This window comes from Leptospira meyeri (assembly GCF_004368965.1).
In the GTDB taxonomy this organism is placed as follows: Bacteria; Spirochaetota; Leptospiria; order Leptospirales; family Leptospiraceae; genus Leptospira_A; species Leptospira_A meyeri.
This window is the reverse complement of sequence record NZ_SORO01000001.1, coordinates 1,325,343-1,383,013: the sequence shown is the minus strand read 5'-3', so window position 1 is coordinate 1,383,013 and position 57,671 is coordinate 1,325,343. Positions and strand designations below refer to the sequence as shown.

The following is a 57,671-nucleotide window of genomic DNA, read 5'->3' as shown; positions in this document are numbered from 1 at the left end:
TTTCGTTTCTGATTCTCTGATTGATTCAAGTGCTTCTTCAACAGTAATTTTTTTGGCGCGGACCTTATTGGCTGAATCTACAATTCCAATCAAATAGGCATCAGAAACTTCTTTGATTTGACTAATTGGAACCACTCTGTCTTCAAACACAGTATGAAGTGACGCTAAAATTTGACGTGCAGAATAGAAGCTAGCTCCTGCGACAACAATCATCAAAAGAATGGTTACCATAAAAGCCAAAAGTAATTTGACTCGAATTTTAAGATCGTGAATCCATTTCATAGTTTTTCCCTAGAGGTGGACGGAATTCTAATTCATGAATTTGGTTAGTCAAGCGTTTCCTAATATTAAATAATAAAAAACAGAAATAGCTAAAAAAGTACTAAAATGTTTTCGAATATCCTAAGCTAACATAGAATAAATGAGATGGGATTCTTTGTAAGGTATATGATTCCCTGAGCCAGGTTTTTGCAAACGCATCTATAAGGGAATTCCCAGTATTGATTTGTTCGATTGAGTTAAGAATTGAGGTATTGTCCGCACCATAAATCCGAGAAGGATTGGTAACTTTTCCATCTTCCGAGCTTCGGTTCCAATGTGCTTTGTTTGGATCCCCTCCTGCATATCCATAATAATTATTTGTGTCCCAAAGGTAGAGGTCAGGACGAAAGATATGTGCGAGTTTGATAAAAAAATCTCCAAAGAAGAAGGAAGTGGAAGTGGTGACGTCTTGGATTCCGTTGCGATTATCAACCGCATTATTGCTCATGGCATAACCCAGATTGAAATGAGGCATAATTCTAAAAAATTCCTCCTTGCGAAATGTATAGGAAGCACTCAAAGAAAGATAATTTTTTCCAGACATAAGTCCACCATTCTCAGTAGAATACTGTGTGTAGTAGGAGAGGGTAGGATTCACAATTTTTAGAAAGGGGAGTTTCCATTGAACAAAATACTCGTGCCAAACAAGTCTTGTGATGGCGTCCGGATTATTCGCATTTTGTGTGTTAGATGGTCCTCCGGAAACGTAAGGATTCTGTTTTTGCGTATTCGGAGCAAGAAGTGAACTTGGTGTTTTTTGGAATGTATTATAAAACCAAATCCCAACTACAAAATCTCCATACCGACTGGGATCAAAATGATAACTCATAGAAAAAAACATTCCATCCGATCGACTATTACCGTTCGGTTCTTTTTTAGGGCCATAACCTTCATTGGGACTGTATCCCATACAGGGATCAGAACCATTTCCACCACTAGAGACTCTTTCTTGGATGGAACGAACACAAGGGTCTTGTTCGTACGGATCAAAGAATTTTGGTTCTTCTCCCAAATAAGAGGGTCCAACCCCACCAGGTTTTGATTGGAAAATGCGCCTATCCGAATCTCTATCGTCTCTATTTGTTAGTTGGAAGTTTCCAAAAAGTGACCATTGGAATTTTTTTTCCGGCGACCAAACAGTGATGGATGGTTGGAGTGCGGGGGCATAAGTAAAACTTTGGTAACTCGCACCATTCCTTCGGTTTTCGGCTTCACCTGCGAATGAATTCCCTCGCCAAAGAAAGTCCGATACAATTTCTGTATTGGTTTCAATGAGTAGGGGTTTGGTATCATTAGAAACAGTTTCCGAATGAAGAGAAAGAGAAACCATGAAAATCAAAAAAAGAAAGCTATAGACTTTGATTTGCGAAAATGTTCTGGAATGTTTCACGAAATCTTCTCCCTCCTTCTTTTCGAATCGGATCAAGTAGGACTATTTCCGAAATTCCATTGGAAGTCAGGATGACTTTGTATTCGTTTTTGTATAAAAAAACATGTACATATTGTGCAAATGCTTCCGCATACGTATCATCCGCATTTGTTGCTGCATATAATGATACAAACCCTGTGTTGTTTAGTTTTTTATAAATCAGTTTGCCTTCAGGAAATAATGATAGGGTAGGAGTATTTTGATAAAATTTGATCTTGTTTCTTTCGGGAAAAAAAGTTGCTTCGTATGGAGAGTAAGTTTCTGACCACCAAATCCCATCAAAGAGAGGAAAATTCCTAAAATCTCTTTGGGTTTCTGAAAAGTCAGGTGTATGCCCTTGTACGACAGATAAAATATGTCCTAATTCATGTAAGATGATGAAACGTAATGCGATTTGTTTGGAATTCGAATGATCCAAATGGACTTGGATGGAGTGTTCTTTGGTAGGAAGGAAGGCCGTAGTTTCTTTTTTGGTTGCCCAATCATTACAGCCATCCATTAGTAAATTAGAATCTAGAAAAATAATGCCACCAATGGGTTTACCTTCTTCATTTCTCACAATCCCAGTGAGTCCAGTAGAACCTAAGTCGGTAACAAAATAAATTCCATACACGAGAGAGTTGGTAAGAACGTTCAATTCTTTCGGCATTGATTGGAAGATTTGATTTAATTCCACTTTCCAAGGGGATAAATCCTTAGTTGGTTTGGGAATGTCGGTAATTTCATCAATAGCATTGATGGTTGTGAGTGTTTCCAATCGTTTGGAATCCAAAGGATAAACTCTTGTATTCCATGTGCCTTGGATCTGCGGAAGATTCTTCGATTGTAATCCAATATTATTTTTTGCCCAATGGGCGTACGGGTTTTGAGGAAGGGAAAACGAAGTGGGTATGCAGAGCCAAAAAAGGAAAGGAACTAAGGATATGATGTAAGGATTCGATCGCATTTGCCGATTGTATTTCTATATGAAAGGATTTGTTGGTCTATGCTTTTTTTTACCCGGAATCCTTTTCGCTGAAATCAATCCGTGGAATTTACGACCTGATGTTCGGATTTTAACTAGAAAAGAAGTATCTCATATTGTGATGGAAAGGAGACCTGACCACTACCGGGTGACACTCATCGTTTCCGAACGATTCCCTTACAATTACAAAGCCCTTTCTCACCCTTTTTTCTTACGAATGGAAGATGAGAAAAAAGCGTTCGAACTTGCGAATCAAATGGACAAGTATTTGGATTCCGGAAAACCTTTCACCATCACCTTGAATGGATCAGAGATCCAAACTTTGGTATGGGGAGAACCCTGATTGACACGTTCGTTTTATTTATACTTTAAAGAAATCTTTCGTAAACCTACTAAATCAGAATGGGAGATTTTAAAGTTAGTAGAAGCCCGCTATGATAAAGAATATACGTTTTATATTTTTATCACTCATATCATTGTTTATTCCTTATTAATTGCACCTCCGTTTTCTGAAATTCAAATGCGAATTTTGCCTTATCTTCTGGGTGTATCGATAGCTCGGTTAATTTTACTTTTACAGTTTTATACAAAGAACATTCCCATCCAAAGAGTCATTTACTTCAGTGGATTTGTTGGTGATGGATTGGTATATGTTGTTTTTATGATGGGAATCCATTCTTTCCCATCCCTTGGTAGTTTTTATTTATTAAATTCCTATCTCATGTCTTTTATTTTCCCCATTCTTTTGTATAGCACAAGGCTTGATCCCAAGGCATGTATTTTGAGTGCTTTTTATTTTTCTATATTACATATTATTTATATATTCAATTTACCTTCTTCTGTTTCGGATCAATTTTCTTTTTTTAGTAAATACTTTTTGATTTTAGTGTATTGGGGAAGTGCCACACTCGGAACAGTTTTTGTCTTAAACAAACGAAAGGACACCACTGACATGTACAGTCTTTCTGAAGAAAGAAGGTTCATGTTACACGAGTTAGAACTTGCAAAAAAAGTACAAGATGCACTCTTTCCTGGAAATATCAAAATTCCCAGTCTAGCATTTACTTATTATCGAAAAAGTCCCAATGTGATCGGGGGAGACTTCTTTGATTTTGTACAACTTCGGGAAGGAAACGTTGGAGTTTTTTTAACAGATGTGGCTGGGCATGGAATTTCTTCCGCAATGGTTGCCTCCATTATGAAGGTCCTTGTTTCTACCATTCCCTATCGTTTTAAAACGGCACCAGCCAAACTGATGGATTATTTAGATGATCGTTTGGCCCATGACTTGAACAAATACCATGCCTCCGCCATTTATTTATTTTTCGATTTTATCGAGAAAAAACTAACCCTGGGAAATGCTGGTCATCCCTATTTGATTTTGGCTCACAAAGGAGAAGACTTTCAGGAATTGGAAACCCAAGGAGCCATTCTCGGTTTTAATATTAAAATCCCACCGATTTCCGAAAAAACGATACCCATTGCTCCAGGAGATCGTTTTTTTATTTATACAGATGGGCTCATAGAATCCACAGATCCAGAAGGAAATTCTTTAGGAACAGAAGGCCTACTTGCACTTCTCAATCGACATAGACAAAGTTCTAATATCAAAGAACTTGAACTTTGTTTGCTCACCGAATTAAAAGCCAACTACGGACTCGATAGTTTTTCTGATGACACCATGTTTCTCATATTGGAAGTAGAAGAATAAGGAGAATTCATTTGTCTTTTTTAGATATCCAAATTAAATCCAATTTTGCTCTTGTCACCATCAAAAGGCCAGAGGCCCTAAATGCACTGAACGATGTCGTCATCACACAAATTGGTGAGATGGTAGAAGAGTTGGAATCCAATCCAGCCGTGAGAGGGTTCATTTTGACTGGGGAAGGAAAAGCTTTTGTTGCTGGAGCAGACATTGCTAAAATGAAAGAGTTTAATGTAAGAGAAGGACAAGCTTTTTCTGAACTTGGACAAACAGTTTTTAGAAAGCTTGAATTATCAAACCTCATCTCGATTGCTGCTATCAATGGATTTTGTTTAGGTGGAGGAATGGAATTGGCAATGGCATGTGACATTCGTTATGCGGTTGCATCTGCAAAATTAGGTTTACCTGAAGTGACACTAGGATTACTTCCAGGTTTTGGTGGGTCGCAAAGGCTTCCAAGGCTGATTGGAGTCGGAAGAGCAACAGAACTTATTTTATCCGGGGATATGATTTCTGCAGAAGAAGGATATAGACTCGGGATCATCAATAAGGTGACTGAACCTGCCGAGTTATTAAATGAATCGGAAAAAACACTTTCGACCATATTATCTCGTGGACCTAACGCCATTAAGGCGGCAAAAACAGCCATTCGCCAAGGTTTGGAAACCAATATGGATCGTGGACTGGATTGGGAAAAACAACTTTTCGGTGGAAGGTTTGCCGACGAAGAAACCAAAGAAGGCCTTTCGGCTTTTCTAGAAAAAAGAAAACCAAACTTCAAAGGATAGTCTATGAAAACAAGGATTGGAATTCTACTAGTTTTATTGACTCTTTCTGTTTGTAAACAGGCAGAATCCTTTCCGTCGCAAACCAATACTCCCGAGGTTCTTTTCGGGAGTGTGGCTGACCGCGTTTTAAAATTAGAAATTGCCAACAATCCTTCGACAAGAGCGACAGGGCTTATGTATCGTACGAAATTAGGGGAGGATGAAGGGATGCTTTTTGTTTTTCCTCGTCCAGATTATCTAAGTTTTTGGATGAAGAACACACTAATCCCTTTATCGATTGGTTACTTTTCAGAAGATATGCGACTTTTAGAATCATTCGATATGAAACCCAATCAAACAGAAGAAGTTTATAATGCAAGAAAACCGGCGATGTATGCTTTGGAAGTCAACCAAGGTTGGTTCGCCAAACATAAAATCGGGAAAGATGCGGTCCTTACTTTGGAACGAAAGGTCTCTGCTCGCGATTAAATTTTCTCTTTTTACTTGAATCTCTTTCTGTAGTTCTTTACCATCCTTTAGCATGGTTGTCAACAATCCTCGTTTAATTACCCTTTTATCAGAAGAACAAAAAGCCGACTTGGCTTCGATGGAAAAACAATTTGCTCACCATCTTGAATATACCATTGGAAAAAACAGGTTCAATCTTAAAAACGAAGATATATACAAAGCACTTGGCCATACCATTAGGGATTTTTTAATCGATCGGTTGAATGTCACTCACGAACGATATAGGAATGAAAACCCAAAACGAGTGTTTTATTTTTCTTTAGAATTTTTAATGGGCCGCACTTTAATGAATGCGCTCATCAATCTTGGGTTATACGAAACAATTCAAGTAATGTTAAGAGGAATTGGCTTTGAACTCACAGATGTTTTAGAATTTGAAACTGATGCGGGACTTGGTAACGGTGGGTTAGGCCGGCTTGCCGCTTGTTTTTTAGATTCGATGGCCACATTGAATGTCCCTGGGTTTGGGTATGGAATTCGTTATGATTATGGAATTTTTAACCAAATCATTGCTAACGGCAGCCAATTGGAAATGCCCGACCACTGGGATGCAGATGGAGTACCATATGAGGTGGTAAGGTCGGATATCTCTTTTTCTGTCGGTTTTTTTGGACATACGGAGACTAGGGTTTCGGGAAAAGGAAAAATCCAACATGATTGGGTTCCTGATGAAACGGTTCTTGCTTCGGCGCATGATTATCCCATTCCTGGATTTAACACGAGTACGGTGAACTATTTAAGGCTTTGGGCTGCCAAATCTTCCGAAGAATTTAATTTGGATTATTTTAACCACGGCGATTATATGAAAGCCGTACAAGATAAATCTATTTCAGAAAATATTTCCAAAGTATTGTATCCCAATGACACCACCGAACAAGGAAAGGTGCTAAGACTCAAACAACAATATTTTATGGTTTGTGCCTCTCTCCAAGACATCTTAACTCAATATCGTGAATCTACACAAAACTTGAAAGAACTTCCAAACTACGTTGCCATCCAATTGAATGATACTCATCCAAGTATTGGGATTGCTGAGCTTATGCGAGTTTTTTTGGATAATGAAGAGATGGATTGGGAACCCGCTTGGGAGATCGTCACAAAAGTTTTTTCTTATACCAATCATACAGTTTTGCCAGAAGCTTTGGAAACTTGGCGAGTGGAACTTTTTGAAAAACTTTTACCAAGACATTTGGAAATCATATATGAAATCAATCATCGTTTTTTGACCGAGGTTCGGAACAAAGGGATTTTGTCAGATGAGGAAATCCAAAGAGTCAGTATCATTGAAGAAGGAAATGAAAAAAGAATTCGTATGGCAAACTTGGCGGTCATTGGATCTTATCGAGTCAATGGGGTAGCCGAACTACATTCTGAACTCATTAAAAAAACCATTTTCCAAGCATTTACCAAGGTATTCCCTGAAAAATTTAATAACAAAACCAATGGAATTACTCCTCGTCGTTGGTTACTCCAATCAAACCCGAGTTTGGCGAATCTAATCTCCAAACGAATCGGAAACGAATTTACAACAGATCTTTCTCACTTAAAGAAACTGGAAACTTTTGTGAATGATGTCGACTTCCAAAATGATTGGCGACTTGTAAAACAAACTGCCAAAGATGAATTGGCCAAACTCATCAAAAGCGAAACAGGGATCACCATCGATCCAAAATCACTCATCGATGTACAAATTAAAAGGTTTCACGAATACAAACGCCAACTTCTCAATATCTTGCGAGTGATTGCTTTGTACAGACGAATCAAAGAAAATCCTTCTCGCGAAATGACACCGCGAACCGTTATTTTTGGCGGGAAGGCTGCTCCCGGTTATTATATGGCCAAACTCATCATCAAACTCATCAACAATGTGGCATGGATCATCAACCGTGATCCTGATGTAGCGGATAGGCTGAAAGTGGTTTTTTTGCCTAATTACCGAGTGAGTTTAGCGGAAAAAATCATTCCAGGTAGTAATCTTTCTGAACAAATTTCGACAGCTGGAACCGAAGCCTCTGGAACAAGTAACATGAAATTTATGTTAAACGGTGCATTGACCATTGGAACTTTGGATGGTGCCAATGTGGAAATCCTTGAAGAAGTGGGGCCTGAAAATATTTATATCTTTGGACTCCATACAGAAGAAGTGTTTCGTTTGAAAGAAGCTGGATACCAACCAGCCGATTACATTCGCAAAAACGACGAACTGCACCGGGTTCTCCTCATGATTCGTGAGAATTTTTTCTCTATGGGGGAGCCGGGAATTTTTGGCCCCATTTACGATAGTTTGTATTATACGGACAATTATTTACTGATGGCCGATTTTAATGCCTATGACGAAACCCAAAACCTTGTGGCGAGGGATTATTTGGATGAGACCACTTGGACTAAAAAATCAATTTTGAATGTGGCAAGGTCAGGCAAATTCTCTTCTGATAGAACCATTCGGGAGTATGCCAAAGAGATCTGGAGGGTTCCTCTACTTGACACAGTTCCTCCAAAAACTATCTACAAATTGCCACAAAACTGAATCGACATAAAAGAACTAAGGTTGTATTGTTCCAAGGAAAGGGTCCCAAATGAGTAAAGGTTATATTATATGTGTCGATGATGAAGTATCGGTATTGGAAACGCTTGCGGAACAACTCCTGGCACGATTTGGCGAATCCCATATCATTGAGACTGCCGGTAGTGCGGAAGAAGCGCTCTCCCTCATCGACGAAATCATCAGTAGCAACGACATCGTAGAGTTGATTGTTTCTGACCAAGTGATGCCTGGAATGAAAGGGGATCGATTTTTGGAGCAGGTGCACCACCGCCTTCCTGATGCGATTAAAATCCTACTGACAGGCCAGGCGGGACTTGATTCTGCCATATATGCCATTAACAACGGAGGACTCAGTCGGTATGTCGAAAAACCTTGGAACATTGAAGAACTATCCAAAGACATCAAAGACCTACTCGATAAGTTCAGACAAAACTTGGAAAACCAACACCTCATCCAAGCCCTCAACCGTCGCATCATCGAATTGGAATCCCAGCAGCAGTAAAAAAAATCTCCTCTTTATTCTTTTGATTTTTATTTCTCTTTCTTCGATTTGGGGGAAAGAGAAAGAACTCAGTCCAGAACAATTAGCCAAAAAAAAAGATGTGCTTTCCAAGATGGTTCGTTATGGAACTAGTCAGGAAAGGAAACAAGCATTAGGTGAACTCACTCGTTTTCCAAAAGAAAGTGCAAGTGAACTTTATATATTAGTTGGCGAACAATTAAAAACAGAAAAAGACATGGGGATGAAAATTGTCCTCTTAAAAACCATTGGTGACTTAGATTTAAAAGAAAATAAAGACACCATCATTGGTTTGTTTGAAGATGCAAATGAAGATGTAGCTAAACAAGCAGTGACTTCTGCTAAAAAAATGAAATTAGCAGAAGCAACGAGTCCTTTACTCGAAAAAGTAAAAAAAGAAGATTTTACTAAAAATTCTAACTCACTGAGCCTTTATATTAGCGCACTTGGGGAATTACCAGAGGGAAAAACGGCAGCTCCTTTCTTAGAAACCAAGTTCCGCGAAAAATTTAATAATGCCGATATGCGCGGTCAAATTGCTTTGTATTTCGGATCGGTTCTTTATGCAGATGCAGAGTCGGCTCTCATGGAAGTTGCCTTTGATGAAATCCAGCCGACCACTTTACGATGTTATTCGATGAATACATTAGGGAAATTAAAATCTGAAACAGCAAAACCAAAGTTATATGAATTACTTGATTCTCTCAAAAAAACAGCAGGCAAGTTGGATGCCAAAAAAGCTCAATCCTTAAAAATTTATGCCATTGGTGCTCTTGTCACGATGGGAGACAAAGAAGTATTCCAAGAATTGAATGAATTTGCGCGAGATGATGATAGTATGGTGCGACTGCGGGCCATCGAATTTATGGGAAATTTGAAAGATCCCAAAGCTTTAGAATTATTGGAATACAAAAGAGACCGAGACCCAAGCCCTAAGGTACAGAAAGCTGCTAAAAAAGCCATTGATCAAATTAATGGAAAAGAAACGTTGCCTGATGAAGAAAAATCACCGGAAGAAAAATCGGAAGAAGAGCCGAAATGAATTGCAGAGTTTTCATTTCTTTATCTATTTTCCTTTTTCTATTTTGGGGAATTTCTATTTATTCGGAAGATGATGGGCGTTATACGGGTCCTATTTCTCGTTCTGAAAAAAGAATTTTGGATGGGAAATCAGAGTTCCAAAAATCGGGAACTTTTCCTTTGGAGTGGAAACTGTTTTTTAAAGGAAAACAAGGGGATTTTGTTGTTTTTTATGACTTAAACGGAGATGAAATTCATTACCGATACAGACGGAATAAATTCGATTTGGATGCGGAATTTTTTGTGAAGGACTTATTCCCAGGAAATCCTTACCGAGTGAAAGGTGAATGGATCGGCTATTATTTTTATTCTGTGGATGAGAGAGGGAGACGTTCCTCTCTCCCTACACCTAAAAAACTACCAGCAGAACCAAAAGAATTTGCCGACAGACAATCGGTCCCTATCTTTAAGTTGATTGAATACATAGAAGTTAGAACAGATGATCTTTTGTATTAAAGATCAATTTTTTGTAATAACTGAAAATTAATGAATAAAATGGGATTGGGATCATTCTCTTTTTCAGAATAACTGACGTTTAGTGAAATAAACGGACTTACCCATTTGAGTTTAATGATTTCAGCCCTATCGGTTAAGTTGATATTAAAATCAGTCGCGTAAGTCCAATTTTCAAACCAAGCTCTGGTAAGTGGATTTCCTTCTCTAAAAATTCCACTTAACTCAAGTAAGTTGTTTGTTCCAAATGGGATTGCTAGTTTCCCTTCCCACTGTCCCCCGCTTTCTCTGGATTCAAATCCAAAGGAGAGCACAGCTTTTTCCTTTCTCCATTCATAAAATCCACCTCGGCCAATTTCGTTCCAATTGTAGTTTCCTGATTCATTGTATTCCCGGTATCTATAGATTAAGTTTCCCCATTCACTGAAGAAAAGTGGAAAAAATCCTGATCTCCCATTTTCATACCGATGGCCTTCTACAGAACTTAAGAACTCCGATCCAATTAAATGTTTAAAACTCACTCTAGTATAACCCAAACTTTGTGGGATTTGTGGTCTCACTTCTTCTGGTGATACAACGCCGTAGAGCAAAGGAGAGTCTCTATATGCGGTGGCATCAAAGAAGAATTGGGATCCAGGTGATTCTGATTTTAAATAAACAAACCCAACCGATTCTTGTTTGTTGGATATGGATTCGGATTGAATTCTGTGTGATCCCAAATCTTTGGAATTCCAAGAATCATTGATGTACAAACTGGATTTGTTATCTCCGGCCGACCAAACTCCCGAATAGGATTTGTTTGGTGACACAAAATAAATCCCTGGATAGGAGGAAAAGATTGCGGCATGGTAAATCCCTAGTTCATATTCCCTTGTATCAACTAACAATCGATAACCGAAAAAATTTGAAAATGTAATGGGTTGGGGTAGGGGAGAACCGGTTCGTTCCAATTGAGAATAGAAGTTTGGATCTTTGGCAAAGTAAAAGTGGGGAATGGGTTTGTAACGACTCCCAGAGGTGAATCGAAATGGTTTGTAAGTAAGGTTTACTCCATAGGAGAATTCTTCATCTCGTTTTTCTAAAATCCAAATTTGTCCCTTGCCTTTGCCGCCCAAAAAGACAGAAGAATGGTTTTTTTCTTTTCTTGGTAGATACCTGACATCTAAATTTTGGTAACTCATTCCAAAAAAAAGTTCATCACTAAAATCCGGTGCTTCTTTTGTTTTCGTTGTTGTTTCTTTGGTTTTTGGATTCTTTTCTTTCTCTGGATATCTTTCTTTCTTTTGGTATGTACTTTCTTCAGCTAACTTTTGTTTGTTTTCGTAAACTGTAATTTGTTGTTCTTTCCAAACCTTGGAAACAAGGGCTGCTTCCTTTCCTTTGAGCGATTTTTTCCATTCTAAAAATTTTTCTGGGGATTGTTTGGACTTTTCTTTCCATGCGGCGGCCAAATGGGGTGGGAACCCTGCTTTTAAAAGTTGCGGAATGGTGACTTGGTCCGGCTTTTTTTCTACGGCAAATAAAGTCTGTACGAAAGAAATCCACAAAATAACCCCAATTTTCTGCCAATCCACCAGGATTGAGGTTGGAATTTTCGATTTTTTGTCCTAAGTCTGGTTGCTTTTTTCTAAAAAGGGACATATTCTTAACCTCCCAATGAAAAAAAATCAGGCCAGGGCGGGTTTTGTCCCAGGGGGATGCTAAATTTATATATAGAAACCGATAAGAACGTGAAAAAAATATTGACTTAACTTTCCAAATGTTAAGTAGTGTAAACAAGCGTTTAGTATATTATTGGTATTATTTTTTAGTTTTATGTCGTCTAACATGATGACGGGGAGGAAAAACCTATGATCGTTCGATCCATCCAACAACCCGCTTACAACCGCCACAAGGACCAAGGCCTCGCAGGCCAAGGTCCGAAAAAGGGATTTTCCCAGAACCAAACTGGGAAGACCTTTGAAGAGTATTTGCTAGAAGCCTTCCAAGGGGAAGTGGTTCAGAATGGAGAGTGGGTGTCCCCAGGTCTCTCTGCTCTTGGCCAAAAGAACCTGAAAAGGATGTAGGACCAAAAACAGGCTTCCCGTTCTAGAACTGGGTGGCACTGGCCGACAATCAAAGTATGGAGAAAGTATCCATACTTTGGGCCCTTGTTCGACGAGACTACGCATTGCAGTATGCAGGATCCTTTTTGGGAATCTCCTGGATGTTTTTGCAGAACCTAGTACTCATTAGTTTGTATGCACTTGTTTTTTTGGTGCTCAACTTAAAAACTCCTTCCACACAAGAAGATTTTACCGCCTATCTTTTAACAGGACTCCTCTATTGGATCCCCATCCAAGAACTGTTGGTTCGTGGAACAGGGATTCTCACCGATAACCGAAGTTTACTCAAACGTTCCAGTCTTGGCATTGATTTGTTTTTATGGATTCCCTATGTTCAGTTTCTCATTCATAGTTTAGTCACTTCCATTCCTGTATTTTTATACCTGGCTTATTCTGGTAAGCTAAACCTGCCTGGTATTTTTGTTGGATATGTCATCCTTGTTTTTGCTGGGTTGTATTTGATGTTACTTCTCCATTATCTTTCAAGGCTAAATATTTTGTTAAAAGATATTTCACCTTTGATCCGTTTGGTGAGTCAGTTGATATTTTGGGGTATCCCGATTTTATATTATCCTACCGGTTATTTAAAAGATTGGAATCGACTCAATCCATTTACCATTCCTTTGGATATCTTTCGTACTTCTGTCATTCCGGGTTATACTCCACAATTTGACTGGATTCAAATTTTACCTTTTCTTTTGTTTTTCCTTCTTGTCTATTTACTTGCCAAACGTAAATTTCAGTCGGTCATTTTGGACCATCTTTGATCTATGCCTTCCGTTGTCTTAGAAAATCTAACTAAAGACTATCATGGATTTTCAAAACCTTGGAAACGAATTTTAGCAGGAATCAGTTTTGGATATTTCGGCATAGATTTAAATTTTACCGCTATACAATCGTTAAATCTACAAGTTGGTTCTGGTGAAATCTTAGGGATCATTGGAAAAAATGGAGCAGGTAAATCAACACTCTTAAAATTAATTACGGGTGTTATCAGTAAAGATAAAGGAAATCTAATTGTGAATGGTTCGGTTCGAGCACTCCTCGAACTTAGCGTCGGATTCAATCCAGAACTTTCTGGAGAAGAAAATGTATATTACAATGGTCTTGTTTGGGGATATAAACCTTCCGAAATCAAAGATCTAATCGATTCTATTTTTGAGTTTGCTGAGCTGAATGAATTTCGAAATTCACCTTTAAAGAATTATAGTTCCGGAATGGCAATGCGCCTTGGTTTTAGTCTCGCAACTGCAAAACGCCCAGACATTTTAATTGTAGATGAGGCATTAGCCGTCGGTGATGCGAGTTTCCAACAAAAATGTTTGAAACGGATCAAAGAATTTTCTAATCTTGGGTCTTGCATTTTGGTTGTAAGCCATGATCTTGGATTGATCTCTTATTTTTGCACAAGAGCAATCCTTTTGGACCATGGCAGTTTGCTGTTTGATGGAAGTCCAAGGCTTGCTATCGAAGAATATATGCACGTATTGGCCAAAAAAGCTGAACCTTCCTTAATCCCAAATTCTGAATTGATCCAAAATGTTTTGGTTTCTCTCCGAAATGATAAGGGCTTGGACACAAGACACCACTTCCTGGGAGCCAAGGTCACTCTGCGAATTGAATTCCAAACAAACAAAGAGATCCACGACGCTACTATTGGATTCCATATTGATAGTGAGAAGGGGATTCGTGTTTTCGGAACCAATTCATATCACTTGGGTAGAAAAAATTTAAAGATCCAAGAGTCGGAACGTTCGGTAGTCGAATTCCAATTCCCCATCCAATTTAGTGATGGGAAATACAGTTTGGGAGTTTCTATCCACAAAGGAGAGACCCATATAGAAGGGAGCTATTTTTGGGCCGAATCCATTTTGGACTTTGAGGTAGAAAGAGGAAAAATCGAAAAATTCGTAGGTCTTTGTCATTTACCTACGGAATTTCAAATCCAAACCGTTTCCAAATCGGAATAGAAAAACGGTTTCCCTCAAAGGAAAAACCTAAATTCTGGAAATCCTATGAAAGTTTGTGTGGTCGGAACCGGATATGTGGGCCTAGTAGCAGGTACCTGTTTTGCCGAGTATGGCAATGACGTCATTTGTATTGATAAAGATGAAAAGAAAATCAATGACCTAAAACAAGGGATCATTCCCATTTACGAACCTGGTCTCTCCGAACTTGTGGAACGCAACCACAAAGAAGGAAGGTTGCATTTTTCCACTTCCTTGAAGGATGGAGTTGAGTCTTCGGAATTTGTGTTCATCGCTGTTGGGACTCCAACCTCTGACAATGGTTCCGCTGATTTACGATTTGTTTTTGCCGTCGCAGAAGAAGTCGGTAAAACAATGAACGGATATAAAATCATTGTAGATAAATCAACAGTTCCTGTTGGAACTGCAGATCAAGTGAAAGCAATTGTTGCAAAAAACACAAAACACCCGTTTGATGTTGTTTCTAATCCAGAATTTTTGAAAGAAGGTGCTGCGATTGATGACTTTATGCGACCAGAAAGAGTTGTGATCGGAGCTGAGTCAGAAAAAGCAGCTAAAAAAATGAGCGAATTGTATTCTCCTTTTGTTCTCAACGGCAATCCAATCATTACAATGAGTATTCGTTCAGCAGAACTTACAAAATATGCATGTAATGCCTTCCTAGCCACAAAGATATCATTCGTAAATGAAATCGCAAATTTATGTGATGCGTTAGGTGCAAACTATGATGATGTAAGGAAGGGAATGGGAACGGATTCAAGAATTGGACGCCAGTTTTTATATGCAGGTATTGGTTATGGTGGATCTTGTTTTCCTAAAGATGTAAGAGCATTACTTCGAACCGCGGAAGAAGTGAATGCACCTATGCATATCATTCAATCTGTAGAAGATGTAAACGAAAAACAAAAAACTCGTTTGACAGACAAAATTTTTGAACACTTCAAATCAACGGATATGAAAGGAAAAACTTTTGGCATTTGGGGATTGGCTTTTAAACCAGGCACCGATGATATGCGAGAAGCGCCATCTATTCCTCTCATTTATGAATTACATAAAAATGGGGCAAAAATCCAAGTATTTGATCCAGCTGCTGCGGAAACTTCAAAGTATTATTTTGATGGGAAAGTAGAATATAAAAAAGACGCATACTCCGCACTCCAAGGTGCGGATGCGATGCTTTTACTAACCGAATGGAGAGAATTTAGAGAACCTGATTTTAATAAAATAAAATCGCTTTTAAAAACTCCTCTTGTATTTGATGGAAGAAACCAATACAAGCCAACTCTTATGAATGAGTTGGGTTTTACGTATTACTCAATCGGTAACCGATAAACCTTTTAGTCCAACCAAGTTTAGTTTTGGTTGGACTAAAAACCTCTTTCTATTTCCGACAAAGCCTCGTTACACATAGATTTATCTGTTTCCGATACCAGTTGTGGTTTTATCTCGGTCAGAATTGACTTTGCAAGTTTTGATTCTCCTGCATCTTTTAATGTAAGGCCATAATAAAGTTTAGCAGTAGTTTTGCGGGATGATGTCGGGTATAATTCTAAATATTCTTTCCATGATTTTACTGCAGAGTCTTTAGGACCGTGTATGGATTTTACCAAGTTTAGGTTAAAATGTGCATTTTCTTTTAAAACTGGTAAAGTTTTTGATTTTTGAATGGTTTCTGTGAATTGTAATTCCGCTTTTTCGAATTCTTTGTTTTGAAAATACAATAAGCCTAACCGAAAATGAATATCGGGGCTGCTCTGATTTTTTCTAAGTTCTGTCTTGAGAAAGGATTCCAAACTTGGTTCTTGGAGGATTCTTTTGGAAACGCTTAGAATGTCTTCTTTAGTTGCAAGTCCAGAAATCTTTGTGACGTAGTTCCCGTCTCCATCAATGAACAGGATCGTAGGATAACCTTCAATATTGTATTTTTTTCGAAGGTTTGGAAACTCTTCTCCATCTAACCGAACTCTTACGAATTGATCCAATACTTTGCTTACTTCTGGATCAGGGAAAATTTCCTTTTCTAAAACCAGACAGTATGTACACCAATCCGCAAATACATCGACGATGATGAATTTTTTGTCTTGTTTTGCTGTTTCGAATCCCTTTTGGATTGAACTTCCCCAATTGGATTCGGCAAACAAGGAACTTGAGATGAGAAAAAAAAGAATTGGTAGAATCTTACGAACCATCAACTGAATTCTATTGTTTTCTCATTTGTTTGAATAGTCAATTTTCGCTTTTTCGAAATGGAATGGGCAGTTTCTATGGTCGCTAGAAGGTCGAAATATGGATTTTTTACTGAAATTGGAAGAACTACTCCGTAAACGTAAGGAAGAATTGCCTGAAAAGTCTTATACAGCAGAACTTTTCCGAGACGGAGTTGACCGAATCCTTAAAAAAATTGGGGAAGAGGCAGGCGAGGTGATCATCGCCGCAAAGAATCCTAATGAAAAAGAACTGATTCATGAAATTGCCGATTTGATTTTTCATTTGGAAGTGCTTATGGTAGAAAAAGGCATTAGTTTATCTACCATTGCGAAAGAATTGGAAAAACGACACAGCTAACGATTGTTTCCTGTCGGGAACACAATGAAAATATTTCTGTATATACTTTATCCCTTTAGTTTGCTTTATCGATTTTTGTTTTGGTGGCAACAAAAGGGAATTAAATCCTTTCATCTACCTAATGTACTTGTTGTCAGTGTTGGTAACATTACTGTCGGTGGCACTGGCAAAACTCCTTTTGTCCAATATTTGGTTCATTTTTTTAAAGAAACTTACCCGGGTTATGCGATTACAATTTTATCTCGTGGTTATAAAGCAGAGAAAAGTAGGGACGGAGCCATTCTTCCCAATGAATCAGATCCAAAACTCTATGGTGATGAGCCAAGCCAACATAAGGAAGTTTTCCCGGATGTGCAGGTAATCATTGGTCGCGATAGAAAAAAAGCATTTTTAAATTACAACAAATTCCAATCTTCAAAACATATCGTGATTTTGGATGATGGGTTCCAACATAAAGCACTACATCGTGATTTTGACTTTGTTTTGTTGGATTCAAATTCTCCTTTTGGAAATGGATTTACAATCCCTTTAGGTTTTTTAAGAGAACCAATCCATCATCTTAAAAGAGCAGATGCAATTGTTTTTACTAAGCTAACTTCTAACCATCAGCAGAAGTTAAAGAAATATACGAATCTTTTAAATCACGCTGGAATTAATACTCCAGTTTTTCATTCTACATTTAAAGCTTCAATAAGCGAAGTGATCATTGACCAAAGTTTTTCGAAGAAATCTTACGAACCTAATTCGGATGGAAAATACTTTTTGGTAACTGGTGTTGGGAATCCGAACCATGTTTACTCAACGGCAAAGTTGACTTTGGATTCTGTTAGAATTCGTAAAAAGTTCTTCCCCGATCACTTTGAGTTCCATTCCGGTTCGTTAGAATCCTTAGTAGATGAAATTGAAGTGGGAGAGATCTTGGTAACTACCGAAAAAGATTGGGTTAAGATGCGGTCAAACCTCCCATTTGTCCAAACATTGGAAAAAAAGAAGATTCGGTTATTGTTAATTTTGATTCAAGTATGTGTAAATGAAGATCAAAAAATAAAATCTATGTTAGCTGCTCTCGTTTCCACATACGAAGCAAAAATCGATCAGGTCTCAAAGATTTAGAAATGGATTCTGAGGTTATACGCTCTTCTGCAAACATTTCGGAAACCAAAATTTCTGCAGCAAATAAGGCATGAGTAAGTCCTCTCGACCCAAGGCCATTCAGAATTCCTACTGATTCGAAATAAGGAACCTCCATTTGTTTTTTTCCATTTCTCAATACATTCTGGTATTTCACAGATAAATCTAGTTTTGAAATATTGGGTAATTTCCCAACGACTGGGTGTCTATCTTGTGATTGGGTGCGGTAACTGACTCTTGTTGGAAACAAACTCGGGTTTTGTGGTCCCCAAGGTTCAGAAAGATTTGGTAGTTTTTTTGACAGTTTTTGCCAGAGCAAAATAGACTCTTCTTCTCTCGGGGTTTCTTCAAGTTTGTATTCGTCAAATGTTGCACCTAATACCTGATAACCTTCGATTGCTGAAGTGATATAATCACCATAAAGAATTCCATGTGCATTGGTAGGGATTTGCTCTGGGAACTTTAGAATTTGTCCTCTCACCTTCTGTAAGGGTAGCCAATTCAAATGCGGATCGTCTGCAAATTGGTATCCTTGGCTAAGGAATAAGTAGTCGCAATGGATTTTTCCTTCTGAAGTTTGACAAATTATGTTCGTTTTATTTTCGGATTTTTCCCAGCTAAACAATGTACAAGAATACCTTGTTTCTGGATTGGAAATTCTTAGAATTTGTTTTGTTAGGTTCACAGGGGAAACCGATTTCCCCTGTGGGAAAAAAATTGCCGGTAAACCAGAATATGGTTCGATTTTTTCGCATCCTACGTGGACTGGGATTTGATGGGATTTGATTGCGTTCGAATAACGATCGTAAGTAGCCGGATTGTCCATTAAAAAATAAATACCATCTGCATGAGGGACAACTGATTTTAAATCGAAATCTTCCCAAACCGAAAGAAAATAATGAAAAGCTGCAAGTGAAAATTCTGACTCGGCTAGCCTGTGTTTTGTGAGGAAAGGATATACGACACCGATTGGATTTCCACTTGCATGGTGTGCTGGACCTGCTTCAGCATCGAGAAGAATGGTTTGGATATTCCTTTTTTTTAACGCTAAACAAATACTTGCACCAGAAATTCCAGCTCCCACTACTACGGCTATTTTCACTTTTGTGTTCATTTGGCTGATTCTAAATAACCTGAAATCATCTCTCGTTTGCGGCCAAATCCTTTTTTCTTTTCCACAACAAACCCAAGTTCGGTGAGACCTCTTCTTAGAAAACCAGCAGAGGAGAAAGTTGCTAGGCTAGTTCCTGGTTTGGACTTCTTTTTTACCCATCCTAATGTTTCTTGGGACCACATATCTGGATTTTTACCTGGTGAAAATCCGTCCAAATACCAAACATCAATTTCCGGAAATTGAGGGAGGCAATGTTTGATATCACCAAAAAATACTTTTAAATCAAAAAAACATTTAAGATTAGGATGCTTCCAAGTGTAAGTCCAGAGATTCCGGTCGTTGTCTTTTTGCCAAATTTCCAAAGCATTCTCATAAGATTGGATTAATTGATCGATCCAAAGAACTTTTTTCGGATAACTATAGTTTAACGAAAGGAGGACTTCCCTTGGTAGGGGGTAACCTTCTAAGCTAATGAACTCAGTCTGTCTAGGTTGATCCAACGAGTTCCATAATTCTAATGTTACGAAAAGATTGAGTCCTGATCCAAATCCTAACTCTCCAATTCGAAATTCGGATTTTCCTGTTTTTTCTAGTTTGGAGGCGACACTGTTCCCATCGAGGAATACGTAATTCGATTCTTCCCAACCACCTTCTTTGGAAAAGTATACATCATCAAATAACAAAGATATGGGGACTCCGTCTTTGAACTCGATGGTATTTTGGGGATTGTTTCTTTGATTGACTGGTTCCATCAGGATCTATCCCCATCTTCCGCGGCCCCGGTCGCACTGGAAACCGAATCTTTTTTTGCCATTGCTGTAAAAGGAAACTCACTTACTTTTTACACTCGGTTTCCTTAGAAACTCATTTGCAAAGGAAAGCTGGGACCTTTCGGTATCCGTTTTCAAAATTAAGTAACTAACCCAAAAGTCACCCGCAGAATAACCGACTTCCGACCCTAGTTCTCGTTTTAAAGAGAATTCAGCCCGACGTATCAAACTGACCCACTTTCCTTTGAAACCCATGCTCCAAAGAAAGTAGAATTCCCTTCACCTTCCTTTTCTTTAGTAACTCAGTTACCTTTGGTTTTCCATTCACTAACTACTTTCATCCAGATACTGAAAGTAAACTCTCTACTGAAAAGCCCCAATTGAAATCGCTAGATTTCCAAACCCACAGTTCTCTGAATTTATTATGTCTCATAAAAAAGACTTTCCAAAAGGAGGGTACTCTTCATATTTTTCCCAGGTTCGGGGGATATTCTATGGATTTTGTAAAAATCCGAGGCAAAGACTTACAAGACTGCATCATGCAGATGAAAATGAAATACGGTCCAGAGGCTCACCTCTATGACCAAAGGGTGATCACGGAAGGTGGGCTTTTTGGTACAGGGCTTATGGCCCAAAGAATGTATGAAATCGATGTAGGTGTTCCCGAAAAACAAAATTCCAAAGAGAGAATTGAACGCAAGTTAAAGGATCTCAAAGAACTCATCAAACAAAAGCAGAAAACAGAATCCCTTCCTGAATCTAGTCTTGTTGGAATTGGATCTAACCAATCTTCTGTTGGAAATTTCCCACTTCGCAAAAAAAATATCGATGCTGTCCGTCCTTTTTCTGAGCGCCGTCGTAGACAAAATCCTCCTGTTTACGAAATTGAAGCGGAAGAAGAAAGACCTGTTGGATTATCCATTTCCGAAGCAAAAGATTCCATGCTGGAAATGGCGACCCCACCGAAACAAAGACCACCAGAAAGACACCCACATATCCAAAGACTCATAGATCGTCTGTTAAATGAAGGAATGTCATTCAATTTTTTAGATGAAATGGCAATTGCTTTAGAACGTAGGTTATCTGCGGTGGATCTCACTCGTTATGCGAATGTAACCGAAAAGGCTGTAACCTATCTAGAGGAAAGAATCCAAATCGACTCTGATCTGTTTAGCGGAACTCCTCGCGGAAAACGAAAAGTGATTTTTTTTGTAGGACCGACCGGATCAGGAAAAACAACGTCCATCGCAAAACTCGCAGCAAAGTACAGTTTGCACATGGGTAAAAAAGTTTCCCTGTATACAACGGACAACTATCGGATTGCGGCCATCGATCAACTTAAGTTTTATGCAGATGCGATGGGTCTTCCGTTTTATGCTGCCAAAGATTTACGCAAATGGAAGGAAACCATTGTCCGCGACGGATCAGAACTGATCCTTGTCGACACGGCTGGTTATTCCCATAGGAAGTCTGAAAACCTAGAAAAACTTCAGGAATTCTACCAAGTTTTTGGGGAAAAGGATTATATTGAAACAGTCCTAGTGCTTTCCTCCACCGTGTCCAAAGACAACGCCTTGGCAGTGGCAAACGCCTATGAATCGGTCGGATATAAAAGAATTTTATTAACGAAGCTGGATGAAGCAGAATTTTTAGGTTCTGTAGTGGAATTAGCCGATACTATTCACAGGGAATTCGCATTCTTAAGTGTGGGCCAGGATGTTCCTTTTGATATCCTAAACGCCTCGAAAAAACTTCTTGCCGAATGTGTGATTTTTCCGGAAAAATTGAAAGGGATAGCGGGGGAGGTCTTCGAAAAGACCGTGTAACCAACTTCGTTATCCTTAAGACCTAGGGGTAACGATGGACCAAGCTGCAAATCTTAGAAAGCTCACTGAAACTGGTACTGGTTTAAAATTGGTTCAACCCCAGGACACAGTGAAAAAAACCAAAATCATTGCGGTTGCGTCTGGAAAAGGTGGGGTGGGAAAGAGTACTGTCTCCGTCAACCTCGCCATCTCGATCGCAAAAACAGGACTCAAAGTTTTAATCTTTGATGGTGACTTGGGTCTTGCGAACGTAAACGTCCTTCTTGGCATCATTCCTAAATACAATTTATACCATGTTGTAAAAGGTCATAAGTCTTTAAAAGACATTGTGATCTCTACCCCAGAGGGAGTCGATATCATCGCAGGTGCCTCTGGTTATTCTCAGCTTGCCAATCTCAACGAAACACAAAGAAATAATCTAATCAAAGGATTTGCAGAACTTGACCGTTACGATGTAATGATCATCGACACCGGTGCTGGAATCTCTGCCAACGTCATTGGTCTTGTGATGCCGGCAGATGAAGTGGTGGTGGTCACAACACCGGAACCAACTTCCATCACTGATTCGTATGGTCTCATCAAATCCATTGTTTCCCAATCTAAAGACAAAAATCTCAAAATCATCGTCAACCGAGTTCGTTCTGCAATAGAAGGAAAAAAAGTAGCGGACCGTGTCATCGATATCTCTGGTCAATTTTTAGAAGTCCAAGTGGAAAACTTGGGATTTATTTTCCAAGACGAAGAAGTAGAAAAATCAATTCGGGAACAAAAACCATTCATTATCGGAGCTCCTCGCTCTAAGGCAGCTGCTTGCCTCACAAGAGTTACTCACACCCTCTTACAAACCGAAGGTGGGTTTTCTGATGAAGAAGGACTTACCGGGTTCTTCAAAAAATTCTTTAGCTTTGTGGATTTCAAAGAAAAGGAAATGGATGAGAAGATGGAGGAAGACAACTAGGTGTTGGTCGGATTTGTACTGGGATTTGCGATTCTCGGAGCCATCATCAGTTCGGTTTGTGGGTTTCTTGTCGGGAATCGTCTCGGATATATCTTCTTTGTTTCTCTTATCTCCACTTTTGCCTTTGGCGGTTTAGGATTTGGAGTTTTTAGTGTCCTACAAAAGAAAGTCCCTGAATTTTTAGAGTTTCTATCTGCTTTCTCTATCGGAGGATTTGGTGGGGAAAGCCACTCAGATGACCTAGACCACGAACATGACGGGATGGAACCTTCTCGTTCCGAATCGATGGGTTCAGATGACTTTGGAGTCCAGCAGGTGGGGGATACGGCTATGGATGCGAAACTTGCAATGGCCAAGTCAGGAAAATTTGGAGATCACATCATAGTGGACAAAATTGCGATCAAAAACGAGCCAAAACTCATGGCAGAGGCCATTCGTACCATGATGGCGAAGGATGATACCCAAGAGGGCTGAAAAATTACGGTTTTTAGAGGACATAAGAAAAAATCCTCTTGTAATTTCCTCTTCTTTACGATTTTTTCTATAAAGTAAAGAGATTCCGTACTTCGGTTCCCTATGTCAAGATTGCTAGACAAATACAATCAGTTTGATGAGACAGATCTTTGGAAAAAATACCGCGTCACAAAGGATGCGGAAATCCGAAGTTACCTTGTTGAAAAATATTCACCTCTCGTCAAACACGTGGCAGGGCGGATTGCTATCGGTATGCCTCAAAATGTCGAGTTTGAAGACCTCGTCAGTTATGGCGTCTTTGGTCTGTTAGATGCTATTGAAAAATTTGACCCTTCCAGAGAAATTAAATTTAAAACATATGCGATGACCCGTATCCGTGGGTCCATCTTTGATGAACTTAGAAGTGTGGATTGGATCCCGCGTTCTATCCGTCAAAAAGCAAAACAACTAGAAAACATCATTGCCATGCTTGAGAACAAGGAAGGCAAAAAAGTGGATGATGAAGAGATCGCTAAAGAACTTGGCGTCTCCATGGAAGAATACAATTCACTCCTAGCTAAACTTTCAGGAACTTCTCTTGTTTCCTTGAATGATATTTGGTTTCTCGGTGATGAGAACGACGAGGTTTCCTTTATGGAGACTTTAGAGTCACCGATGAATATGAATCCAGACAATATCATCGAAAAAGAAGAAATCAAAAATGTGATTGTAGAAGCCATTCAGTCGCTACCGGAAAAAGAAAAGAAAGTAATAGTTCTCTATTATTATGAAGATCTCACTCTCAAAGAAATTGGTGAGGTTTTGGAAGTTACGGAATCAAGAATATCCCAACTTCATACAAAGGCAGTCGCAAGACTTCGTAGTAAACTCTCCAAAGTAAAATCCGCGATCCAGAAAAGGTAAACAGATATGTCTCTCTCTGAATTTCTTACAGAGGAACTGAAAGAGTTCGACCGTAAGGAAAAAGAACAAGTAGAAGTCATTGCTGATACAATCGAAGAGTGTCTGGCAATCGCCTCACAGCACTTAGGTCGCAAAGTTCATGAAATCGATTATACTGTTTTAAAAAGAGGAAAGAAGTCTCTATTCTTTTCGGAACCTTATCATATTCGTGCTTCCATCATTCCTGACGATTTATTATTAGATGAATTGAGTTTACTCGATGAACATCTAACGGGTGGTAGTGGGAAATTAGTTTCCAAAGACTTAAAAGAACTCGTAACTCCTAAAAATAAAGATGGACGAGTCACGGTAAAAATTTATAGAACGGGTGTATTTTTAACAGTTTACCCTCCTTCTGGGGAAGGTTTGGAAATGACAATGGCTGATGTTTCCAAAAGGCTTTCCTTTCGCGGAATCGCAGGTGTTGACCAAACATTGATCAATAAAATCCTCAAAGAAAAAAAAGGGGAACCTGCTCTTATCTCCAATCAAAAACCAAAGGCCGGAAACGATTCTAGTTGCAACGTAGAAATCGCCCAAGAAAACATGCGGGCATTTGTAACAGTGTTTCCACCAAGGCCTGGTGGACGTGATTTAGAAGTATCTGACATAGTTGCAGCTCTCAAAGGAATGGGAGTGGCATACGGACTCAAAGAAGACGAAATTCGTAAAAATCTAGATGAAGATGTTGTGAACAAACCTTTTATTGGGGCTGAAGGTGATTTCCCTGTAAATGGTAAAAATGCGGAAATCAAATACTATGTTCGCACAGAAAAGAAAATCAACTTCAAAGAAGACCAATCAGGTCGAGTCGATTACAAAGACTTAGATATGATTGAAAACGTTGTCGTGGGACAACTGTTAGCTGAAAAACTTCCGGCAGAAAAAGGAAAGTTTGGTCGCAATTTATTTGGAATGGTTTTACCAGCCAAAGATGGTTTGGATACTGAACTCAAACAAGGAAAAGGAACCATTCTATCGGAAGACAAAATGCGTCTTACCGCTGAGGTCAATGGACAGGTGTTATATGCTGCTGGTAGACTTTCTGTAGAAACCGTTTACCGAATCAACGGAGACGTGGGTGTTCGTACGGGTAACGTTACCTTCCTTGGTTCCATCATCATCACAGGAAATGTGGAAGACAATTATTCTGTCAAAGCGGCTGGTAATATTGAAATTTATGGAACGGTCCAAAAAGCGATCGTCGAAGCGGATGGAGACATCATTGTCCGCCAAGGGGTAACTGGAAGAGAAGAGGCAAGGGTAGAGTCTACTGGTGGAAACATTGTTGCAAAATTCATCCAGAACGCCACTTGCATTACGGAAAAAGACATTGTGGTCCAAGAGGGAATTTTACATTCCCATTTGATGGCTGGTGGAAAAATTTCCTGTAAAGGAAAACGGGGCCAGATTGTGGGAGGAACCATCCAAGCCGCCCAACTCATCTCTGCCAAAATCATCGGCTCCCAAGCCAACCCACAAACCGACCTCATTGTGGGGAACAACCCCAAGATCCTGAAACAGATCCAGGAATATGAAGAGAAACGAAAAGAGAACCAGGACAAACTGGACCAACTCACAAAGACCATGCGCACTCTCAAAGCAAGAAAGGAAGCTGACCCAGCCAGTTTTACCGCTGAACAGGATGCCCATTTGCAGAAATTAGAAGCAGGGACCAAAAAGCTCGAAAAACGCATTGCCGAGGCTGGGAAGGACATCCAAACCCTCACCGAATACATGGACGAACAGGCTGCCAGTGGTCGTATTTCGGTCGAGAAGACCATTTTCCCGGGTGTTACTATTCGCATCCGCAATGCAGAGTTCAAACTCCGCCACGAGACCAAGGCAAAAACTTTCTACGAAGAAGAATCCCAGGTCCGCAGTGCGCCATATGAAGATCCAGACGAAACGAAAAATGACTGGAGAAAAAAGAGAGGGCGTGGTAAGTCTAAGAATTAAGAGGGTTCCCGATGATTCTAAACGAAAACTTCGCGAGTATCGCCCACCACTACGATTTTGCACGTAGGGCACAGGCTGAGAATCCTTTTACCCACCAAAACCAAGTGGTGGAATTGCAAAAGGTTGTGATCCAAACCCAAAATAGAGCCCAAACGGTTCCAGAGACAAAGTCAGGTAACCAGGGTTCGGCGACGAAACCGAAACAAGACAAAGAAAATTCGGTTCACGCTTATTCAAAGGAAGGAGTCATTTATGATCGTCCTAGTTTTGAAAGAGGATCTCGTTTTGATTTAAAAGCTTAAAGCACTCACTCCGGAATGTTGTTGGAAATGTTCTGTAGGAGAGCGGCATGGAACTCTTTTCTCTCGTTTTAATCAATTTACTATTTTGTGGGATGATGTATGTTTTCATTTCTGCAAAGGTTCAAAAAGCAGTCGCGGAATATTACGATAAAAAATTAAACCGAGCCATTGATATGGCCACGGCAGAAACTATCCGTGAATTGGATGCCACAGTTGCGGTTATCGAATCAAAAATGGTAGCCCTTCGTTCTATGATGGAAAAAGGGGAAGTGCTTGTAAAAGAATTCAAACATTACCAGTCTTCTGGTCTTTCCATGAAATCAGAGTTAGTTCCTGAACCTCAACTGGAAGAAGAGTCAACCCTCGATATCAAAGAACAGAGAACAGGAATTGGAAAAATTTACCAGTCTAACCAAATTCCCGTTCCTAGTGATGATGTGGAAACAACAGAAGGGGCAGTGAACCAAGCCTTTGGAAAACTAGGTAAAGCAGTCAAAGGGATTTTTGGTATGGAACAAATCAATTCCCCATCAAACGAAGCCATGGATAATTTAGAGGTCCCAACATTCCAACCTAAGATGAATTATACGGTAGGTGGAAATCCTTTTGCAGAAGAAAAACCAACGGACTTGATTCGTAACGAACTTACCCAAGGTCAGAAAAAAAGAGATTTTTTAAACGAAGTTTCAAAAGCAAATGATCCGAGTTTTGCTTCTTATCAAAAAATGAATTTAGATAAAGTGGATCTTTCCATTGAATCGGCTTTGGAAGAACTCCCAATTTCCGCAACAAAGATTGATAAAGTCGTTCATCTGATCAAAAAAGGATACAAACATGATGAAATTTCAGAAGCCATGAATATCGGCATTCATGAAATTCATTTAATAGAAACGATTCGACTTGATCGATCTAGAAGAATCTAAAAATATGTTTCCATGTCTTCGTTTCCGATACTCAATGTTGGTTTTTCTAATGTAGTATTTGTATCGAAAATTCTTACGATCCTTCAGGCTGATTCTGCTGGAGCCAAAAGACTTCGTTCTGAGGCCAAATCAGAGAGTCGTTTGATTGATGCCACTAGTGGACGTAAGACAAGGTCTGTCCTCGTTTTGGATTCTGGCCATATCCTTCTCTCAGCCATTCGCCCAGAAAGTTTGTCCAAAAGACTAGAATCTGGGGACAACCACATTGGTGAGGGAGAGGAGGACCAAGAAGATTGAACGTTCGTCCTAATTTGTACATCATCTCTTCCGTGGCAGGAGGTGGAAAGTCGACTATCATCGCTGCTCTCCTCAAAGAATTTCCTGATTTTTATTTTTCCGTTTCTTGTACCACTAGGGAACCAAGACCGGGAGATGTGGAAGGTAAAACATATTATTTTTTATCTACCGAAGAATTTCGAAAACGAATTGCAGAAGGGCAATTTTATGAATGGGCGGAAGTACATGGAAATTATTATGGTACGCCAAAGGGTCCGATTATAGAGGCCATCCGTGACCACCGTGTTGCACTTTTGGATTTGGATGTGCAAGGTGCCAAGTCAGTGAAAGACCTCCGCCCCGAATCTGTTACAATCTTTATTGAACCTCCGAGTCGAGAGATTTGGATTGAGCGATTGATTCGTAGAGGAACCGATTCCCAAACGAGTATTGAACGACGGATTGAAAATGGGATTCGGGAATTAGACGAGGCACCAAACTTTGATTATGTGGTTGTGAACGATCAATTGGAAGACGCCATTCGAGATGTCAAATCCATCTTGTTTGGAACCAAAAAATAAATTTTAAAACTGAAAATTTAAAACCGTACCGAAATCAGTTTATCTTTTAAGACGACAGGATTCACTGTTAAAGGAACTGGTTCCTTGGTTAAGGTTCGTCGTTGTCCTCATCAATGCTTTTTCCATAGTTTGGAACATTTTTGGCTCCCGCATCCAACCACTTATTGGAAATCACTGATCTTCTTTCTGCAGGGAACAAAGTGAGTAGGTAAGTGGTAATGGTTTGTCTTCCATCTTCTTCCGCATCTCTATCCATTTGTTCAAACACTTCTATGATATCATAATCAGGCCAATTGATTAACATATCTCTTGCTGATTCAGGCGGCATGTTGGCAACTTTGTTTGCGAGAACTTTCACTTTTTCGGCTCGGGCATTGTCCTTTTTTTGTTTGTCCGCCATTTCTTTTTCTTTTCGTTGAATCCCTTCCTTGAGTTCTTCCAAACGTTCTTTATCAGCATGAAGGGAAGAAGATTTTTCTTCTAATTCCCGTTTCATTTGTTCTAGTTCTTCGCGGTCAGCAATTAGTCTTTCTTTTGCTTTTTCCATTTCTAATTTTTCAAGTTCGGTTGGAGAAAGAAGGTCTTGATTCACTAGCCCGGCTTGTTTTTTTAAGAAAGGTAAATAGTCTTCTGCATTGATGACTTGAAAGTAATCGAATACAAAAAAACCAATGGCGATTAAGAAAAAAATGAGAACAATTAAGAAGAACGATCTTGTGCTATCGGTTACACTTGCCATTATGATTTGCCTTGTCCTAGGTAATATTTTTCATAAAAATCACGAAGAGTTTTGAAGTCGGATGTGAGTTCATCACCTCCATCCTCTCGGTTCAGAATTTTAAAAGTTCTTGGAACTTTTTTAGATTTTGAAGGTCCAAAAATTTCTGTCGAATCGAATAATGATTGTTTGCTTAGCTGAAGATTAAATTCTTCGACTTCCCTTCGTTCTGCTCGATTTCGTTTTTTCTTCCATTCGGCAAATCGTTTTTCTTTTAAAACTTCGATTACCTTTTTGTTCATCCTAGCCACCATCACATCTTTACGAACCAAGTTCACTTCTTCGTTTTGTGCCTTGATCCGGTCTGTCAGTTCTTCATTTCGTTTTATGAGACCTTTGATGTATTGTTCGATAGAAAGATAATCGGAGAGACTTGTCCCCACTTTGGAGGAGGAAAGGATCGCTTCGTAGGAAGACTCGATTTCGCGTTCATTGGATTCTTTTTCCCCTATGAGCGCATTGAGTTTTGAGACAACATAAGAAAGTCGACGGATTTCTTCTTCTTCCCGCCAACCTCTTAATTTGAGGACTGTCTCTAAACTAAAACGAAATCGTTTCACACCTGTCTATTTCTTCGGTTCTGAATAATTTTTGTACTCTTTTTTACTCGTATTTTTAAAAAAATGAGTAAAACTTGCAATATTGTCCTATAAATACTTACATCTTTTGGCTTCGGCCAGCTTTCTTTTCTGCCTAACCACAGCACCATTGGTGGCATTCCCCCCGGCAGAGATCGTGAAGAAAAGCCAGGGAAATCCAGTTCACTTGGAAGGGGAATGGGATTTTTACCCTCATATTTTCCTTTCGGAATCGAAAGAACTTCCAAAAACAAATCTCAAAATTCAGGTTCCCGGGATTTGGAATTCCGCTCTTGGTTCAGGAAACGGGTTTGGGACTTACCGTTTGGTTTTAGAACCACCGGAAGGAACAAATTCTGATACAGTGTATGGAATCAAACTTGTGGATATGGCGACCGCTTCCCGAGTGTATTGGAATGGAAAACTTCTTGGTTCTTCTGGGGTGGTTTCGAAAAATCCGAAAGAATCTGAACCTTCCTACCAATTCCAGTTTTATCCGCTACCTTGGAAACAAGGACCTAACGAACTATTGGTGGAAATCTCTAATTACCATCATGACAAAGGAGGAATGTGGGAGCCACCTTATGTTGGTGAATGGAATAAACTTTTTAAAGCAAATGAAAAGGACCTTGCCTCCTCCTTATTTTTAGCGGGGGCGGTGTTTATCATTGCATTATACCATTTCGGGTTGTTTTATTTTCGACGTTCTGATAAAGGAAATTTATTATTTGGTTTTGCTGCTCTTTTATTGTCTCTAAGAACGTTGTTTACCGGAGAAAGATTTGGCTTCAATGAATTATCACCTTATATCAGTTGGAATTTTTGTCTTAGGCTTGAATACTTAACCTTTTATTTATCCCCTTATCTTTTTTTCGCCTTTTTTCGTGAATTTTATCCCAAATATTATCCGCGTTTGATGGATCGAATTCTCTTAATTCCTACTTTAATTTTTATTAGTTTTTTGTTGGTTTTGCCAACTACCGTATATACAAAGTTAAATGATTATTTCCAAATTGTATTTCTTGTCGGGGTCCTTTTGATATTACAAGGTGTATTCAGGGCTGTTATAAATAGAAAAGAAAGTAGTCTTTTGTTTGCTATCGGAATTATATCGGTGGCAATTGCTGCTTTTATTGACTTACTCAATGCCTATCAAGTTGTTTACACGATTGAAGCAGTCCCAATTGGAATTTTTGTATTTATTCTGGTGCAGTCCCTTACTTTATCTAGAAGGTTTAGTCGGGCATTTTTAGATGTTGAGTCATTGTCGAAAAGACTTCTTGTATTAGATAAATTAAAAGATGAATTTTTAGCTAACACATCGCATGAATTAAAAACACCATTAAATGGAATTATCGGAATCGCCGAATCAATGTTTGATGGAATTGGAGGAAAACTCAACCAAGAACAAAGACAAAATTTGGGAATGATTGTTAGTTCTGGGAAACGTTTGTCTTCGCTTGTAGATGATATTTTGGATTTTTCCAAAATGAAAAATAGGGATTTGGATTTGGATCTAAAGGCAATCGACCTCCATCAAATTTGTGATTTGGTTCTTGTGATTTCTCGTCCACTCTACGTAACAAAAAATCTAACAGTACGCAATCATGTACCAATGGATTTTCCGCCGATTTTGGGTGATGAAGCAAGGCTCCAACAAATTCTTTTTAATTTGATTGGGAATGCGATCAAATTTACTGAAAAAGGTAGGATCGATGTCTCTGCCGAAATTATGGAAAGGATGCTCGTCCTCTCCATTAAAGACACAGGAATAGGAATTCCAAAACAAAAATTTGCAGATATATTTAAATCCTTTGAGCAAGGAGATACTTCCACCACACGGAAGTTTGGTGGAACTGGCCTTGGCCTTGCAATTACCAAACGGTTAGTGGAATTACACGGCGGAACCATCTGGGTAGAATCGGTTGAAGGGGAGGGTTCTGTCTTTCGCTTCACACTTCCTTTGGCGAGGGAAGGGGAAATCCCTTTGGAAAAACCTCCTCTGAATCAATCCGATTTATGGTTTGGGGGTGAATCTCCAGAATTTGAGCCAATTGAAGAAACAACGGAAGAATACGACGGTGAAAAAATCAAAGTACTCGTTGTAGATGATGAACCTATTAATAGACAAGTCCTCAAAAACCACCTAAAACTTATTGGTTGTGACGTACACGAGGCTTCGAATGGAGGAGATGCCATTCGTATGGTTCGGGATGATGGTCCCTTCGAGTTGATGTTACTCGATATAATGATGCCAGGTATGAGCGGATACGATGTTTGTACAGTTTTACGTGAGTCATATTCATTATACCAACTTCCGATTTTATTTCTGACTGCTAAAAACCAGATTACCGACATCATTGCTTCCTTAGAAGCTGGTGGTAATGATTATTTGGCAAAACCTTTTGACAAACGTGAGTTAGTCTCCAGGGCAAAGAACTTAATCACTCTAAAAAAAGCAGTCGAAGAGCAGAACAAATTCATTGCCTTTCAAAATGAATTGGGCCTTGCTCGGAAACTCCAAAGTTCCATCCTACCTGAAGAAGCGCCTAATATTCTTGGGATCAAAACAGAATTTTATTATGAACCAATGGAAAGTGTCGGTGGAGATTTTTTTGACTTCCATGCCATCTCCGATACGGAACTAGGAGTTTTGATTGCAGACGTTTCAGGACATGGAATTCCCGCGGCTCTCATCTCAGCTATGTTGAAGATTGCGTTTTCGACGCAGGTAAGGTTATCGAGAGAACCGGCGGGACTAATGACTCAAATCAATTCCACCTTACTTGGAAAAATGAAAGGTGCTTTTGTCACTGCTTCCTATATTTACATCAATCTCGAAACAAAAGAATTGGTCCATGCTCGGTGTGGACATCCTCCACTCATTATCAATCGGAAGGGAGAGCCTAAACCGAAACTGAGTCTTCCTCAAGGAAAACTAATTGGATGGATTCCTGAGTTAGACATCCAAGAAGATCATCTGTCTTTGAAAGCGGGAGATCGAATTGTTTTGTACACAGATGGAATTACAGAAGCTACCAATGCAGACAAAGAAATGATCGGTCAGGAAAATTGGGAAAGTATCGTACAAAGATACAGTGGTTATCCTATTTCAGAATCCAAACGTTTGTTACTTGAAAGAATTAAAGAATTCACTGGAAATCGTTCTCCTGATGATGATGTGACTTTAGTGATTTTGGAAATCGAATAATCTAAAAATCGTCTTCTGTGCGGGTTGCAGATTGTAGAATTTTCGCAAGTCGATTGGTTGCATCGTTGTAAGTTGATTTTTCTTCTATCCTCTGTCTTAAATAATCATCAATTTGTGATTTTTTATCTATTGCCATGTCTACCTTTTCGTCGGCTCCACGAACATAGGCATTGAGTAAAATGATGTCTTCAGAGTTTTTATATTTAGAGATTAGTTCACGAACAATGGAGGAGCGCATGTAATGGTCTTCGTTCACAATTTTTTGCATAAGCCGAGAAAGAGAAGCCGGAACATCGATGGCAGGATAATGACTTTGTTCTGCTAATTTACGTGTGAGTACAATATGTCCGTCAATAAATCCCCTGACTTTATCGGCAACAATATCATCCATATCATCTTCTGCATCGGTCAACACAGTATAAAATCCCGTGATAGAGCCTCCGTTATGTGATGTCCCGGCTCGTTCTACAAGTTTTGCCATTTTGGTAAACACACTGGATGCATATCCTTTGGTTACCACTGGTTCTCCAATGGAAAGTTCTCTGAGTGCTTCCGCATAACGTGTGAGAGAGTCCATGTATAAATTGACAGACATTCCTTTTTCGCGAAAATACTCAGCAGCGGAACATGCTAAATTGGCACAACTTACTTGTTCCATTTTGGAAGAATCAGAAGTCGCAACAAAAACAACTGATCTGGCGAGGGCTTCCTTTCCAAGTTCCACATGTAAAAACTCATTTACCTCTCGACCTCTTTCTCCAATTAGTGCCACCACGTTTACATCTGCATTCGTATAACGAGCGATCATCCCGAGTAAACTCGACTTACCCACACCAGAACCGGAAAAAATTCCAATCCTTTGTCCGCGGCCTACTGTTAACATACCATCAATGGCTCTGACGCCTGTTTCTAAAATTTCAGTGATGGGAGGTCTATCCAGTGGATTTAGAAATCTTGGTTCCGATGCTCTTTCTTCTTTAGTGATTAGAATTCCTTTGCTATCGATGGGTTTGCCAAGGCCATTTAACACGCGTCCTAAAAGTTCTGGACCTGCATTGAGAGTGATTTGTCGTCCGGATGAAAATACAAATGCATGGGGAAAAATTTCTTGTGTATCGCCTAGCGGCATTAAGGTGTAAAGGTGATCTTTAAATCCAACCAAAACGCAAGCCAAATATCCTTTGTCCGAACCACGTTCGACTTCTAAAATCTCACCCACCTTTGAATCGGGGGGACCTTGCGAATAAATGACATTGCCCACTACGGATACAACGACCCCACTTTTGCGAATGGGCTCAATTTTTTCGACGACATTCAAATATTTCGAAATGGCATCGATATGTTCCGTAAATTTCTTTTCGATCATGGGGGCTTTTCACTCATCCAATCATGTGACATAATTAAATCAAGCGAATTGAGGATGGGAAAAACGGTTCAGGTGGATTCACCTTGTGTTTAATGGAGGCGGAACCTGCCGAAGCTCCTTTGGAATCGGAGCCTCGGGTTTCGTTAGAACCTGGAAGGCCTGGGTTCGTTTTGATCTAGCGACAGAGTTTGATTTGATCGATATTGGAAATTTGGCGAGGAATGGGTAATTTTTTTCCCAGGAGGATATTTCCACCTTCACCGAGTTTTGCTGATTCGTAGGCCCATTTTCCGAAGTTTGTGGAGACCGTAAAACAGTCGGGGAAAGATTTGGTTTCTTCAATACCAGATCCGTTCCATAAAAGAATTCGGTCCGGGGTTCGGAGATAGAGTTTTTTTCCATCTTCTCCCCAACGAATTCCGTAGAGTGGGAGGGCGGTCCAGAAGTTGATCGGAAAACTTTGGATTTTTTTATCCGAGAGTTGGATGATGTTGAGTTCAAATTCAGAAAACTCACCTTCATTTGTGGGGCTTGCTGTCACAAGAGCCACTAAGTTGCCGTTAGGGGAAGGTGCCATTTGGAAAATGATTCTTTTTTCTGGAGATGCCGGATAGGAAAAGGCACCACCCGATTCTGGATAAAGGGATAAAGTTTGGTTTAACGTTCCATACTCATCATCTTTTCCATATAACACAAATAATGTGGACGAACCAGTGTGATAAAAAATTCCATCACCCAGTGCCCAAGAAGGTAAGTCCCATTCTTTGATGGTTTTCCCACCAGTGGCAGAGTTTTTCACCAATTTGATTTTGCTTTTGTAATTTCGTTTGTCGGTGGTTCCGTTTAAAGGGTTCCAAGAATCCTTTTCCTCGTATGTGACAGTGAGAAGCAAGTTTGTGTTTGGATCGTTGCTAGGAGAGATTTCTTCAGCCAATTGTGCTTGGCGCCAGACCATTTGAGAACATCCAATTAGGGTTAGGGCTAAAACTGGGAGGAGGAACTTCATGACAAAAAGGATAAAGGGGAGAAATGGTCTGTAAACAAAAAAGGGGACCAAAGTCCCCTCTTAGTTAGAAAAATGCAGCGAAAGGTTTATTTTCCTTTTTTTGCTTTTGCTTTTTCTTTGTTTTTTTGGTCAATTTCAGCTCTGTGAGTGTCACAAAGTCTGTAAAGGATTCCAGTTACCGGGTTTTTACGAGTTACTTTGGTTCCACAAACGATGCAAAGACCTTGAGCTCTTCTTCTTTTGTAGAGTTGTTGTACTCTTTCAGCTCCGGAAGCTTTGTATTTAGAAATTTGAATTCTGAATCCTTTGAAAAGGTAATTTCCAATGGATTTTTCAGGATCTTTTTTCAAATCCTCTGCAATTTTGTCGATTTGTCCTGGGCCTACTTTTTGTGGTTCCATAGCTTTCTTTTCCTTTAAATCTAAGTTTTATCTTTTTTTTGACGAGGGAAATTCCCTTGCCCTAACAAGGGTATCTCTCTCCTCTCTGAAAAATTCAAGATATTTTTTTCATCGAATAACAATTTTTTGATGTTTTGCGGTGTTTTATTTTTCTAAAACGATTGATAGGCGATCGCTATTGTTTTTTGAATTTGATTTGAATTGCTTTTGGAAAACTGGGACAAGATTCAACACATAGCCCACAACCTGTACAAGATGATGATACAAAAGTCGGCAAATTCCCTTTAAATTTGACTGTTTTTTCGATAGGACAAGTATTTAAACAAACTTCGCAAGTAGTTTCACCTGTTTTTTCGTTAATACAATGTTCTGTGATGGCCTTCGCCTTACCGAAATTTGGTTTTTCACCGGACAAATTGTACGGTAGGAGTGCTTCCTCAGGACAAACACTAATGCAGGGCCAGTCGGAACACATGTGACAGGCTTTTGCGTTGGGATCAAAATGAGGGTAGGACTTTTCCGATTCTTGTGCTGTAACAGGAAATAAGACGGCATAAGGACAGGCAAAAATACATTCATTACAACCCGTACAAAGGGAAAAAAAATCAGGAGATGCTCCCGGAGGTAGGGCGAGAGTCTGGAACATTTTTGTTTTTCGTTTCCGGACAATTGTTGGCTTTGTTATCGACTTTCGTTTGTCAGATGGTCTTTTGGAAGTTCTTGAAGATTTTTTTTGGTGAGTTTTTTCATCCTCCCAAACTTCTTTTATGGCTTCAGTAATTTCGTCCGCTTTCGTGAAGGTAAACTGGAAAACCGATTTAAAACCTTCTCGGAAAAGATCCTTTCGTTTCATCTAATCAGAAACTCTTTCGATTTGAGCACCCAAAGATCGCAAACGGGTATCAATCGATTCAAAACCTCTATCAATTTGAACAATGTTATGAATTTCACTTTGTCCTTCCGCACAAAGGGCAGCAATGATCATGGCCATCCCAGCTCGGATATCAGGGCTTGCAACTCTTTGGCCATACAAACGATTGGCCCCAATCACAATGGCTCTATGTGGATCACATAGAATGATTTGAGCACCCATTGCGATGATGTTGTCTACAAAGAAGAGTCTAGATTCAAAAAGTTTTTCGTGGATGAGAACAGTCCCCTTACATTGAGTTGCTGTAACTAATGCCACCGAAGTCATGTCAGCTGGAAATCCAGGCCAAGGTGCATCATCAATTTTGGGTGTGGCACCGTGGTAGTCGGGAATGATTTCCAATTTTTGGTCGGAAGGAACAAGGATTCCATTTTCAGTAGGCCTTACTTCAATTCCTAAACGAGAATAGACCATTCGGATCATACGAATGTCTTCTAAGTTGACATCAGTGATGTGGATTTCGCCACCCGTTACAGCAGCAAGGCTGATAAATGAACCAATTTCTAAATAGTCCGATCCAATTCTATGTCGGAGTCCGCCCGCAGGGGACTGGAGAGAACTAACACCTGTGATGGTTAGGTGGTTTGTCCCTACACCGTCAATTTTGGCACCAGCGGCAATTAAAAATCGACAAAGGCCTTGGACATGGGGTTCAGACGCAGCGTTACGAATCGTTGTTAGGCCCTCTGCATAAACAGCGGCCATCACTGCATTTTCTGTAGCTGTGACCGATGCTTCATCTAATAAAATGTCTTTTCCAACCAAACGATCGGCAGTGATCATATACCCATCAGGGAATACTTCAATTTTGGCACCAAGGGCCTCTAAAGCAAGTAAGTGGGTGTCCATCCGACGTCGGCCAATTTTGTCTCCCCCAGGTTTTGGAAGGAAAACTCTGCCAGTGCGTGCCAGGATGGGACCTGCGAGAGTGACTGCTCCTCTTAGTTGCGAACAAAGTTCGTAGGGAAGATCCGATTTCACTGGATTTTTTTTCTGAAAGAGGTATGATCCTTTTGTATCAAGGGCAGTGATTTCCACTCCAATTTGGCGGAGGACTTCCATGAGTTTCAGGACATCGGCAATTTCCGGTAAGTTGTCCAGGATGACATCTCCTTCCCAAAGAAGGAGGGCTCCCAGAAGCGGGAGTGCTTCGTTCTTATTTCCTTGGGGAACTACTGTCCCGTTGAGAGGATTTTTGCCGATAATTTTGAAGTAGGATGAACTCACCTTGCTTCCATTCGACACAATACGGATATGAGGAAAAGTAAATTATGAATTTTATAGCACAAGTCGTTTGGATTTTTCCCAAATTTGATACGATCTACCTCTTTTACATCTTTTTAATGGGTGTTGCCGCCTTTATTTACGTGAAGGTGATGAATTATTTGCAAAACAAACAATCCAGTGTTGTCAACCATTGGGTAGAATTCCAACGGTATGCCGTGGCAAGAAAATGCAACCAAGTGGAGTTGAACATCCTCCATTCTTTTTATGATCACCTAAATGAAGATGAACGTGAAATTTATCTTCTGCCTGAAAACAGAAACAAATTAAAAAATGCACTTTATCGATATTTTTTAAAATCAAATGCTAATACAACTGAGAAAGAAGTAGATCTTTTTGATAAACTGTTCCGGTCCGGGGTAGAATTCAAAAAAGAGATTCTTTCCTTGAATGAATTAACAGTAGGGGAAGTGGCAGCTTTAGAAGCAGATGGAAGAGAAGAACTTACCTATGTCATGCAAAAAACTACGGATGAACTCCTACTTTCCATGAAGGGACTTTCCAAAGATTTGTTAGTCCCAGGTAAGGAAGCAAAACTATATGTGTTCAGACCAAGTAGCGGTGGTTATCTGTTAGAAGGAAAAGTAGTTCGAACCAATGAAAGTGGTATGATCTTCCATTTTAATGGAAAAATTGAAAGGAAGGGTGAGTCACATTTAATGTTAACAGACAAACTTTCCATCACTGTTGCGCCTTGGCCCCCACCTGATGAAAAAAAACAAGTTTTGGAATTGGATAAAAATAAACTTCTATTAACGGAAGAAAATATTGATAAACAATTAGAAGTTTTGAAACGAATTGCCAAAGACCAAAAAGAAAATAACGAAAAACGTTTTGATATTAAGGAAACACCAAGACCTTTTATTACTCTTTCGGAAAGACTTTCTGATCGAGGGATTTTGTTTACTTTTCCTGTGGAGATTTCACCGGAAATTTGGAAACAACAAGACCTTTGGGAGGTAAGTTTCGGTTTTGATAATGGACCTATGTTCCATATTCGAGCAAAGATGATGCCCACCAAACAAAAGTCAGATTTGTATCTTCTTCGTTATGTGGATGCTGATGAAACTGTGCGGAAAACTTTATATGAAGAAATCCGCAAACGAGGTGGTATCAGAGAAGTATTGTCTTAAGAATTATAACCTTTCGGGAAAGGCACCTTTTGATGGTGTCTTTGATCCTTTGGGTAGTAAAATCAAATCCACTTTTGGAATTTCTTTTCCAGAAGTGAGATTCTCACCAAAAGCTTCCCAAGATCCTTGGGTTAAGGAAAAAGAAAGTAAATATTGTAAATTTGGGTATTCCGGTAGTTTGATAAATGGAGTTCCCCCATGTAAGATGATAAAACGTTTGTTGGGGTATTTTTTTGCTAAGGTCGCAATCGATAAAATTTCGTTTTCGGAAGTCGAATCAAAAAGAAAAGTTGTAATGGATTTATCTTTTGTATGAGTTTGGAAGGATTTGAAAGAAGCGGTGTTAAATTTTTTTACTTTGAGTGTTTCTTTTAGGCGATTGTTTTTTACAAAAGATAAAGTTTCTACCGGTAATATTCCCAAAGTTTGAACTGATTTTGGATAAGCACGAATGGAGTCTTCGTTGATTTCTTTCACAAAATTTTTGGATTCGTTTAATTTGTTATACCTTTGGTGTCTTTCTTCGTTCCAGTGGGAAAGGAATTCTTTCTGTTTTGGGTTTTCATCGTATACTGTTGGTAAGATGGAGTTTTCATCATAAAGGCCAAGTTCTAATTTTTTGCGAATTTGTTTTTGGACCGCATCTTTTAGTTTGTCTTGTTCTTTTCCGTCTTTGTCTATATAACGAAACTCACCGTTTTTGTAGGCATCCGTTAATTGGGCTTTGAATTTTCTAGCTGTCTCTCCCCAACTCGTTAGCAGGACAATATTGGCACCAGCAAGGATGGTAAGGACTCCCGGTCTGTCTTTTTCGTAATTTTTTGAAATGGCGTGCATCTCCATTGCATCCGTGATAATGATTCCATCAAAGTTTAAGTTTTTACGCAAAACATCTGTTAGTATGATTTTAGAAAGGGTGGCTGGAAACTTTGGATCAATTTTTGGATACACAATATGGGCTGACATCACCGCTTCCGCTCCACCAGCGATCGAACGTTTGAAAGGTACTAGTTCTAATGCTTCAAGTTCTTCTAAACTTTTATTAATGATGGGTAGTCCCAAATGGCTATCGACAGTGGTATCGCCATGACCTGGGAAGTGTTTAATGACTGGCAAACATCCGCCAGCGCGTGCTCCTCTTTCATAAGCTACAGCAACATCAGAAACTCGTTTGGAATCAGAACCAAACGAACGTGTATTGATTACTGGGTTTAATGGATTGTTATTGATATCGAGAACAGGTGCAAAAAGAAAATTGAGTCCAAGGTTACGAAGTTCATAGGAAGTGACAAAACCAACGACTTCGCCCCATTCTGTACTTCCTGTTTGGCCAACTGCCATCGCACCTGGATACGGCGTGATTCCATCTTGGACACGGAAGACGCGACCTCCTTCTTGGTCCGTAGAAATAAAAAAAGGAGGAAGGCCTTGGTCTTTGGCTGCAACTTGTAATCCTTGAGTGAGAGAAAGAATTTCTTCTTTTTTACCCAAGTTCTTTCCGAAGAGAATGATCCCTCCAGGTTTGGTGGCCGCAATTTCTTCCAAAGCCACAGCATCCACTGTCTTTTGTGGAATGGCAATGTGAATGGTTTGGCCCACAAGTTCTTCTTCTGACATTGCGTTTGTGATAGTTCTGGCTTTTGTGTCCAACCAAGTTTTGCGTTCATTGGCAACAAGTTCGGTAAGATAAAATCCAAAACAATAGGAGGAGCCAAAAAATCCAAAAAGGAGGAAGAGGGAAAATGAGGTGCGAAGTAGAACTTGGTTCATAAGCTATGTTGGTACGATCTACGGATGGCTTTTCCGAGACAACCAAGAAAAAAATCTACATTCTTTGCGAAACCATCGTCTGAGTTTCTGTGGATGATTTTTATAAAAACCTAAAACCAAGTCCTAGTTTTAAAAATCTTTTTGATGGTGGGGTGCCCACAAAAGTTCCCGATGATTGGTTTATCCTGATTACCGACATTGTTGGATCGACAAAGGCAATTGAAGAAGGTCGATACAAAGATGTAAACACCGCTGGAGGGCTTACCGCCATTGCTGTTGCCAATGTCTATGGACATATGAATTTTCCTTTTGTGTTTGGCGGAGACGGAGTTACTTTTTTACTTCCAGTTCATTTATTGTTTCCCATTCGCTCTGCCATTGCCGATACCATCTCCCAAGTGCGATCTGCATTTGGATTGGATATGAGAGCCGGGATTGTTCCTGTCCAAGAATTGTATCGCGCAGGTGCTGAGTTATACTTAAGTAAGTTTCGTGCCTCTGCCCAATACGTCCAATGTTCCTTGTTTGGTGATGCCTTACCTTTGGCAGAAACATGGATCAAAGAAGGAAAAGATGAATCTTATCTTGTCCGAGAAAATGAAAAAATTCTACCTGCTGATTTTACAGGATTTACTTGTCGGTGGCAAGACATCCCAAGTGAAAGAGGTGAGATAGTTTCTCTCATCGTAAAACCCATCCACAGAGACATAGAAGTTTGTAAAAAGACAGTTACCCGGGTTCTTAATTTCATTCGTTCCGAATATGGGGAAGAAGGTGAATACCATCCGCTACGAGTGAATCGGATTGAACTAGATTCGGGGCCATATTTACGAAAGGAGGCACTGGCTCGTGTTGGAAAATCAAATGGAATTAGGTTTTATCTCACTTTAGCAAACATCTGGTTTGAAAGAATTGTCGTAGCAATTGTGATGCGATTTGGGATTCCTCTTCATTCTGGTCATTATTCGTTAAATAAACTAAAAGATTACCAAGTTCTTTCTGCCGATTATCGAAAGTATGATGGAACTCTCAAGATGGTAATCGATGGCTCTCATGAACATAGAGAAGCTCTCGTTTCTTTTTTAAACCAAATGGAATCCGAAGATTTTCTTCGTTATGGGATCTTTGTTTCCAATAGATCATTGATGACTTGCGTATTAAAAGTGGCTTCTTCCGAAGAGGTACATTTTGTGGATGGAGCAGATGGCGGCTTTACGATGGCCGCCAAATCTTTGAAAGAAAAGTTAAAAGTGCTTTAAACGGTTATTGCTCCACGCAGATTAGTTTTTTCTGCAAATCACATCTTCTTTCTGCGTTCGATACGGAACCATTGCCATTGCGTACCCAAATTTCTCCATAGAAGTAAGTGGAAGCATTGGTTGTGCAGGTTTCGTAGTTAAATCCATGGCAATTGTGGCGATAGGTTAACGATGCATCGTTGCAAGTTGCTAAAGTTGGTGTACTCGCTTGTATAGCTGGATTTAACGTATTGGTCATCCCAGTCCAAAATTCATCTGATGCAGTTGTAGAAAAATCGCGAGACATTGATGTTGGACTGAATAATGCAGATCCATTAGCGATAAAAAGTCTCGTATGTTCATCGCTACAAACCGTATACCCAGAACCTGTACAGCGATAGTAATAATAGTTAGGTGATAATACCCAGTTGATTCCACCTGGGACCCGATGGTTGACAATAGACGTATCTCCAACACTATTGCTGATGATCAGTGCTTTGTAAGTTCCTGAAACACCTGCTGGTTTATTATTATTACAAGTAAGGTCAGCACCAAAAACACCATCGGTCCCCATTTCGCCTTTGTAAGTTCCTGCTGTCGTAAAAATTTTCTTTCCCGTTGGTTCGTCGTCTTCATTAGTGATGGAGCGATCTGCAGGTTTTTGTGCATTTTGGTAGTTCGTATCTGTATTGGCCACTAAAGAAAATTGGATATCAAATGCTTGGTTGCCATCGGCATAAGTATCATCTTCTCCAGAGACGGTGAAAGATTGTTTGTAAGCTGAACTAGCACAACCTGAATCAGAAGCATTCCCTGGTTCTACTTCGCTATTCACTGGGAAAGTAATTTGCGAAGGAGTGATTGTTTTGCACTCGTTGTAGGCGGCTTCTGTCGAGGTATATGTTTTACAGCTAATATTTAAAACCACTGGTTGGGTTGGATTATTCCCACCTAGGCAAACATGTACTGTCGCAACGTTTGTAGTTCCTTCTCTTGGGGAACCAGAATGGGTTACATAGAAAGCTTTCTCATCATCAGTCGTAGATGCATATATATCAATTGGATCGTAAGCCAATCCACCAGTAGAAGTCGCTGTTGTGATGGTCCAATTTTGTGTGAGGTCAACCAAAGCATCATCCACATGAGTGAGTGCAATTCTGTTTGTCGCACCGGTTTCCATCGCATTGTAATTACTAGAATCGATCGTCACATTTGCGGGAACGGTTCCTTCCGTAGTATCTGAAGAGGTCAAGCCAACGGTTACTGGCGATGAAGGCGAAGACTGAGTGATGAGCCAAATTTGAGTGGCACCACCTTCTTGCGCCGAAAGCCGGTCGCTTATCAGGGTTCCGCGAGGAGGACCGGAGTAGTTACAAGGTTGGATGAGATGAGTTCCATCATTATCACAAGAACGAATGGAAAAATTGGGCTTGTATACTGTTGTACTATAAGTTGAGTCCGAAGAGTTAACAGTAAAGGAAACAGTGTAATCCTGGTTTCCCGAATTTGCTGAATCAGACGCTCCAATCGAACGGAAGGTTTGGTATGTGTTCCAATCAGTCGGTGTAAAAGTCAAGGAAGGTGTTTGGATTGTACATTTACTTCCGCAGTTGGAGGTAAAATTTAATGTGACGTTGTTTGTTGGTTTTGAGCGCAATCTAATTTGGAAGTTAGCATACTTATCTCCAAATTGATTACTTTCATCCGTGGCAAATCCCGTGATCGTAGGAATGCTTGCACTCGCTGAACTGATCGTCGAACCACCGCTAAATTTTAGCACAGTGAATCCAGGCACACTTTGGTCTAAGTTATAAACCACTACATTTCTTGGTTTAATTCCGTTGTATTCTGCATCAGTGCTAGTTGTTTTTCCAAGTTCGATCGTATATGATTTTAAGCCATCTAGCTCCAAATCATCGACGGAATCAACAGTGACTGTTTGATCTGTACACCAATTTCCGGTTCCAGGGCAGGCTCCAGAAGTGAATGTTAATGTTTTCGGATTTGCGATTCCTTCCCTATTTCCCACATTCACGGAATCGTAGGCATCATTGATGGGAATGGAAACATTTGCGGCCGGCGCAGTTCTGAGTCTGACTTTGAAAGTTCCGTTAGTGGTATTTGCCAAAGGACCAGGTTCTTCCATCACTCGGATGTTTGAGACCCTTACACCAGGGGCATCTGCATCCTCGACAGAAACGGAAATATCACAGGCATCTTTTCCTGAATAGGTTCCCGTCGTTTCATTTCCACCTGCATCTTTTTGTACCATTGTACCTAAAACCAGTGTCATTGGATCCACAACAGGATTTCTTAGTGAATCATGCGAGGTAGTAAATCGGAAACATTGTCTAGCAGCTAGGCCGTTGCCATTGAAGGTAAGTTTTGAAGGAAGGGCTACTGGACCAGGTACTGATTGAGTAGAGGTGACTCGTGAACCATAGTTAGATGATACGGATACAGGAATTTCTACTGATCCAGTGAAAGGGGAATTAGGATAAATACATGTTTCAAAACTACTATACCCAAAGTCGCTGTCAGTCGGTGCAGGCGTAATACCTGAATCTTCTGTTGTACTGAATGATGCTGATACATTCCCATCTTCAACAAGTGACACTGCCTTCGTGGTAATGGTTACATCACTCGAACAAGCCACAGTGTTTCCAAGCAGTCGATCAAACCGTTCACTGAATCCAAAAAGGAAAGTATCTCCAGCAGAAACCTGTCCACTGCAACCTTGGAATAGGAAGAATGAGAGAAATAGAATTAAAATTGAGGATTTTATCTGTTGGTAAAAGTACATAATCATTTCCAGTTTCCAATGGCTTTGGCTTGTCCAATTGTTTCGAGCAATCAGATCGGAGCAACGAAAAACCAATCGTGAACAAATTTTGAATCAATCTTAGTGTCTTTGTTAGTTGGTGATGAAAAAACGAGCAGATTGTAGTGGAATCTAAGGTGAAGTTTTAGGGTGAAGTCCCAAAGTATGTGTCAACTTTATGGAATCATGATTTTCTTTTTTATTTCTAAATCTGTTAATTTTAGCTGAACTAATTTTCATTTGATTTTCCCAGTCACTTCTCAAGATAAGGACTGTTGGCTTTATGCGTAAAAGAATATACTTATCAATCCTAATCCATTCCACCTTCCTTTTGTTATTTGTTATCAATTGCAATAGTATTGTAAAACAAGAGTGGAAGGATTCAGTTGCTTTTCAAAAATTTTGCGGATGTGTCACTCCTAAAGAGGAGAAAGCCGGCGACTATTTGGGGAGTTTGCCCGAAGGATCTTTGGATAAACTGGGAACTTCGGAATATTTGGAGAAATTATATAAAGGTCTTCGCAGTGATTTTGAACACTCCGGAACTCCATTTGAGGAAGTGGGAGGAAGTCTTGTCGGAAAAGGGGTCGAACTCAAACGCATTGAAGATGATGAAAAAAGGTTACGAGAACTTTTAATTGTGATCGATGGGGACGTAGCTTTTCCATCTGGAAAATCAACTCTCACTCCAAAAGCAAAAGAACTCATCGCAAAGGTTGGGGACGCTATGGAAGCATACCCTGAAACCAATTGTCGAATTGGTGGACACACGGATAGTGTGGGTGCATTCGCAATGAACCTTAAGTTAAGTAAGGAACGTTCTCAATCCGTAAAACTTGAATTAAAACTAATTCACAGAATTGTTGAAGCACGTTTTAAGGAAGTGGATGGTTTCGCAGATTTACATAAAATAGTAGATACAATGCTTGCGGAAAAGAAAAACCGCAGAACAGAAGTTTATGTTGGGACGGTTCGCATTGTTTATTAAGTGCCCAAAATTGATTTCATTAAAATTATCTTCAGTTCTCTTTTCTATTTTATTTGTCTTAGCGGTATTTCCTTTGATGTCAGAGGAATCAAATCCAGAAGTAACTAACGCAAATGCAAACACTTCTATACCATTAGCAGACCGGGAAGATAACAAAACACAAATGGATATCTTCAACCAAGTGTATGAACATAGGTTGATGTTTCGTGGTGGTTGGGGGATCGGGAAACTATCACCAGCTATTTTAAATGAAACAGGACCGGCTTGGTTTCAGAACTCACTTTTTCGCCAAATCACAGAACCAGGGGCTCCCCTTTCGATTCCTTACAAACCAGCCAAAGATTTGGGAGTCAATTCACAATTTTGGGACATTCGGTACGGTTATAAAAATAAATTTGAAGTCCAGTTCGCAGAAGATACCTCGCTTGGTGTTTACAGTCGTGACCTACCTGCATCCAACAACTTCTTTTCTCCAAGAACCGATACTTATTGGGCCAGCACCTTTGAAGGGAATCGTTTGCTTCGATTTGAAGGTGTAAGCCAACACTTACGGTTTTCTTATACGCACCCTTTTTCTAAAATTTTTATGATTGGTCCTTCCATCAATTTTCATCGTTATACGGAAAGAAATAATATTTCCTATGGTTCCTATTCGACGAGCCGGCCTGAGGCATCTGTTCCCAACAAAGCCACTTGGTCCATTGGTGGGGATGCCAATGCAGAATATTCGATGAAAGGAATTTTGCCTGGAATTTTTGCTAAATTCAAACTGCGTGATTGGTGGGAACTTCGGGCTCGACTGGAATTGTTAGACCGAAAAGGCAATTTCTCTGTGTTAGGTTCTCAAATCATCCAAGAAGTATTTTCGGAAGGAAGTTCCAATCTGAATGGAGTTGTTCCGGCGTATGGTGGGAAAGTGAGAGATAAAGGAACCATTTTAAACATCGAAACTTCGTTTCAATATTGTCGGTTTAGTTTGGACATTGGAATGATCCGCCAAGATGTCAAACGAACCTATGATAGTTATTTGGGGGATACAATTGGAAACGTTCCTCGTAGTGACTATTCTGCAAGGAGTGTTTACATCGGGTTTGCCGAAATGTCAGATTCGATCAAACATACTGTGACAGAGTTTTACATTATGCCGGGTGTTTCTTTTTTCTACGACTCAGACCGAATTTACTGATACTTAATTTTGCCTTTGGTTTATGGTTCATTTTTCCTAAACCAAAATGCACAAATCACTTTCATCTTTCTTTTTAAAAATGTTTGATTTTTCTTTCCGTCCAAACAATCTAATGGATGATGCGGTATTTTCTTTTTATTAGCTTTTTTTTAATGATTTCTTGTGGAAATTCTTCTGACAATTCCAATTCTAACAAGCAGGAATCCACAAGTTCTAACGACACAAAACGAATTATCTATTTTGGTGATTCGCTGACAGCAGGGTATGGACTTCTTGATTATGAAGATGCTTGGCCTCACGTCCTTACCAAACGAATCAAAGCGGAAGGGTATTCCTACCAAATGACAAATGCCGGTGTTTCCGGTGATACAACGAGTGGTGGTCTTGGAAGATTGGAATGGGTTTTGGCAGAAAAACCATCCATCTTTGTACTCGAGTTAGGTGCCAATGATATGTTACGTGGGATTAGCCCTTCGGTCACAAAAGAAAATTTACGGTCAATGATTCGACAAGTGAAATCTCAATACCCTTCCACCAAAATATTGTTAGTGGGAATGTACGCAACTCCCAATATGGGAAAAAAATACGCTAAGGAATTTAATTCCATTTATCCGGATTTATCCAAGGAAGAAGGTGTGCCTTTGGTTCCATTTATTTTGGAAAAAGTTGCCTCCATTCGCAAACTCAACCAAAAGGACGGGATTCATCCAACGGAAGCGGGTCACAAACTGGTATCTGATACGGTGTATCCGTATCTCAAGCCCTTACTCGTAAAATAATTTGATTGGAGCCAAAAATGACTAGTCCCTTTCCTATCCCGAGTTTTGCAGAACGTTGTAAGTCATCCGCAAAACAATCATTTGGTGCTTCATTTTCCCATCCCTTTGTTTTGGCTCTTGCCGACGGATCCTTAGATCCAAAAGTTTTTCGTTTTTACCAAATCCAAGATGCCAAGTATTTAGAATCTTTTTCAGATGCTTGTGCCATTCTCTCCACAAGGGTGACTGACCCTGAAGATAAACTTTGGCTTGTTGATGCAGCTAGGATGGCTCTTGTTGTGGAAAGCCAACTCCATATGGGTTATGGAAAAACACTAGGTTATGATGCCAAAACCATTGCCGAAACAGAACCAACTCCCAACAATTTAGCTTACCAAAACCATATGATTGCCTCCGTTGTTAAAGGTTCTGTTGTGGAAGGATTTGCGGCTATCGCCCCTTGTCCGTGGCTTTATATTGATTTGGGACAACATTTGTTAAAAGTGAAAGGATCCATTCCGGAAGACCATCCTTATGCCTCTTGGTTACTGATGTATTCCGATCCAGGATTTAATGAATATATGACAAACCTTCTTTCGCGGTTACAAAAATATGCGGATCTTGCCGATGAAAATTCTAAAAAAAGGGCCGTGGCGGCCTTTCAGCAAAGTTGTAATTACGAATGGATGTTTTGGGAACAGGCTTGGACGGAACAAACTTGGCCTTCCCGTTAAGTTTCTGTTAGTTGGCTCCCTAACTTTTCGAGTGATAGGAATTTGGACGTGAGGAGTTCGCACTCCTTTTTCCGATTTCCCTATTACTTTCGATTTTCCTCCGCAATTTCCGACTTTTTTCCTTGCCGATTTGTCCTGATTCCAAATGATGGTTTCACAAACCTTCTGCGGGAATAGCTCAGCGGTAGAGCATCTCCTTGCCAAGGAGAGGGTCGCGGGTTCAAGTCCCGTTTCCCGCTAATGAAGGTACGCTTCTTTTTCTTTCCACTACACTCTCTTTATTTACACTGGATATAATACGATGGAATTTACGGCAAAAAAAAATAACAACGCAACCTGTGACTTAAGCATTCAATTTAGCGCTGAAGAAGTCCGCACTGCCTACTCTAAGGCTTACAAAAATGCATCCGAAAAAGTTAAAATCCCCGGTTTTCGTCCCGGAAAAGCACCTCTTGGTATGGTCGAAAAAGTTCTTGGTGATTCGGTTATGGATGATGCAGCCAACATTATGTTAAACCAAGCAATGGCAGATCTATTTGATAAATTGGAACACAAACCAATTCGTCTGCCACAATTCCAAATGGAAACATTTGATAAAAATACTGGTGCCAAAGCCAAAGCCACTTACGATACCAAACCAGAAGTCACCTTACCAAAGTTAAAGAAGATCAAGATCCAACCGAAAGAAATTAAAATTTCAGATGCGGACATCCAAAAAGAATTGGAAGGGATTCAAAAAAATATGGCTCGCAACACTTTGAAAGAAGAGGGCGAACCTGTAGAATCCACAGATCTTTTAGAAATCAATTATAAGTTCAAAGAAACTGACAAAGAATATCCGGAACAAGGCCAAGTGGGAAAATTCCAAATGGGTGCTCCTCAAAACCCTCCTGGTTTTGAATCCAACCTTCTCGGTATGAAACTAAACGAAACAAAAGAGTTTTCTTTTACTTACCCTGACTCGTACCCACAATCTCCTGAGTCCGCTGGAAAAACCATCGTTTACACTGTAACCGTTTCTGCTGTTTACAAAGTGACTTATCCAGAAATCAATGATGACTTTGCATCAGAAGTGGATGGATCTGCCAACTTACAAGAGTTAAAAGAAAAAACCAAAAAACAATTAGTGGAAATTTTTGGTAATGCACTCACAAAACGTGCCACCGACGATGCTTACAACGAAATCATCAAAGAATCCAAATTCATCATTCCTGAATCTTTAATTTACGAAGAAACAGAAACCGTTTTCCAAAACTTTATGCGTGAATTTGGCCTTCCTGTTTCCTCATTAGCGGACTATGCAAAACGATTGAACAAGGAAGAAAAAGAAGTTCGTGAATCTTTCTCCAAAGCAGCTGAAAAACGCATCCAAACCTATATTTTGAAGCAGAAAATCGCAGAAGACCACAAAATCCAGATTTCTGACGAAGAAGTGGAAGCCGGATACGAAAAAGAGGCAACTCAGCAAGGAATTACTGCCGAAACCCTTAAAAAAGAAGTCCAAAAACAAAAGGCGGAAACCTACTACCGTGACAAATTCCTGTTTGATAAAATCGACGAGTTTGTATACGCTGAGGTAGAAAAGAAGTCGCCTAAGACTATTTCAACGGAAGAAGCTGAGAAAATTCTCAGCGGGAAAGAAGAGTAAACTATGTCTACACTCATGCCTTATGTAATCGAACAAACAAGCCGTGGCGAACGCCAATACGACATTTTTTCGCGGCTTTTGAAAGACCGGATCATTTTTCTTGGATCTGCTATCGACGAAACCTATGCCAATGTCATTTCGGCACAGCTTTTGTTTTTGGAGGCTGAAAATCCTGACCGTGACATCTATCTTTATATTAATAGCCCTGGTGGGTATGTGAGTTCTGGCCTTGCCATTTACGATACCATGCAACTCATCAAACCTGAGGTAAGAACACTTTGTATTGGACAAGCATCGTCAATGGCGGCCCTTCTTCTTGCAGGTGGTGCCAAAGGGAAACGGTCTGCACTTCCTAACTCTAGAATAATGTTACACCAACCTTACGGTGGAGCAGGTGGACAAGCTTCGGATATCGAAATCTCTGCCAAAGAAATCATCAAGATCAAGGACAAACTCATCGATCTTTATGGAAGACATACTGGAAAATCTTCTGACCAAGTCCGAAAAGACACAGAAAGAAATTTCTTTATGAGTGCCGAAGAAGCCAAAGATTACGGCATCATCGACAACGTCATCCAAGAACGCAAACAGATGCCACAAGCTTAAAAGAGGGGCTACATCATGACCAAACGTCCAAGCCAAACGGGTAATTCCAGAGAAAAATTACATTGTTCTTTCTGCGGAAAGGCCCAAGACGAAGTAAGAAGGCTTGTTGCAGGTCCTGGTGTTTATATCTGTGATGAGTGCATTTCTTTATGTAATGAAATCATCGCAGAAGAGCCGCAAGGTGGTGAAAAAACTGCCATTGTTGGTGACATCCCAAAACCAACCGAAATCAAAAAAATCTTAGACCAGTATGTGATTGGACAAGAACAAGCAAAAAAAGCTTTGTCGGTTGCTGTTTATAATCACTACAAAAGAATTTTCCATAACGAACGTAAGGCGGGTGACGTGGAATTGGAAAAATCCAATATCATGCTCATTGGCCCTACTGGTTCTGGAAAAACGCTTCTTGCGCAAACACTCGCTCGAATTCTCAAAGTTCCTTTTGCAATCGTAGATGCTACTGCCCTTACGGAAGCCGGTTATGTGGGGGAAGATGTGGAAAACATCATCCTCAAACTCATTCAGAATGCAGACAATGATGTCAAACGTGCCGAGATGGGGATCATTTATATCGACGAAATTGATAAAATTTCCCGTAAATCGGATTCTGCCTCCATCACTCGTGATGTGAGTGGGGAAGGAGTACAACAAGCTCTTCTTAAAATCATTGAAGGTACTGTTGCCAATGTGCCACCACAAGGCGGACGTAAACACCCACACCAAGAATACATTCCTGTAGAAACCAAAAACATCCTCTTTATTTGTGGGGGAGCGTTTGTGGGTCTTAGTGACATCATCAAACAACGAGTTGGTGTAAAATCAATCGGTTTTCATTCGAATGAAATAGTTAATGATAAAGGTCGCAAAATCGAAGAAGGGGAATCGGTAGTCCATCACGTGATCCCTGATGACTTAATGAAATTTGGACTCATCCCAGAATTCATAGGACGACTTCCGATCATTGCCACTCTCGATGAACTAACTATCGATAGTTTAAAATCCATTTTTACAGAACCAAAAAATTCACTTCTCAAACAATACCAAAAGATGTTTGATATTGAGAATGTAAAACTCAAGTTCACAGAAGCAGCTATCGAAGCAATTGCCCAAACCGCCATCAAACGTGAAAGTGGGGCTCGTGGACTCCGTGCCATCGTAGAAGAGATTATGATGGAACTCATGTTCCAAATCCCTTCGCGTAAAGATGTTTTGGAAGTAGTTGTGACAGATGAAACGGTTCTGAAAAAAGATGCACCAATCACCATTCTTAAAGGCGATATCGAAAAGATTGCTTAAAGTTCAAATGACAATCTTTGGATTTGAATTTTGAATCCAGAGAAACAATATTAAACCTATCGTTTTGATAGGTTTTTGTTTTTATAGAGGTGCCAATGATGGATTCTCATCCGAAAAGATACCGACAAACTTTCCCACTTCTCTTCACTCAGATTCGACTTTTTGTTTTGCTTTTGACTGTTTGCATGGTGTTTTCTTTTTCCCATTGTCATTTGCAAAAAGACTCGGATCTCGCACCTACCACCCATGCCAGCGCTTCTGGTTCAAACGAGATGGAAGTGCAAAAAACAAACCATCTCGAATGGGTCAAAATTAAAGAAACGGTTTGGATCCATCGCAGTTTTGGAGAATTTGGTGGGCAATTGTATTCTGCCAATGGCCTAGTGGTTCTCACAAACAAAGGTGCTGTCGTAGTTGATACACCGTGGACCGAGTCACAAACAGAAGCATTATTTTCTGAGATTCAGACTAAGTTCCAAAAAGATATTTTGTTTTTAATTGTGACTCATGCACATGACGACCGTATGGCGGGAGTTTCTCTTTTCCAAAATAGGAAGATTCCTGTTTATAGCACTTCCTTAACGGCAAAATTAGCAAAAGAAAGAGGGTTTGGAAAAACAAATCCTATTCTTGATATCCAAACAAGACTCTCCGCTGGAAATCAGTCGGTAGAGGTTTTTTTTCCAGGCCATGGACATTCGTCAGACAATATTGTGGTATGGCTTCCTGAAAGCCATATCCTCTTTGGAGGATGCCTCGTCAAGGCACTGGATGCAAAAGATCTTGGGAATGTAAAGGAAGCGGATTTGAATGAATGGCCAAATTCTGTGAAGAGGGTTTTGTCACGGTATCCAGATGCAGAAGTAGTGGTTCCCGGTCATGGCGACTGGGGAAAGTTAGACTTACTTCGCCATACGATTCGTTTACTTGTTTCGCCTAACGACTAAAATTGAAAGTTTTTCCATTGGGTTTGTAAGATTTCTTTCTGCACCTAATGCACCCATCTTTTTGGCAATCGCAAGTAACATCTGTCTAGACGAGCTTGGTTTTAAGTCTAAAAGATAATCTACGAACTCTTCCATAATTTCAAAAGATGTAAGTCCAAACTGAGTGAGAGTTCTGTCACTTGCCCAAACCAAATAATCTCCAATTTCAATTCCATCGGCCATCGAGAGTGGATGTTTGTGGTTCGGATACCAATGGTCATCTCCACTCCCTTCAATCACTTGGATTCCATGATCAGAAAATTGAAAGATAGGCATGTCCATATAGTGTAAAAAAGACATTTTGTCTTCTCTATTTTGGATTCCAAAAGCAGAGATTTTTAATTTTAAAAATGTAAATTGGTGAAGGGCAGATTTTAGTTTCTCTAAAATTTCTTCGGTAGTAAAAAGACCCTCACCAAAAGAAGAGATGATTCCATGTATAAATACCTTTTCAGAAGATTCTAAAATCCCTGGTTCCATATGTCCCGCAAGGATTCCAAAAATTCCATCCTTTGCTCTGACAATCCGAATGTAATCTGCTCCCGCATAACGCATGACAGAAGGAAATACGGAGACATCGAATCCGGGAATTTTTGGGATCAAAATGTCAGGGATTTGTTTATTTACGGAAACGGCTTGGTTTGTTTTCCAATCAAATTTGTTTTCAAATTGTTCTTCACCTAAACTTTCATCTCCTTGGAGGAGCGTGAACCGAACCGACTTATAAATTTTGTATTCTTCAGTTTCTTTGTTTAGATTTCGAATGTCTTTTGGTAGTTCGTTGTCTTGGATATGCGCTATTAAATGTAAAATATACTGATATAAAAATCCGAGAAAATAATAGGTTAAAAAACCAATGAGGAGAGAAAATACAAAAGAAGAATAAATCCCAACCAAATTGAAGTTAAGTGCATTTTCTCCTTTGGGATTTTGCCAATGGGTAAATGTAAATTCTGCAAATAAAAAATGGATAAAAAAGAAAAGAAAAGAAATAATACCTAACAGTACAGGAAGTTTGACTCGATAACTCATTTGCGGTCTGTTGTTTCCAATACTTTCATAATGATGGCAGAAAGAAAGAATAGAAAACTAAGAGGAACCAGTAACATCAACATCGAAAAAACATCAGGGCCCGGAGATAAAACAGCTGAAACAACTGCGATGACAAGCACTGCCTCTCTCCATCTGGAAATCAGAAAACGAGAAGAAAGGATACCAATCCTACCAAGTAAGATGAGAACAATTGGTAATTGAAAAGAAGCACCAAACACTAGGTGCAAATTAAAAAACAAATCGTAGTATTCGTCAATCGGTAAATACGGATCCACTCCATCCGGCCTAAGTACCACAAGGAAAACCCGAAGGAAATTTTCGAAGACGGTAAACCAACAAAGAGCAAGCCCCGACCAAAAGAGTAAGGTGGAAAAAAGAATGATAAATTTTCCCCATTTTTCTGTTCTTGGGTCCACAGCAGGAGCGATGAATCCCCAAAGGATGTATAAGAGAAATGGCAAAGAAACAAGAACCGATAAGATAAACGAGGTTTTGAGATAAATCAGAAATGGAGCCATGAGCTGGATCTGAAAAAAATGGGCATCGGGTCCCAGGACTGATTTATAGGGTTGGATGAGAAAAGTATGGATCTCGCTTCCAAAATACAATGTTCCTACCATAAAGGCAGAGACCACTAAAATGGAATAAATGAGTCTTTGCCGGAGTTCTTCTAAATGATCCCCCAGGGACATGTATTTCTCCCTGGTTTCGGAATCCTCCGGCAGTGGCAGTGGTGCGGTTCTTTTTTTCCCGGCCAAGGTTTCTTCTTATGCTTTTTTCTTTTTTCCGGATTTGGAGGCACCCGTGGATGCGGACTTTGGTTCTTCTTGTGGAAAACTAGTTTGAGATGGCTCGTCTTCCTGGCCGGTTAAGGACTTCCGAAATTCTTTGATTCCAGAACCCAAATCTTTGGCAAGGCTTGGGAGTCGTTTTCCGCCAAAAAAAAGTAACGCTAAGAACACAATGAGTGCAATCTCCCATGGTCCTAAATTAAAAAAAGCAATAGGTGCTTGAAAAGAAAACGGATTGGATGGCATATTTCCCTCTTAAGGCAAGAGTTATGCAATCGAATCTAGAAGCAAGCGGAATGATAGAATTCTTTAAGGTCTTGCCCAACCTATTTTCCGGTGGGGTTTATTTAACAGATCCAAAAACCGGTCAGATTTTATTTTCAAACGATTTTTTTAAAAACAATTTGGGCTGCGATAAGTCGGGTGAGGAGTGTTTGGAGTCCGATTTATTGTTATGGGTTGCCGAAGAAGACAAAATAAACTTCAAAGATCAGTTTTTATCTCCCAACAAACATTTTGATCGGGACACCATCACGGGCGACTACCGATTCTTGATGCCGAATGAAGTTCTTGTTCGATGGTTTCAATTTGAAAAAAGAAAAGTAAACATTCCAAACATGGATTCTGATTTACAAATTGTTTTTGTTCGTGATGTTACGAATGAAAAAACAAATGAAATCAATATTGTTGAACAAATTCAGTTTTTTCTCGGCCTCTTTGAAAATGCATCGGTCGGAATGGCCTTACAAGATTGGGAAGGTGGATACTTCCGCATCAATCCGAGGTTTACAGAGATCACCGGTTATAGTTTTCAGAATTTAACAGATTTGAATATCAAACGAATAAAAGGCGAACCTATTTCTGAAGAAGAGATGGAATACTTTGGTTTTTTTAAAGAGGGAGCCGAAGAGTCGAGGTTAACTAGAAAAGATGGACGCCGAATCAGTGTTTATCGACGAATTAGTGCCTTTCGTAACTCACAAGGGAAACCTGATTTTTATTATGTATTTCTGGATGATGTTACAGAAAAAAAACAGCTTGAGTCTTATCAGTTACATTCCCAAAAAATGGAAACCATTGGAAGTTTGGCTACGAACATTGCCCATGACTTAAATAATTACCTCCAACCCATTCATGTTTTTTCTCAGTTAGGGGAAGAACAAATCCAATCCGGAAAATTTGATCAAAATCGAATTTTGGAATATTTGGAAAAAATTAGAATGGGTGCAGATAATGCACGTTCAATGATCCATCGAATTATTAAATACTCTAAAGTAAAAGATGAAAACTCCGCTACAAAAATTGAAATTTCTTCCGTAGTGGAATCCTCAATCCCTCTTGTAAATGCGGGTTTACCAAAAAATGTGGAAGCCCAATTCGATTTTTACAAATCTCCATTATATACCAAGTTAGATGCCGTGCGGTTTTCCAAAATTCTCTGTGAATTAACTTCGGGAGGACTTCTTGTTTGGGATGATCGAAAAAGAGGGCTTGTTCGGATCCAAACTTCCTCAGCGGATGAATTTAAACTATTGGTTTCTATGGAATTTACAGGCCTATCTTTACCAAGTCTTTCAGGGCTTAATACACTTGATTTTGTGAATTTCGGTGATGAAGAATTCCAATGGGCAGGAATGCACCTAATCAACCGTTATGTGAAGAACTGGGGTGGTGAGTTTTATATCGAAAAACCAGAACCAATGACTGTCCTCATCAATATTTTCCTTCCTTTGGAAGAAGGACAAATTGTTTTGGGGACTCCTCCTCATGTCCATGGAAACAATCCAAAAGATGTTTGGTCAGAGATTTCTAAAAAAGAAATTTGGATCGTAGAAGATGATGAGGCAGCAAGCGAAGCAATTTGTTTTGTACTTTCACAGAAACAAGTTGTACCAAAAGTTTTTCGCAGTTCGTCTATGGCTTTGGATGGACTAAGGGATAAAACACCCGATTTTATTTTATCAGATTATAGAATGCGAGAATTGAACGGCTTAAGTCTCATTCGAAAAATTAAAAAGGTAAACCCGAGTCTTTCTGCGATTTTGTATACGGGAAATATGGATGGACTTGATTCGGAGGAGTTGGATGCAGAAGGGATATTGGTTCGTTCTAAACCAATATCCGTTGATGAACTTTACGAAACAATTTTGTTATCGTTTGGGTTTCTTTAGTTTCGGAACTTCTTCCGCTCCCGTGCTGTCCTTGATGAATTGAATGAGTTCTTTTTCAATCAGTTCTTTGTCAGATTTTACATACTTTGAAAGTAAAACATGGGAACCATTTTCAATTTTTAAGAGTTTGTTTTTTGGGTTTGGATTTTGTCCGGACTGGATTAAATCATAAACATGTAACATTGCCGGAATGGAAGCAACAAAATCATGTTCACTTTCTGATTTATAGTAGTACATGAGTAAGGTGGGTGCCGTAATTTTGGGATAAGGATTGTTATGATCCATAAAACGTTTTAAATCCAAAATATTTTGAATGGCTCCATAGTATTGGTCTAGATACCAATATTTCGCTGATTCATCTTTAGGGTCGGTTTTGGAAATTCGCATCTCTCCTTTGATTGCGTTGATAAAAGACTTCCCCCAATGAAATCGGAAAATATGTGCAGTTGGATCATCAAAATCATAAAATGGAGAAGCAAGTATAAGTGAATCTACAAGGTCAGGGTACTTTGCAGCTAAATAAGAGGCAATGTTCCCGCCCATGCTGGTTCCAATGAGAACTGTTTTTAGCCCGAGTTCTCTTGCATAAATCAAACTGTCTTCTGCATCTTGGAGATAAGTTTGAAAATTTGTATTTAAGTGATCTTCTGCATTCGTTCCATGCCCGGGTAATCTTAAGTAATAGGTATTGGCACCAAAGTATTCAGAGAG

Annotated in this window: 55 protein-coding genes and 1 tRNA gene (2 of these 56 cut by a window edge); 36 read left to right on the top strand and 20 right to left on the bottom strand. The window is 39.6% G+C overall.

All coding sequences use genetic code 11. The annotated features are described in order from the left end of the window. The 3 genes from CLV96_RS06450 to CLV96_RS06440 form a co-directional block, all read right to left on the bottom strand. Positions 1–282: the beginning of a methyl-accepting chemotaxis protein gene (locus CLV96_RS06450; protein WP_004787455.1), read on the bottom strand. 1,467 nt of this gene lie to the left of the window's left edge; 282 of the gene's 1,749 nt are visible here — the first part of the coding sequence; it begins with the start codon at positions 280–282; the stop codon falls past the left edge of the window. Between the two features lie 100 nt (positions 283–382). Next, the gene (locus tag CLV96_RS06445) at positions 383–1,711 is read right to left on the bottom strand and encodes a hypothetical protein (RefSeq protein WP_004784154.1); all 1,329 of its coding nucleotides are present in this window, start codon (positions 1,709–1,711) and stop codon (positions 383–385) included. Further along, positions 1,671–2,696 (bottom strand): hypothetical protein, encoded by a 1,026-nt coding sequence (locus tag CLV96_RS06440; protein ID WP_004785374.1) that lies wholly within the window; start codon positions 2,694–2,696, stop codon positions 1,671–1,673. Before CLV96_RS06440 ends, CLV96_RS06445 begins: the two co-directional genes overlap by 41 nt. Positions 2,697–2,715: 19 nt before the next feature. On the opposite strand from CLV96_RS06440, the gene CLV96_RS06435 reads away from it, so the two are divergent. The 8 genes from CLV96_RS06435 to CLV96_RS06400 are packed head-to-tail and all read left to right on the top strand — an operon-like array spanning position 2,716 to position 10,315. Continuing rightward, on the top strand, positions 2,716–3,057 hold the full coding sequence (locus CLV96_RS06435; RefSeq protein ID WP_004786771.1) for a hypothetical protein: 342 nt from the start codon (positions 2,716–2,718) through the stop codon (positions 3,055–3,057). After that, positions 3,058–4,425: a PP2C family protein-serine/threonine phosphatase gene (locus CLV96_RS06430; RefSeq protein WP_004787678.1), complete on the top strand. Its 1,368-nt coding sequence runs from the start codon at positions 3,058–3,060 to the stop codon at positions 4,423–4,425. A gap of 5 nt (positions 4,426–4,430) precedes the next feature. Beyond that, positions 4,431–5,207, top strand: a complete 777-nt coding sequence (locus CLV96_RS06425) for an enoyl-CoA hydratase-related protein (RefSeq protein WP_414534293.1) — start codon at positions 4,431–4,433, stop codon at positions 5,205–5,207. A 3-nt stretch (positions 5,208–5,210) separates the two neighbouring features. Beyond that, complete coding sequence (locus tag CLV96_RS06420; RefSeq protein ID WP_004785643.1) at positions 5,211–5,675, top strand: DUF192 domain-containing protein; 465 nt, start codon at positions 5,211–5,213, stop codon at positions 5,673–5,675. A gap of 52 nt (positions 5,676–5,727) precedes the next feature. Further along, positions 5,728–8,241: a glycogen/starch/alpha-glucan phosphorylase gene (locus CLV96_RS06415; RefSeq protein WP_004787702.1), complete on the top strand. Its 2,514-nt coding sequence runs from the start codon at positions 5,728–5,730 to the stop codon at positions 8,239–8,241. A gap of 49 nt (positions 8,242–8,290) precedes the next feature. Continuing rightward, complete coding sequence (locus CLV96_RS06410) at positions 8,291–8,761, top strand: response regulator (RefSeq protein WP_004786902.1); 471 nt, start codon at positions 8,291–8,293, stop codon at positions 8,759–8,761. 22 nt (positions 8,762–8,783) lie between these two features. After that, positions 8,784–9,821, top strand: a complete 1,038-nt coding sequence (locus CLV96_RS06405) for a HEAT repeat domain-containing protein (RefSeq protein WP_004786816.1) — start codon at positions 8,784–8,786, stop codon at positions 9,819–9,821. Continuing rightward, a complete protein-coding gene (locus CLV96_RS06400) occupies positions 9,818–10,315 on the top strand; it encodes an LIC_11959 family protein (protein WP_004785288.1) in 498 nt (165 codons plus the stop codon). Before CLV96_RS06405 ends, CLV96_RS06400 begins: the two co-directional genes overlap by 4 nt. Here CLV96_RS06400 and CLV96_RS06395 read toward each other — a convergent pair. Next, positions 10,312–11,859: a hypothetical protein gene (locus CLV96_RS06395; protein ID WP_004786171.1), complete on the bottom strand. Its 1,548-nt coding sequence runs from the start codon at positions 11,857–11,859 to the stop codon at positions 10,312–10,314. The two genes, CLV96_RS06400 and CLV96_RS06395, sit on opposite strands and share 4 nt — an antisense overlap. Positions 11,860–12,162: 303 nt before the next feature. Between CLV96_RS06395 and CLV96_RS06390 the strand changes: the two genes are divergently transcribed. From CLV96_RS06390 to CLV96_RS06375, 4 genes are read left to right on the top strand one after another with little or no spacing between them, the layout of a single operon-like run. Further along, the gene (locus CLV96_RS06390; protein WP_004784346.1) at positions 12,163–12,378 is read left to right on the top strand and encodes an LIC12298 family protein; all 216 of its coding nucleotides are present in this window, start codon (positions 12,163–12,165) and stop codon (positions 12,376–12,378) included. A gap of 56 nt (positions 12,379–12,434) precedes the next feature. Next, the gene (locus CLV96_RS06385) at positions 12,435–13,184 is read left to right on the top strand and encodes an ABC transporter permease (protein WP_004786514.1); all 750 of its coding nucleotides are present in this window, start codon (positions 12,435–12,437) and stop codon (positions 13,182–13,184) included. Positions 13,185–13,187: 3 nt separating this feature from the next. Continuing rightward, positions 13,188–14,387, top strand: a complete 1,200-nt coding sequence (locus tag CLV96_RS06380; RefSeq protein ID WP_004785276.1) for an ABC transporter ATP-binding protein — start codon at positions 13,188–13,190, stop codon at positions 14,385–14,387. A 45-nt stretch (positions 14,388–14,432) separates the two neighbouring features. After that, a complete protein-coding gene (locus CLV96_RS06375) occupies positions 14,433–15,737 on the top strand; it encodes a UDP-glucose dehydrogenase family protein (protein WP_004784934.1) in 1,305 nt (434 codons plus the stop codon). A 35-nt stretch (positions 15,738–15,772) separates the two neighbouring features. On the opposite strand, the gene CLV96_RS06370 is transcribed toward CLV96_RS06375, so the two are convergent. Beyond that, positions 15,773–16,594, bottom strand: a complete 822-nt coding sequence (locus CLV96_RS06370) for a thioredoxin fold domain-containing protein (protein WP_004787266.1) — start codon at positions 16,592–16,594, stop codon at positions 15,773–15,775. 97 nt (positions 16,595–16,691) lie between these two features. Here CLV96_RS06370 and hisE point away from each other — a divergent pair, with 97 nt between their 5' ends. After that, a complete protein-coding gene (hisE, locus tag CLV96_RS06365; RefSeq protein WP_004786038.1) occupies positions 16,692–16,970 on the top strand; it encodes a phosphoribosyl-ATP diphosphatase in 279 nt (92 codons plus the stop codon). 24 nt (positions 16,971–16,994) lie between these two features. Beyond that, a complete protein-coding gene (gene lpxK / locus CLV96_RS06360; protein WP_040917287.1) occupies positions 16,995–18,083 on the top strand; it encodes a tetraacyldisaccharide 4'-kinase in 1,089 nt (362 codons plus the stop codon). Here the strand turns inward: lpxK and mnmC1 are convergent. Then, a complete protein-coding gene (gene mnmC1, locus CLV96_RS06355; protein ID WP_004785524.1) occupies positions 18,022–19,215 on the bottom strand; it encodes an FAD-dependent 5-carboxymethylaminomethyl-2-thiouridine(34) oxidoreductase MnmC1 in 1,194 nt (397 codons plus the stop codon). The two genes, lpxK and mnmC1, sit on opposite strands and share 62 nt — an antisense overlap. After that, positions 19,212–19,967: a tRNA (5-methylaminomethyl-2-thiouridine)(34)-methyltransferase MnmC2 gene (gene mnmC2 / locus CLV96_RS06350; RefSeq protein WP_004787577.1), complete on the bottom strand. Its 756-nt coding sequence runs from the start codon at positions 19,965–19,967 to the stop codon at positions 19,212–19,214. The genes mnmC1 and mnmC2 overlap by 4 nt, the downstream gene beginning before the upstream one ends. Positions 19,968–20,479: 512 nt before the next feature. Here mnmC2 and flhF point away from each other — a divergent pair. The 9 genes from flhF to CLV96_RS06300 all read left to right on the top strand — a co-directional run bounded on the left by flhF (position 20,480) and on the right by CLV96_RS06300 (position 28,226). Continuing rightward, on the top strand, positions 20,480–21,811 hold the full coding sequence (gene flhF, locus CLV96_RS06340) for a flagellar biosynthesis GTPase FlhF (protein WP_004787576.1): 1,332 nt from the start codon (positions 20,480–20,482) through the stop codon (positions 21,809–21,811). Between the two features lie 34 nt (positions 21,812–21,845). Further along, entirely contained in the window at positions 21,846–22,769 is a 924-nt protein-coding gene (locus tag CLV96_RS06335) for a MinD/ParA family protein (RefSeq protein ID WP_004786626.1), read from the top strand. Next, positions 22,770–23,243, top strand: a complete 474-nt coding sequence (locus CLV96_RS06330; protein ID WP_004786093.1) for a hypothetical protein — start codon at positions 22,770–22,772, stop codon at positions 23,241–23,243. Between the two features lie 102 nt (positions 23,244–23,345). Continuing rightward, entirely contained in the window at positions 23,346–24,146 is an 801-nt protein-coding gene (gene whiG, locus CLV96_RS06325; RefSeq protein WP_004785020.1) for an RNA polymerase sigma factor WhiG, read from the top strand. 6 nt (positions 24,147–24,152) lie between these two features. Further along, positions 24,153–26,144, top strand: coding sequence for a FapA family protein (locus CLV96_RS06320; protein ID WP_004787150.1), 1,992 nt, complete (start codon positions 24,153–24,155; stop codon positions 26,142–26,144). Between the two features lie 11 nt (positions 26,145–26,155). Beyond that, the gene (locus CLV96_RS06315) at positions 26,156–26,446 is read left to right on the top strand and encodes a hypothetical protein (protein ID WP_004786105.1); all 291 of its coding nucleotides are present in this window, start codon (positions 26,156–26,158) and stop codon (positions 26,444–26,446) included. 47 nt (positions 26,447–26,493) lie between these two features. Next, positions 26,494–27,369, top strand: a complete 876-nt coding sequence (locus CLV96_RS06310) for a hypothetical protein (protein WP_004784976.1) — start codon at positions 26,494–26,496, stop codon at positions 27,367–27,369. A gap of 12 nt (positions 27,370–27,381) precedes the next feature. Further along, on the top strand, positions 27,382–27,666 hold the full coding sequence (locus tag CLV96_RS06305) for a DUF370 domain-containing protein (RefSeq protein ID WP_004787375.1): 285 nt from the start codon (positions 27,382–27,384) through the stop codon (positions 27,664–27,666). Continuing rightward, positions 27,663–28,226 (top strand): guanylate kinase, encoded by a 564-nt coding sequence (locus tag CLV96_RS06300; protein WP_004785244.1) that lies wholly within the window; start codon positions 27,663–27,665, stop codon positions 28,224–28,226. Before CLV96_RS06305 ends, CLV96_RS06300 begins: the two co-directional genes overlap by 4 nt. Positions 28,227–28,314: 88 nt before the next feature. Here the strand turns inward: CLV96_RS06300 and CLV96_RS06295 are convergent, their stop codons facing one another. Next, a complete protein-coding gene (locus tag CLV96_RS06295; protein WP_004784221.1) occupies positions 28,315–28,965 on the bottom strand; it encodes a periplasmic-type flagellar collar protein FlbB in 651 nt (216 codons plus the stop codon). Further along, on the bottom strand, positions 28,965–29,564 hold the full coding sequence (gene fliJ, locus CLV96_RS06290) for a flagellar export protein FliJ (protein WP_004785447.1): 600 nt from the start codon (positions 29,562–29,564) through the stop codon (positions 28,965–28,967). Before fliJ ends, CLV96_RS06295 begins: the two co-directional genes overlap by 1 nt. 175 nt (positions 29,565–29,739) lie before the next feature. On the opposite strand from fliJ, the gene CLV96_RS06285 reads away from it, so the two are divergent. Next, positions 29,740–32,793: a SpoIIE family protein phosphatase gene (locus tag CLV96_RS06285; protein WP_243836422.1), complete on the top strand. Its 3,054-nt coding sequence runs from the start codon at positions 29,740–29,742 to the stop codon at positions 32,791–32,793. A 1-nt stretch (position 32,794) separates the two neighbouring features. On the opposite strand, the gene CLV96_RS06280 is transcribed toward CLV96_RS06285, so the two are convergent. The 5 genes from CLV96_RS06280 to murA form a co-directional block, all read right to left on the bottom strand. Further along, a complete protein-coding gene (locus tag CLV96_RS06280) occupies positions 32,795–34,159 on the bottom strand; it encodes a FliI/YscN family ATPase (RefSeq protein WP_004787515.1) in 1,365 nt (454 codons plus the stop codon). Between the two features lie 175 nt (positions 34,160–34,334). Beyond that, positions 34,335–35,114: a hypothetical protein gene (locus CLV96_RS06275; RefSeq protein WP_004786710.1), complete on the bottom strand. Its 780-nt coding sequence runs from the start codon at positions 35,112–35,114 to the stop codon at positions 34,335–34,337. A gap of 137 nt (positions 35,115–35,251) precedes the next feature. Continuing rightward, positions 35,252–35,566, bottom strand: a complete 315-nt coding sequence (locus tag CLV96_RS06270; protein ID WP_002973161.1) for an LIC10235 family protein — start codon at positions 35,564–35,566, stop codon at positions 35,252–35,254. Positions 35,567–35,741: 175 nt separating this feature from the next. Then, entirely contained in the window at positions 35,742–36,419 is a 678-nt protein-coding gene (locus CLV96_RS06265) for a 4Fe-4S dicluster domain-containing protein (RefSeq protein WP_004787306.1), read from the bottom strand. Beyond that, on the bottom strand, positions 36,420–37,724 hold the full coding sequence (murA, locus tag CLV96_RS06260; protein WP_004787497.1) for a UDP-N-acetylglucosamine 1-carboxyvinyltransferase: 1,305 nt from the start codon (positions 37,722–37,724) through the stop codon (positions 36,420–36,422). A gap of 44 nt (positions 37,725–37,768) precedes the next feature. Between murA and CLV96_RS06255 the strand changes: the two genes are divergently transcribed. After that, positions 37,769–38,914 carry a hypothetical protein gene (locus CLV96_RS06255; protein ID WP_004785479.1) on the top strand — a complete coding sequence of 382 codons (1,146 nt, stop codon included), beginning with the start codon at positions 37,769–37,771 and terminating at the stop codon, positions 38,912–38,914. A gap of 3 nt (positions 38,915–38,917) precedes the next feature. Here the strand turns inward: CLV96_RS06255 and CLV96_RS06250 are convergent, their stop codons facing one another. Beyond that, positions 38,918–40,684 carry a glycoside hydrolase family 3 protein gene (locus CLV96_RS06250; protein ID WP_004784209.1) on the bottom strand — a complete coding sequence of 589 codons (1,767 nt, stop codon included), beginning with the start codon at positions 40,682–40,684 and terminating at the stop codon, positions 38,918–38,920. Positions 40,685–40,773: 89 nt separating this feature from the next. On the opposite strand from CLV96_RS06250, the gene CLV96_RS06245 reads away from it, so the two are divergent. Beyond that, positions 40,774–41,943: a DUF3095 domain-containing protein gene (locus CLV96_RS06245; protein WP_004787016.1), complete on the top strand. Its 1,170-nt coding sequence runs from the start codon at positions 40,774–40,776 to the stop codon at positions 41,941–41,943. Positions 41,944–41,947: 4 nt separating this feature from the next. Here CLV96_RS06245 and CLV96_RS06240 read toward each other — a convergent pair whose 3' ends face one another. Next, positions 41,948–44,725, bottom strand: coding sequence for a DUF1554 domain-containing protein (locus tag CLV96_RS06240; RefSeq protein ID WP_004786885.1), 2,778 nt, complete (start codon positions 44,723–44,725; stop codon positions 41,948–41,950). Between the two features lie 301 nt (positions 44,726–45,026). Here CLV96_RS06240 and CLV96_RS06235 point away from each other — a divergent pair, with 301 nt between their 5' ends. The 9 genes from CLV96_RS06235 (at position 45,027) to bla (ending at position 52,906) form a co-directional block, all read left to right on the top strand. Further along, entirely contained in the window at positions 45,027–45,731 is a 705-nt protein-coding gene (locus CLV96_RS06235) for an OmpA family protein (protein ID WP_004785837.1), read from the top strand. 76 nt (positions 45,732–45,807) lie between these two features. Beyond that, entirely contained in the window at positions 45,808–46,917 is a 1,110-nt protein-coding gene (locus CLV96_RS06230) for a hypothetical protein (protein WP_004784734.1), read from the top strand. Between the two features lie 119 nt (positions 46,918–47,036). After that, positions 47,037–47,696: an arylesterase gene (locus CLV96_RS06225; RefSeq protein ID WP_040917289.1), complete on the top strand. Its 660-nt coding sequence runs from the start codon at positions 47,037–47,039 to the stop codon at positions 47,694–47,696. A 17-nt stretch (positions 47,697–47,713) separates the two neighbouring features. Then, on the top strand, positions 47,714–48,409 hold the full coding sequence (locus CLV96_RS06220) for a TenA family protein (protein WP_004784699.1): 696 nt from the start codon (positions 47,714–47,716) through the stop codon (positions 48,407–48,409). Positions 48,410–48,576: 167 nt separating this feature from the next. Further along, positions 48,577–48,648 (top strand) — tRNA-Gly (locus CLV96_RS06215). A 62-nt stretch (positions 48,649–48,710) separates the two neighbouring features. Continuing rightward, positions 48,711–50,057: a trigger factor gene (gene tig, locus CLV96_RS06210; protein WP_004785434.1), complete on the top strand. Its 1,347-nt coding sequence runs from the start codon at positions 48,711–48,713 to the stop codon at positions 50,055–50,057. A 3-nt stretch (positions 50,058–50,060) separates the two neighbouring features. Continuing rightward, positions 50,061–50,663 carry an ATP-dependent Clp endopeptidase proteolytic subunit ClpP gene (gene clpP / locus CLV96_RS06205; RefSeq protein ID WP_004786351.1) on the top strand — a complete coding sequence of 201 codons (603 nt, stop codon included), beginning with the start codon at positions 50,061–50,063 and terminating at the stop codon, positions 50,661–50,663. Positions 50,664–50,678: 15 nt separating this feature from the next. Further along, the gene (gene clpX, locus CLV96_RS06200) at positions 50,679–51,959 is read left to right on the top strand and encodes an ATP-dependent Clp protease ATP-binding subunit ClpX (RefSeq protein WP_004784821.1); all 1,281 of its coding nucleotides are present in this window, start codon (positions 50,679–50,681) and stop codon (positions 51,957–51,959) included. A 95-nt stretch (positions 51,960–52,054) separates the two neighbouring features. Beyond that, positions 52,055–52,906: a subclass B1 metallo-beta-lactamase gene (gene bla / locus CLV96_RS06195; RefSeq protein WP_243836421.1), complete on the top strand. Its 852-nt coding sequence runs from the start codon at positions 52,055–52,057 to the stop codon at positions 52,904–52,906. On the opposite strand, the gene rktP is transcribed toward bla, so the two are convergent. From rktP to CLV96_RS06180, 3 genes are read right to left on the bottom strand one after another with little or no spacing between them, the layout of a single operon-like run. Continuing rightward, positions 52,883–53,977, bottom strand: coding sequence for an Arg-Lys translocation region protein phosphatase RktP (gene rktP, locus CLV96_RS06190; RefSeq protein ID WP_004786497.1), 1,095 nt, complete (start codon positions 53,975–53,977; stop codon positions 52,883–52,885). The genes bla and rktP overlap by 24 nt on opposite strands. Beyond that, positions 53,974–54,756, bottom strand: a complete 783-nt coding sequence (tatC, locus tag CLV96_RS06185) for a twin-arginine translocase subunit TatC (protein WP_020778242.1) — start codon at positions 54,754–54,756, stop codon at positions 53,974–53,976. The genes rktP and tatC overlap by 4 nt, the downstream gene beginning before the upstream one ends. A 9-nt stretch (positions 54,757–54,765) precedes the next feature. After that, positions 54,766–55,035, bottom strand: coding sequence for a Sec-independent protein translocase subunit TatA/TatB (locus CLV96_RS06180; protein WP_004787433.1), 270 nt, complete (start codon positions 55,033–55,035; stop codon positions 54,766–54,768). A 23-nt stretch (positions 55,036–55,058) separates the two neighbouring features. Between CLV96_RS06180 and CLV96_RS06175 the strand changes: the two genes are divergently transcribed. Further along, entirely contained in the window at positions 55,059–56,960 is a 1,902-nt protein-coding gene (locus CLV96_RS06175) for a hybrid sensor histidine kinase/response regulator (RefSeq protein ID WP_004785313.1), read from the top strand. Here CLV96_RS06175 and CLV96_RS06170 read toward each other — a convergent pair. After that, on the bottom strand, positions 56,940–57,671 hold the 3' portion of the coding sequence (locus CLV96_RS06170) for an alpha/beta hydrolase (protein WP_004784050.1). 288 nt of this gene lie beyond the right edge of the window; only the last 732 of its 1,020 coding nucleotides appear in the window; the start codon falls outside the window, past its right edge — the gene reads right to left on this strand; the stop codon is at positions 56,940–56,942. The two genes, CLV96_RS06175 and CLV96_RS06170, sit on opposite strands and share 21 nt — an antisense overlap.

Bases quoted from the DNA above. Each gene is read 5' to 3' on its own strand.
- CLV96_RS06440 (WP_004785374.1), bottom strand. From the start codon at position 2,696: ATGCGATCGAATCCTTACATCATATCCTTAGTTCCTTTCCTTTTTTGG.
- CLV96_RS06435 (WP_004786771.1), top strand. From the start codon at position 2,716: ATGAAAGGATTTGTTGGTCTATGCTTTTTTTTACCCGGAATCCTTTTC.
- CLV96_RS06420 (WP_004785643.1), top strand. From the start codon at position 5,211: ATGAAAACAAGGATTGGAATTCTACTAGTTTTATTGACTCTTTCTGTT.
- CLV96_RS06415 (WP_004787702.1), top strand. From the start codon at position 5,728: ATGGTTGTCAACAATCCTCGTTTAATTACCCTTTTATCAGAAGAACAA.
- CLV96_RS06410 (WP_004786902.1), top strand. From the start codon at position 8,291: ATGAGTAAAGGTTATATTATATGTGTCGATGATGAAGTATCGGTATTG.
- CLV96_RS06400 (WP_004785288.1), top strand. From the start codon at position 9,818: ATGAATTGCAGAGTTTTCATTTCTTTATCTATTTTCCTTTTTCTATTT.
- CLV96_RS06390 (WP_004784346.1), top strand. From the start codon at position 12,163: ATGATCGTTCGATCCATCCAACAACCCGCTTACAACCGCCACAAGGAC.
- CLV96_RS06385 (WP_004786514.1), top strand. From the start codon at position 12,435: ATGGAGAAAGTATCCATACTTTGGGCCCTTGTTCGACGAGACTACGCA.
- CLV96_RS06380 (WP_004785276.1), top strand. From the start codon at position 13,188: ATGCCTTCCGTTGTCTTAGAAAATCTAACTAAAGACTATCATGGATTT.
- CLV96_RS06375 (WP_004784934.1), top strand. From the start codon at position 14,433: ATGAAAGTTTGTGTGGTCGGAACCGGATATGTGGGCCTAGTAGCAGGT.
- CLV96_RS06370 (WP_004787266.1), bottom strand. From the start codon at position 16,594: ATGGTTCGTAAGATTCTACCAATTCTTTTTTTTCTCATCTCAAGTTCC.
- hisE (WP_004786038.1), top strand. From the start codon at position 16,692: ATGGATTTTTTACTGAAATTGGAAGAACTACTCCGTAAACGTAAGGAA.
- lpxK (WP_040917287.1), top strand. From the start codon at position 16,995: ATGAAAATATTTCTGTATATACTTTATCCCTTTAGTTTGCTTTATCGA.
- mnmC1 (WP_004785524.1), bottom strand. From the start codon at position 19,215: ATGAACACAAAAGTGAAAATAGCCGTAGTAGTGGGAGCTGGAATTTCT.
- mnmC2 (WP_004787577.1), bottom strand. From the start codon at position 19,967: ATGGAACCAGTCAATCAAAGAAACAATCCCCAAAATACCATCGAGTTC.
- flhF (WP_004787576.1), top strand. From the start codon at position 20,480: ATGGATTTTGTAAAAATCCGAGGCAAAGACTTACAAGACTGCATCATG.
- CLV96_RS06335 (WP_004786626.1), top strand. From the start codon at position 21,846: ATGGACCAAGCTGCAAATCTTAGAAAGCTCACTGAAACTGGTACTGGT.
- whiG (WP_004785020.1), top strand. From the start codon at position 23,346: ATGTCAAGATTGCTAGACAAATACAATCAGTTTGATGAGACAGATCTT.
- CLV96_RS06320 (WP_004787150.1), top strand. From the start codon at position 24,153: ATGTCTCTCTCTGAATTTCTTACAGAGGAACTGAAAGAGTTCGACCGT.
- CLV96_RS06315 (WP_004786105.1), top strand. From the start codon at position 26,156: ATGATTCTAAACGAAAACTTCGCGAGTATCGCCCACCACTACGATTTT.
- CLV96_RS06310 (WP_004784976.1), top strand. From the start codon at position 26,494: ATGGAACTCTTTTCTCTCGTTTTAATCAATTTACTATTTTGTGGGATG.
- CLV96_RS06305 (WP_004787375.1), top strand. From the start codon at position 27,382: ATGTCTTCGTTTCCGATACTCAATGTTGGTTTTTCTAATGTAGTATTT.
- CLV96_RS06295 (WP_004784221.1), bottom strand. From the start codon at position 28,965: ATGGCAAGTGTAACCGATAGCACAAGATCGTTCTTCTTAATTGTTCTC.
- CLV96_RS06280 (WP_004787515.1), bottom strand. From the start codon at position 34,159: ATGATCGAAAAGAAATTTACGGAACATATCGATGCCATTTCGAAATAT.
- CLV96_RS06275 (WP_004786710.1), bottom strand. From the start codon at position 35,114: ATGGTCTGGCGCCAAGCACAATTGGCTGAAGAAATCTCTCCTAGCAAC.
- CLV96_RS06270 (WP_002973161.1), bottom strand. From the start codon at position 35,566: ATGGAACCACAAAAAGTAGGCCCAGGACAAATCGACAAAATTGCAGAG.
- CLV96_RS06265 (WP_004787306.1), bottom strand. From the start codon at position 36,419: ATGAAACGAAAGGATCTTTTCCGAGAAGGTTTTAAATCGGTTTTCCAG.
- CLV96_RS06255 (WP_004785479.1), top strand. From the start codon at position 37,769: ATGAATTTTATAGCACAAGTCGTTTGGATTTTTCCCAAATTTGATACG.
- CLV96_RS06250 (WP_004784209.1), bottom strand. From the start codon at position 40,684: ATGAACCAAGTTCTACTTCGCACCTCATTTTCCCTCTTCCTCCTTTTT.
- CLV96_RS06240 (WP_004786885.1), bottom strand. From the start codon at position 44,725: ATGTACTTTTACCAACAGATAAAATCCTCAATTTTAATTCTATTTCTC.
- CLV96_RS06235 (WP_004785837.1), top strand. From the start codon at position 45,027: ATGCGTAAAAGAATATACTTATCAATCCTAATCCATTCCACCTTCCTT.
- CLV96_RS06230 (WP_004784734.1), top strand. From the start codon at position 45,808: ATGTCAGAGGAATCAAATCCAGAAGTAACTAACGCAAATGCAAACACT.
- CLV96_RS06225 (WP_040917289.1), top strand. From the start codon at position 47,037: ATGCGGTATTTTCTTTTTATTAGCTTTTTTTTAATGATTTCTTGTGGA.
- CLV96_RS06220 (WP_004784699.1), top strand. From the start codon at position 47,714: ATGACTAGTCCCTTTCCTATCCCGAGTTTTGCAGAACGTTGTAAGTCA.
- tig (WP_004785434.1), top strand. From the start codon at position 48,711: ATGGAATTTACGGCAAAAAAAAATAACAACGCAACCTGTGACTTAAGC.
- clpP (WP_004786351.1), top strand. From the start codon at position 50,061: ATGTCTACACTCATGCCTTATGTAATCGAACAAACAAGCCGTGGCGAA.
- clpX (WP_004784821.1), top strand. From the start codon at position 50,679: ATGACCAAACGTCCAAGCCAAACGGGTAATTCCAGAGAAAAATTACAT.
- bla (WP_243836421.1), top strand. From the start codon at position 52,055: ATGATGGATTCTCATCCGAAAAGATACCGACAAACTTTCCCACTTCTC.
- rktP (WP_004786497.1), bottom strand. From the start codon at position 53,977: ATGAGTTATCGAGTCAAACTTCCTGTACTGTTAGGTATTATTTCTTTT.
- CLV96_RS06180 (WP_004787433.1), bottom strand. From the start codon at position 55,035: ATGCCATCCAATCCGTTTTCTTTTCAAGCACCTATTGCTTTTTTTAAT.
- CLV96_RS06175 (WP_004785313.1), top strand. From the start codon at position 55,059: ATGCAATCGAATCTAGAAGCAAGCGGAATGATAGAATTCTTTAAGGTC.